Source organism: Chromohalobacter moromii, from assembly GCF_023091865.1.
GTDB classification, from domain to species: Bacteria; Pseudomonadota; Gammaproteobacteria; order Pseudomonadales; family Halomonadaceae; genus Chromohalobacter; species Chromohalobacter moromii.
Genome location: NZ_JAHXDI010000004.1, coordinates 456,696 through 513,014, shown reverse-complemented (window position 1 = coordinate 513,014; position 56,319 = coordinate 456,696). Strand labels below are relative to the sequence as shown.

General features: G+C 59.9%; 58 protein-coding genes, 1 tRNA gene and 1 riboswitch (1 of these 60 cut by a window edge). Of the genes, 32 read left to right on the top strand and 27 right to left on the bottom strand.

What is annotated here, in order from left to right; all coding sequences use genetic code 11:
• Positions 1-38: 38 nt before the first annotated feature.
• Positions 39-1,004, top strand: a complete 966-nt coding sequence (locus KZO83_RS15390; protein WP_247621387.1) for a DNA-binding protein — start codon at positions 39-41, stop codon at positions 1,002-1,004.
• Positions 1,005-1,107: 103 nt separating this feature from the next.
• Here KZO83_RS15390 and nfuA read toward each other — a convergent pair whose 3' ends face one another.
• Positions 1,108-1,698 carry a Fe-S biogenesis protein NfuA gene (gene nfuA / locus KZO83_RS15385; RefSeq protein WP_178998680.1) on the bottom strand — a complete coding sequence of 197 codons (591 nt, stop codon included), beginning with the start codon at positions 1,696-1,698 and terminating at the stop codon, positions 1,108-1,110.
• A gap of 215 nt (positions 1,699-1,913) precedes the next feature.
• Here nfuA and metH point away from each other — a divergent pair, with 215 nt between their 5' ends.
• The 3 genes from metH (at position 1,914) to KZO83_RS15370 (ending at position 7,926) form a co-directional block, all read left to right on the top strand.
• The gene (metH, locus tag KZO83_RS15380; RefSeq protein ID WP_247621386.1) at positions 1,914-5,651 is read left to right on the top strand and encodes a methionine synthase; all 3,738 of its coding nucleotides are present in this window, start codon (positions 1,914-1,916) and stop codon (positions 5,649-5,651) included.
• A 132-nt stretch (positions 5,652-5,783) separates the two neighbouring features.
• Positions 5,784-7,436, top strand: a complete 1,653-nt coding sequence (locus tag KZO83_RS15375; RefSeq protein WP_178998682.1) for a nitrite/sulfite reductase — start codon at positions 5,784-5,786, stop codon at positions 7,434-7,436.
• Positions 7,429-7,926 (top strand): DUF934 domain-containing protein, encoded by a 498-nt coding sequence (locus KZO83_RS15370; RefSeq protein ID WP_247621385.1) that lies wholly within the window; start codon positions 7,429-7,431, stop codon positions 7,924-7,926. The genes KZO83_RS15375 and KZO83_RS15370 overlap by 8 nt, the downstream gene beginning before the upstream one ends.
• An 83-nt stretch (positions 7,927-8,009) precedes the next feature.
• Here KZO83_RS15370 and smrA read toward each other — a convergent pair whose 3' ends face one another.
• The gene (smrA, locus tag KZO83_RS15365) at positions 8,010-8,603 is read right to left on the bottom strand and encodes a DNA endonuclease SmrA (RefSeq protein ID WP_247621384.1); all 594 of its coding nucleotides are present in this window, start codon (positions 8,601-8,603) and stop codon (positions 8,010-8,012) included.
• Positions 8,604-8,760: 157 nt separating this feature from the next.
• On the opposite strand from smrA, the gene KZO83_RS15360 reads away from it, so the two are divergent.
• Positions 8,761-9,180 carry a gamma-glutamylcyclotransferase family protein gene (locus KZO83_RS15360; RefSeq protein ID WP_247621383.1) on the top strand — a complete coding sequence of 140 codons (420 nt, stop codon included), beginning with the start codon at positions 8,761-8,763 and terminating at the stop codon, positions 9,178-9,180.
• 59 nt (positions 9,181-9,239) lie between these two features.
• Here the strand turns inward: KZO83_RS15360 and KZO83_RS15355 are convergent, their stop codons facing one another.
• The gene (locus KZO83_RS15355; RefSeq protein WP_247621382.1) at positions 9,240-10,460 is read right to left on the bottom strand and encodes a YihY family inner membrane protein; all 1,221 of its coding nucleotides are present in this window, start codon (positions 10,458-10,460) and stop codon (positions 9,240-9,242) included.
• Positions 10,461-10,523: 63 nt separating this feature from the next.
• On the opposite strand from KZO83_RS15355, the gene arsC reads away from it, so the two are divergent.
• The 5 genes from arsC to pdxH all read left to right on the top strand — a co-directional run bounded on the left by arsC (position 10,524) and on the right by pdxH (position 14,058).
• A complete protein-coding gene (gene arsC, locus KZO83_RS15350) occupies positions 10,524-10,871 on the top strand; it encodes an arsenate reductase (glutaredoxin) (RefSeq protein WP_075369266.1) in 348 nt (115 codons plus the stop codon).
• A gap of 27 nt (positions 10,872-10,898) precedes the next feature.
• Positions 10,899-11,528: an NAD(P)H:quinone oxidoreductase gene (wrbA, locus tag KZO83_RS15345; protein ID WP_247621381.1), complete on the top strand. Its 630-nt coding sequence runs from the start codon at positions 10,899-10,901 to the stop codon at positions 11,526-11,528.
• The gene (locus KZO83_RS15340; RefSeq protein ID WP_247621380.1) at positions 11,525-11,920 is read left to right on the top strand and encodes a DUF2069 domain-containing protein; all 396 of its coding nucleotides are present in this window, start codon (positions 11,525-11,527) and stop codon (positions 11,918-11,920) included. Before wrbA ends, KZO83_RS15340 begins: the two co-directional genes overlap by 4 nt.
• A 3-nt stretch (positions 11,921-11,923) precedes the next feature.
• Positions 11,924-13,192 carry a hypothetical protein gene (locus KZO83_RS15335; protein ID WP_247621379.1) on the top strand — a complete coding sequence of 423 codons (1,269 nt, stop codon included), beginning with the start codon at positions 11,924-11,926 and terminating at the stop codon, positions 13,190-13,192.
• A 218-nt stretch (positions 13,193-13,410) separates the two neighbouring features.
• A complete protein-coding gene (gene pdxH, locus KZO83_RS15330; RefSeq protein WP_075369263.1) occupies positions 13,411-14,058 on the top strand; it encodes a pyridoxamine 5'-phosphate oxidase in 648 nt (215 codons plus the stop codon).
• A gap of 117 nt (positions 14,059-14,175) precedes the next feature.
• Here pdxH and KZO83_RS15325 read toward each other — a convergent pair whose 3' ends face one another.
• From KZO83_RS15325 to KZO83_RS15310, 4 genes are all read right to left on the bottom strand, one after another.
• A complete protein-coding gene (locus KZO83_RS15325) occupies positions 14,176-15,060 on the bottom strand; it encodes a glycine betaine ABC transporter substrate-binding protein (RefSeq protein WP_075369262.1) in 885 nt (294 codons plus the stop codon).
• Positions 15,061-15,165: 105 nt separating this feature from the next.
• Positions 15,166-16,011 (bottom strand): ABC transporter permease, encoded by an 846-nt coding sequence (locus tag KZO83_RS15320; RefSeq protein ID WP_075369261.1) that lies wholly within the window; start codon positions 16,009-16,011, stop codon positions 15,166-15,168.
• Positions 16,011-17,219, bottom strand: a complete 1,209-nt coding sequence (locus KZO83_RS15315; protein ID WP_178998689.1) for a quaternary amine ABC transporter ATP-binding protein — start codon at positions 17,217-17,219, stop codon at positions 16,011-16,013. The genes KZO83_RS15320 and KZO83_RS15315 overlap by 1 nt, the downstream gene beginning before the upstream one ends.
• 351 nt (positions 17,220-17,570) lie before the next feature.
• The gene (locus KZO83_RS15310; RefSeq protein WP_247621378.1) at positions 17,571-20,318 is read right to left on the bottom strand and encodes a bifunctional acetate--CoA ligase family protein/GNAT family N-acetyltransferase; all 2,748 of its coding nucleotides are present in this window, start codon (positions 20,316-20,318) and stop codon (positions 17,571-17,573) included.
• 208 nt (positions 20,319-20,526) lie between these two features.
• Between KZO83_RS15310 and KZO83_RS15305 the strand changes: the two genes are divergently transcribed.
• On the top strand, positions 20,527-21,465 hold the full coding sequence (locus KZO83_RS15305; protein WP_247621377.1) for a histone deacetylase family protein: 939 nt from the start codon (positions 20,527-20,529) through the stop codon (positions 21,463-21,465).
• 84 nt (positions 21,466-21,549) lie between these two features.
• Positions 21,550-22,182 carry a helix-turn-helix domain-containing protein gene (locus KZO83_RS15300; protein WP_178998692.1) on the top strand — a complete coding sequence of 211 codons (633 nt, stop codon included), beginning with the start codon at positions 21,550-21,552 and terminating at the stop codon, positions 22,180-22,182.
• Between the two features lie 70 nt (positions 22,183-22,252).
• Here the strand turns inward: KZO83_RS15300 and KZO83_RS15295 are convergent, their stop codons facing one another.
• The 3 genes from KZO83_RS15295 to KZO83_RS15285 all read right to left on the bottom strand — a co-directional run bounded on the left by KZO83_RS15295 (position 22,253) and on the right by KZO83_RS15285 (position 25,692).
• Positions 22,253-23,701 (bottom strand): APC family permease, encoded by a 1,449-nt coding sequence (locus KZO83_RS15295; RefSeq protein ID WP_247621376.1) that lies wholly within the window; start codon positions 23,699-23,701, stop codon positions 22,253-22,255.
• A 183-nt stretch (positions 23,702-23,884) separates the two neighbouring features.
• Positions 23,885-24,808, bottom strand: coding sequence for a helix-turn-helix transcriptional regulator (locus KZO83_RS15290; protein WP_247621375.1), 924 nt, complete (start codon positions 24,806-24,808; stop codon positions 23,885-23,887).
• Positions 24,805-25,692, bottom strand: coding sequence for a formate dehydrogenase accessory sulfurtransferase FdhD (locus KZO83_RS15285; RefSeq protein WP_247621374.1), 888 nt, complete (start codon positions 25,690-25,692; stop codon positions 24,805-24,807). The genes KZO83_RS15290 and KZO83_RS15285 overlap by 4 nt, the downstream gene beginning before the upstream one ends.
• 159 nt (positions 25,693-25,851) lie before the next feature.
• Between KZO83_RS15285 and KZO83_RS15280 the strand changes: the two genes are divergently transcribed.
• From KZO83_RS15280 to KZO83_RS15230, 11 genes are all read left to right on the top strand, one after another.
• Positions 25,852-26,277: a DUF3305 domain-containing protein gene (locus KZO83_RS15280; protein WP_247621373.1), complete on the top strand. Its 426-nt coding sequence runs from the start codon at positions 25,852-25,854 to the stop codon at positions 26,275-26,277.
• A gap of 4 nt (positions 26,278-26,281) precedes the next feature.
• Positions 26,282-26,899 (top strand): DUF3306 domain-containing protein, encoded by a 618-nt coding sequence (locus tag KZO83_RS15275; RefSeq protein WP_178998697.1) that lies wholly within the window; start codon positions 26,282-26,284, stop codon positions 26,897-26,899.
• Positions 26,900-27,094: 195 nt separating this feature from the next.
• Entirely contained in the window at positions 27,095-28,753 is a 1,659-nt protein-coding gene (locus tag KZO83_RS15270; RefSeq protein WP_247621372.1) for a 4Fe-4S binding protein, read from the top strand.
• Positions 28,754-28,755: 2 nt separating this feature from the next.
• On the top strand, positions 28,756-29,445 hold the full coding sequence (locus KZO83_RS15265) for a TorD/DmsD family molecular chaperone (RefSeq protein ID WP_247621371.1): 690 nt from the start codon (positions 28,756-28,758) through the stop codon (positions 29,443-29,445).
• Between the two features lie 63 nt (positions 29,446-29,508).
• Positions 29,509-29,730, top strand: a complete 222-nt coding sequence (locus KZO83_RS15260) for a twin-arginine translocation pathway signal (RefSeq protein WP_247621370.1) — start codon at positions 29,509-29,511, stop codon at positions 29,728-29,730.
• A gap of 33 nt (positions 29,731-29,763) precedes the next feature.
• Positions 29,764-32,625: a formate dehydrogenase subunit alpha gene (locus KZO83_RS15255; RefSeq protein ID WP_247621369.1), complete on the top strand. Its 2,862-nt coding sequence runs from the start codon at positions 29,764-29,766 to the stop codon at positions 32,623-32,625.
• 58 nt (positions 32,626-32,683) lie between these two features.
• Positions 32,684-33,334 (top strand): formate dehydrogenase FDH3 subunit beta, encoded by a 651-nt coding sequence (fdh3B, locus tag KZO83_RS15250; RefSeq protein ID WP_075369252.1) that lies wholly within the window; start codon positions 32,684-32,686, stop codon positions 33,332-33,334.
• Positions 33,335-33,345: 11 nt separating this feature from the next.
• Positions 33,346-34,389 (top strand): formate dehydrogenase subunit gamma, encoded by a 1,044-nt coding sequence (locus KZO83_RS15245; protein ID WP_178998702.1) that lies wholly within the window; start codon positions 33,346-33,348, stop codon positions 34,387-34,389.
• Positions 34,390-34,510: 121 nt separating this feature from the next.
• Positions 34,511-34,831: a DUF1244 domain-containing protein gene (locus KZO83_RS15240; protein ID WP_247621368.1), complete on the top strand. Its 321-nt coding sequence runs from the start codon at positions 34,511-34,513 to the stop codon at positions 34,829-34,831.
• Complete coding sequence (gene moaB / locus KZO83_RS15235) at positions 34,828-35,352, top strand: molybdenum cofactor biosynthesis protein B (RefSeq protein WP_247621367.1); 525 nt, start codon at positions 34,828-34,830, stop codon at positions 35,350-35,352. The genes KZO83_RS15240 and moaB overlap by 4 nt, the downstream gene beginning before the upstream one ends.
• Positions 35,345-36,535: a molybdopterin molybdotransferase MoeA gene (locus tag KZO83_RS15230; RefSeq protein ID WP_247621366.1), complete on the top strand. Its 1,191-nt coding sequence runs from the start codon at positions 35,345-35,347 to the stop codon at positions 36,533-36,535. Before moaB ends, KZO83_RS15230 begins: the two co-directional genes overlap by 8 nt.
• A gap of 18 nt (positions 36,536-36,553) precedes the next feature.
• On the opposite strand, the gene KZO83_RS15225 is transcribed toward KZO83_RS15230, so the two are convergent.
• From KZO83_RS15225 to KZO83_RS15200, 6 genes are all read right to left on the bottom strand, one after another.
• A complete protein-coding gene (locus tag KZO83_RS15225) occupies positions 36,554-37,108 on the bottom strand; it encodes an acyl carrier protein phosphodiesterase (protein ID WP_247621365.1) in 555 nt (184 codons plus the stop codon).
• 44 nt (positions 37,109-37,152) lie between these two features.
• The gene (locus KZO83_RS15220; protein WP_247621364.1) at positions 37,153-37,506 is read right to left on the bottom strand and encodes a TusE/DsrC/DsvC family sulfur relay protein; all 354 of its coding nucleotides are present in this window, start codon (positions 37,504-37,506) and stop codon (positions 37,153-37,155) included.
• Positions 37,506-37,796: a sulfurtransferase complex subunit TusB gene (tusB, locus tag KZO83_RS15215; protein ID WP_178998708.1), complete on the bottom strand. Its 291-nt coding sequence runs from the start codon at positions 37,794-37,796 to the stop codon at positions 37,506-37,508. Before tusB ends, KZO83_RS15220 begins: the two co-directional genes overlap by 1 nt.
• A 59-nt stretch (positions 37,797-37,855) precedes the next feature.
• Positions 37,856-38,236 (bottom strand): sulfurtransferase complex subunit TusC, encoded by a 381-nt coding sequence (gene tusC, locus KZO83_RS15210; protein WP_178998709.1) that lies wholly within the window; start codon positions 38,234-38,236, stop codon positions 37,856-37,858.
• 36 nt (positions 38,237-38,272) lie between these two features.
• Positions 38,273-38,665: a sulfurtransferase complex subunit TusD gene (gene tusD, locus KZO83_RS15205; protein WP_178998710.1), complete on the bottom strand. Its 393-nt coding sequence runs from the start codon at positions 38,663-38,665 to the stop codon at positions 38,273-38,275.
• Positions 38,666-39,394: 729 nt separating this feature from the next.
• Positions 39,395-40,066, bottom strand: coding sequence for a Bax inhibitor-1/YccA family protein (locus KZO83_RS15200; RefSeq protein WP_178998712.1), 672 nt, complete (start codon positions 40,064-40,066; stop codon positions 39,395-39,397).
• A gap of 170 nt (positions 40,067-40,236) precedes the next feature.
• Here KZO83_RS15200 and KZO83_RS15195 point away from each other — a divergent pair.
• Positions 40,237-40,326: transfer RNA gene (locus KZO83_RS15195), tRNA-Ser, on the top strand.
• 101 nt (positions 40,327-40,427) lie between these two features.
• On the opposite strand, the gene KZO83_RS15190 is transcribed toward KZO83_RS15195, so the two are convergent.
• The 4 genes from KZO83_RS15190 to KZO83_RS15175 all read right to left on the bottom strand — a co-directional run bounded on the left by KZO83_RS15190 (position 40,428) and on the right by KZO83_RS15175 (position 44,090).
• Entirely contained in the window at positions 40,428-41,093 is a 666-nt protein-coding gene (locus KZO83_RS15190; protein ID WP_247621363.1) for a metallophosphoesterase, read from the bottom strand.
• A gap of 44 nt (positions 41,094-41,137) precedes the next feature.
• Positions 41,138-41,389 (bottom strand): hypothetical protein, encoded by a 252-nt coding sequence (locus KZO83_RS15185; RefSeq protein ID WP_178998781.1) that lies wholly within the window; start codon positions 41,387-41,389, stop codon positions 41,138-41,140.
• An 82-nt stretch (positions 41,390-41,471) separates the two neighbouring features.
• On the bottom strand, positions 41,472-43,181 hold the full coding sequence (locus KZO83_RS15180; protein WP_178998782.1) for a potassium/proton antiporter: 1,710 nt from the start codon (positions 43,179-43,181) through the stop codon (positions 41,472-41,474).
• 66 nt (positions 43,182-43,247) lie between these two features.
• The gene (locus tag KZO83_RS15175; protein WP_247621362.1) at positions 43,248-44,090 is read right to left on the bottom strand and encodes a hypothetical protein; all 843 of its coding nucleotides are present in this window, start codon (positions 44,088-44,090) and stop codon (positions 43,248-43,250) included.
• A gap of 84 nt (positions 44,091-44,174) precedes the next feature.
• Positions 44,175-44,280, top strand: a riboswitch (TPP riboswitch).
• A gap of 33 nt (positions 44,281-44,313) precedes the next feature.
• On the opposite strand from KZO83_RS15175, the gene KZO83_RS15170 reads away from it, so the two are divergent.
• The 3 genes from KZO83_RS15170 (at position 44,314) to KZO83_RS15160 (ending at position 46,950) form a co-directional block, all read left to right on the top strand.
• Positions 44,314-45,078 carry an ABC transporter ATP-binding protein gene (locus KZO83_RS15170; RefSeq protein ID WP_247621361.1) on the top strand — a complete coding sequence of 255 codons (765 nt, stop codon included), beginning with the start codon at positions 44,314-44,316 and terminating at the stop codon, positions 45,076-45,078.
• On the top strand, positions 45,075-45,842 hold the full coding sequence (locus KZO83_RS15165; protein ID WP_247621360.1) for an ABC transporter permease: 768 nt from the start codon (positions 45,075-45,077) through the stop codon (positions 45,840-45,842). Before KZO83_RS15170 ends, KZO83_RS15165 begins: the two co-directional genes overlap by 4 nt.
• Positions 45,843-45,963: 121 nt before the next feature.
• Positions 45,964-46,950, top strand: coding sequence for an ABC transporter substrate-binding protein (locus tag KZO83_RS15160; protein ID WP_247621359.1), 987 nt, complete (start codon positions 45,964-45,966; stop codon positions 46,948-46,950).
• 64 nt (positions 46,951-47,014) lie between these two features.
• Here KZO83_RS15160 and KZO83_RS15155 read toward each other — a convergent pair whose 3' ends face one another.
• Together KZO83_RS15155 and KZO83_RS15150 are read right to left on the bottom strand one after the other, a co-directional pair.
• Positions 47,015-47,782 (bottom strand): alpha/beta fold hydrolase, encoded by a 768-nt coding sequence (locus tag KZO83_RS15155; protein ID WP_247621358.1) that lies wholly within the window; start codon positions 47,780-47,782, stop codon positions 47,015-47,017.
• A 51-nt stretch (positions 47,783-47,833) separates the two neighbouring features.
• Positions 47,834-48,508: a 7-cyano-7-deazaguanine/7-aminomethyl-7-deazaguanine transporter gene (locus KZO83_RS15150; RefSeq protein WP_247621357.1), complete on the bottom strand. Its 675-nt coding sequence runs from the start codon at positions 48,506-48,508 to the stop codon at positions 47,834-47,836.
• Positions 48,509-49,002: 494 nt separating this feature from the next.
• Between KZO83_RS15150 and KZO83_RS15145 the strand changes: the two genes are divergently transcribed.
• Complete coding sequence (locus KZO83_RS15145; RefSeq protein WP_040241256.1) at positions 49,003-49,326, top strand: ArsR/SmtB family transcription factor; 324 nt, start codon at positions 49,003-49,005, stop codon at positions 49,324-49,326.
• Between the two features lie 17 nt (positions 49,327-49,343).
• Here KZO83_RS15145 and sohB read toward each other — a convergent pair whose 3' ends face one another.
• The gene (gene sohB / locus KZO83_RS15140) at positions 49,344-50,393 is read right to left on the bottom strand and encodes a protease SohB (RefSeq protein ID WP_247621356.1); all 1,050 of its coding nucleotides are present in this window, start codon (positions 50,391-50,393) and stop codon (positions 49,344-49,346) included.
• A 100-nt stretch (positions 50,394-50,493) separates the two neighbouring features.
• Between sohB and KZO83_RS15135 the strand changes: the two genes are divergently transcribed.
• Positions 50,494-50,811 (top strand): SCP2 sterol-binding domain-containing protein, encoded by a 318-nt coding sequence (locus KZO83_RS15135; protein ID WP_178998787.1) that lies wholly within the window; start codon positions 50,494-50,496, stop codon positions 50,809-50,811.
• A 27-nt stretch (positions 50,812-50,838) separates the two neighbouring features.
• Here KZO83_RS15135 and nudC read toward each other — a convergent pair whose 3' ends face one another.
• From nudC to KZO83_RS15115, 4 genes are read right to left on the bottom strand one after another with little or no spacing between them, the layout of a single operon-like run.
• Positions 50,839-51,633: an NAD(+) diphosphatase gene (nudC, locus tag KZO83_RS15130; protein WP_247621355.1), complete on the bottom strand. Its 795-nt coding sequence runs from the start codon at positions 51,631-51,633 to the stop codon at positions 50,839-50,841.
• Positions 51,630-52,391, bottom strand: a complete 762-nt coding sequence (gene dnaQ / locus KZO83_RS15125) for a DNA polymerase III subunit epsilon (RefSeq protein ID WP_247621354.1) — start codon at positions 52,389-52,391, stop codon at positions 51,630-51,632. Before dnaQ ends, nudC begins: the two co-directional genes overlap by 4 nt.
• A gap of 3 nt (positions 52,392-52,394) precedes the next feature.
• On the bottom strand, positions 52,395-52,862 hold the full coding sequence (rnhA, locus tag KZO83_RS15120; protein WP_075369338.1) for a ribonuclease HI: 468 nt from the start codon (positions 52,860-52,862) through the stop codon (positions 52,395-52,397).
• A 19-nt stretch (positions 52,863-52,881) separates the two neighbouring features.
• The gene (locus tag KZO83_RS15115; protein ID WP_247621353.1) at positions 52,882-53,685 is read right to left on the bottom strand and encodes a methyltransferase domain-containing protein; all 804 of its coding nucleotides are present in this window, start codon (positions 53,683-53,685) and stop codon (positions 52,882-52,884) included.
• A 105-nt stretch (positions 53,686-53,790) separates the two neighbouring features.
• Here KZO83_RS15115 and gloB point away from each other — a divergent pair, with 105 nt between their 5' ends.
• The 3 genes from gloB to KZO83_RS15100 all read left to right on the top strand — a co-directional run.
• Complete coding sequence (gene gloB / locus KZO83_RS15110) at positions 53,791-54,558, top strand: hydroxyacylglutathione hydrolase (RefSeq protein WP_178998790.1); 768 nt, start codon at positions 53,791-53,793, stop codon at positions 54,556-54,558.
• 47 nt (positions 54,559-54,605) lie between these two features.
• The gene (locus KZO83_RS15105; RefSeq protein WP_247621352.1) at positions 54,606-55,937 is read left to right on the top strand and encodes a LysM peptidoglycan-binding domain-containing protein; all 1,332 of its coding nucleotides are present in this window, start codon (positions 54,606-54,608) and stop codon (positions 55,935-55,937) included.
• Between the two features lie 105 nt (positions 55,938-56,042).
• Positions 56,043-56,319, top strand: partial view of an extracellular solute-binding protein gene (locus tag KZO83_RS15100; protein WP_247621351.1) — the 5' end (the start) only. It continues 1,559 nt past the right edge of the window; the window shows 277 of its 1,836 coding nt (coding positions 1-277); the start codon lies at positions 56,043-56,045; its stop codon lies beyond the right edge, outside the window.

Genomic DNA, 56,319 nt, shown 5'->3' with positions numbered 1-56,319 from the left:
CAAACGCCCTTTGTGGCGCCCGGTACAGAGGACTCGACATGGCCCGCAACGGCATTCAATACGAAGACGTACAGCACGCGATCGATACGCTGCTACGTCAAAACGACGCCCCCACCGTCCAGAAAATCCGCGATATCCTGGGCACGGGAAGCTTCACGACGATCAGCGATCATTTGCGAGAGTGGCGCTTAAGGCGGGAAAGGAACCAGGATGTCACGTCGAGCGAGACACCGCCGGAGTCGCTACAGACATGGATGACGGATCTCTGGGAAAAAGCCCAGGCACTGGCGACCGAATCCCTGACCCATTATCGCCAGGAGGCCGATCAGCGTGTCGAAGAGGCACAAGCAGAGGCCCAAGCCGCCGCGCGCAAGGCAGCGGACGCCGAGGAACGTCTAGCAGCGTTGAACACGCACTTCGAGCAGGCCCAGGCACGACTGGAAGAAAAGACAATGCAACTGGCTAACACGCAAAGCGAGTTGCAAGCGGCCCATCAGCAAGAAACGCAGCAAGCACGACGCGTGCAGCAACTCGACGAGGAATGCCAGAAACATCAGCGCCAACTAGAAACCGCTCGCAGCGAGAACCGGGAAGCCATGGCAGAACTCTCTCGTGAGCACCAGACGCAGCTGAAACAAGAGGAACAGCGCCACGAATCAGCGGAAGCACGTTTGATGGGGCTTCTCGATGACGCGCGCCAGGAGCGTCAGAACATCGAAAAACAAGCTCAAAAACGCACTGCGTCTCTGGAGCAGAAACTCGAGCGTGTGCAGACCGAGCTCGCCGAGCAGCGGCGCCAATACACGACGCTGGAAGAAAAGGCACGCAGCGAAACCTCGCAGCGGCAGTCGTTGGAAAGCAAATTACGGGAAAGCCAAGGGCAACTACAGCAAACGCAAAGCGACAACCGGCGCGCAGAACGCGAGCTCGAGCAACAGCACGCCGTCAATCGTGAGCTGCGCGAAAAGCTGGCACGGCTACCACTACCGCCCTTCGTCGTCTAATGAGCACTGGGGATACTCCCCTGGATGACAGGCCTCGAAATGACGAAAGCCCGCACATGGCGGGCCTTCGATGCTGATTGCAGACTGTCGCGTCTAGCGCCGATCAGCGATAATAGGCGTTGGTGTCGTCGGTATGGTCGGTAACGTCGCGGATACCGGCCAGTTCGGGCACGCGCTCTACCAGTGTCTTTTCGACCCCATCCTTGAGGGTGATATCGACCGCTGCACAACCTTGGCAACCACCGCCGAACTGCAGCACCGCAATATTTTCCTCGGTCAACTGCATCAGGCGAATCTCCCCCCCATGAGCAGCCAGGCCGGGATTGATTTCGCTGTAAAGCACGTAATTGACACGATCCTCGAGCGGACTGTCTGCGTTGACCTTCGGCATCTTGGCATTGGGCGCCTTGATGGTCAGTTGGCCACCCATGCGATCCGCGTTGAAGTCGACCACCGCCTCTTCGAGAAATGCGATGCTGTTTTTCTCGAGGTAGACCGTGATCTTGTCCAGATCTAGCCTTTCGTCGCTCGGCTCTTCCTCACCCGGCCGGCAATAAGCCAGGCAGGTTTCAGCGTATGGCGTCCCCGGTTGAGTGATGAAGATGCGTACCGCAATGCCTTCGACGTTCTGCTTGGCCAACAGCTCGGCAAGATACTCTTGAGCGTTGTCGGTGATTTGGATGGGCTGGCTCATAAAACGTTACTCTCTACCTGAGATGTTGCCTTCATGGTATGAAAAAGCGTCGCCCGACACAATCCCGAGTATTTTGCTGGGTCTTGGCGGCTGCCCACATTGCGGACCTTCTGGTACCATCCACGCCTCGTATATCGCCTGCGTGACATCAGCCTCGTGCCGGTCTCGCTGACGTTCACCCTATCGCTCGGATCCCGCTGGAGAAATACGCCGACATGCCTGCCGCCACTGCTTCGTCATTAACACTCGCCGCTTCGTTCTCGTCGCTTCACGAACAGCTGGCACGGCGCATCATGATCCTCGATGGTGGCATGGGCACCATGTTGCAGGGCTATGAGCTGGATGAAGACGATTTTCGGGGACAACGCTTCGCCGATTGGCCGAGCGATCTCAAAGGCAACAATGACTTGCTGGTGCTGACGTGTCCTGATGTGGTGCGTGACATCCACCGTGCCTATCTCGAAGCCGGCGCGGATATCGTCGAGACCAATACCTTCAACAGCACCCAGCTGTCGCAATCCGATTACGGCATGCAGTCACTGGTCCCCGAGCTCAATCGCGAAGCCGCACGCCTGGCCAAAGACGTCTGCGAGGCGGTGAGTTCGGAAACCGGCGTGCCCCGCTATGTGGCCGGTGTACTGGGGCCAACTTCGCGCACGGCGTCCCTCTCGCCGGATGTTAACGACCCCGCCAAGCGCAATGTCACTTTCGATCAGTTGTTCGACAACTACTACGAGGCGGCCGACGCCCTGATAGACGGCGGTGTCGATCTATTCATGATCGAGACCATATTCGACACGCTCAATGCCAAGGCAGCCATCTATGCGCTCGAGAGGCTGTTCGAGGCGCGTGGCGCGCGTTGGCCGGTGATGATCTCGGGCACCATTACCGACGCCTCCGGACGCACGCTGTCCGGACAGACCACCGAGGCGTTCTGGAACTCGATCCGTCACGCTCAGCCGCTTTCCGTCGGGCTCAACTGCGCCCTCGGCGCGGCGGAGTTGCGCCCTTATCTCGAAGAACTCTCCCACAAGGCCGATACCTTCGTCTCAGCGCATCCCAACGCGGGGCTACCCAACGAATTCGGCGAATACGACCAGACCGCCGAGGAAATGGCGTCGATCGTGCGCGAATTCGCTGAGAGCGGCATGGTCAACATCATCGGTGGCTGTTGCGGTACCGCGCCGGAGCACATTGCCGCCATTCGCGATGCCGTTGCCGAGCTGACGCCGCGCCAGGTCGTCGAGCGTCCCAAGGCGTGCCGGCTCTCGGGGCTGGAGCCCTTCAACATCGAAGCGGACTCCCTGTTCGTCAACGTCGGCGAGCGTACCAACGTGACCGGGTCGGCGCGCTTCAAGCGCCTGATCAAGGAAGAGGACTACACTACCGCTCTCGAAGTGGCGCTCGAGCAAGTCGAAAATGGCGCCCAGGTCATCGACATCAACATGGATGAAGGCATGCTCGAGTCTCAGGAGGCCATGGTGCGCTTCCTGAATCTGATCGCCTCGGAGCCGGATATCTCGCGCGTGCCGATCATGCTCGATTCCTCCAAGTGGGAGATCATCGAGGCAGGCCTCAAGTGCGTCCAGGGCAAGGCGGTGGTCAACTCAATCTCGCTCAAGGAAGGCGAAGATGCCTTTCGCCAACAGGCCACGGCGTGCCGCCGGTATGGCGCCGCCATCGTGGTCATGGCCTTCGATGAGGACGGCCAGGCGGACACCTTCCAGCGCAAAACGGAAATCTGCGAACGCGCCTATCGCCTGCTGGTCGACGATATCGGCTTCCCCGCCGAGGACATCATCTTCGACCCCAACATCTTCGCCATCGCCACAGGCATCGAAGAGCACAACAACTACGCCGTCGATTTCATCGAGGCGTCGAAGTGGATTCGCGAGCATTTGCCACATGCCATGCTCTCGGGCGGCGTGTCCAATGTGTCGTTCTCTTTCCGGGGGAACAATGCGGTACGCGAGGCGATCCACTCAGTCTTCCTCTATCACGCCATCAAGGCCGGACTGACCATGGGGATCGTCAACGCTGGCCAACTGGCGGTCTACGACGACCTGCCCGCCGAACTGCGCGACGCGGTCGAAGACGTGGTCCTCAACCGGCGCGACGACGGCACGGAACGCCTGCTCGATATCGCCGATAAATACAAGGGCGACGGCAGCGGTGGCGAGAAGAAGGAAGACCTGGAATGGCGTAGCTGGGAAGTCGAGAAGCGCATCGAGCATGCCTTGATCAAGGGCATTACCGCGTACATCGAAGACGACACCGAATTGGCGCGGCAGCGTGCCAAGCGCCCCATCGAGGTCATCGAAGGCCCCCTGATGGATGGCATGAACGTGGTCGGCGACCTGTTCGGCGATGGCAAGATGTTCCTACCCCAGGTGGTCAAGTCGGCGCGGGTCATGAAGCAAGCGGTCGCCTATCTCATCCCCTACATCGAAGCCGAGAAGAGCGAAGGCACCCAGGCCAAGGGCAAGATCGTCATGGCCACGGTCAAGGGCGACGTTCACGACATCGGCAAGAACATCGTCGGTGTGGTTTTGCAGTGTAACAACTACGAGGTGATCGACCTCGGCGTGATGGTCCCGGCGGAGAAGATCTTCGCCGCCGCGCGCGAGCACAATGCCGATATCATCGGCCTATCCGGGCTGATCACGCCGTCGCTGGACGAAATGGTCCATGTGGCCAAGGAAATGCAACGCCAGGACTTCACGATCCCGCTACTGATCGGCGGCGCAACGACCTCCAAGGCCCATACCTCGGTCAAGATCGCCCCGCAGTACGAACAGCCGGTCATCTACGTCAGCGATGCCTCGCGCGCCGTCGGCGTCGCCAGCCGCTTGCTCTCGCCGACCCTCAAGCCGAGTTACGTCGAAGAGATACGCGAGGAATACGACAAGGTCCGCGAGCGCAATGCCAAGCGTCGCCCCAAGGCCGCCGATCTCGCTTACAGCGAGGCGCGCGAGCGCCGCCCCGCTCTCGACTGGGCCGATTACACGCCGCCCGAGCCGACCTTCAGCGGGCTCAAGGTGTTCGACGATTACCCGCTGGAAGAGCTGGTCGAGCGCATCGACTGGACGCCCTTTTTCATGAGCTGGCAGCTATCTGGCAAGTATCCCAAGATTCTCGAGGATAAGGTGGTTGGCGAGGCGGCCCGCAGCCTGTTTGCCGATGCCCAGACGATGCTTCGCAAGCTGATCGATGAGCGTCATATAACGGCGCGGGGCGTGATCGGCATGTGGCCGGCTAACAGCGTCGACGACGATAGCCTCGAGGTTTACGCCAACGACTCGCGCACCGAGGTCGTCGAGCGCCTGCATCATATTCGCCAGCAGACCACCAAGAATCGCGATGGCGTCTGCCAAAGCCTCGCCGACTTCATCGCGCCACGCGATTTGGAAAACGGCGAGCCCAGCGGTAAGCAGGACTGGATCGGCGGTTTCGCGGTGACCACCGGGCACGGCGCGGATGAGCTGGCGAAGCAATACGAAGCGGCCGGTGACGATTATAACGCCATCATGGTCAAGGCCCTGGCCGATCGCCTCGCGGAAGCCTTCGCCGAACGCATGCACGAGCGTGTACGCAAGGAATTTTGGGGCTATGTGCCCAATGAAACCCTGGACAACGACGCGTTGATAGCCGAGAAATACCAGGGCATTCGTCCTGCCCCCGGCTACCCGGCCTGCCCGGACCATACCGAGAAGGCCACACTCTTCCGGCTGCTGGATGCCACGGCCAAGACCGGCATCGAGCTGACCGATAGTTACGCCATGTGGCCTTCGGCCGCGGTCTCCGGTTGGTACTTCTCGCATCCACGTTCGAAATACTTCTCTACCGGCAAGATCGGTCGCGACCAGGTCGAGTCGCTGGCGGTTCGCAAGCAAATGCCATTGAAGGAGCTCGAGCGCTGGTTGTCGCCGGTGCTGTCTTACGACCCCGAGTGAGCGATGCCACCGAACGGCCTTTTAATAACATAAATGCAATAAGCTATTATTATTTATTCTTTCAAAGAATATACAAGGCAGGGTAAGGTGCCCTGCTACGGCAATCCATGTGACTAGCAGGACACCGCCTGTATGTATCGGTACGACACGTACGACCAAACGCTCGTAGACGAGCGCGTCGCCCAGTTCCGCGACCAGATGCGCCGCTATCTCGAAGGCAAGATCAGCGACGAGGAATTTCTACCGCTGCGCGTGCAGAATGGCCTTTATGTCCAGCGCTATGCGCCGATGCTGCGTATTGCCATTCCATACGGCATGCTGGCCTCCTATCAGCTACGCAAGCTGGGCGAGATCGCCGCACGCTACGATCGCGGCTATGGCCATTTCACTACGCGCACCAACCTGCAGTTGAACTGGCCGAAACTCGAAGACGTACCGGACATTTTGGCCGACCTGGCTAGCGTGCAAATGCATGCCATCCAGACCAGCGGCAACGACATCCGCAATACCACCACCGATCAGTTCTCCGGCATCGCCGGCGACGAGGATGTAGACCCGCGCCCCTGGTGCGAGCTCATTCGTCAGTGGTCGACCTTCCATCCTGAGTTCGCCTACCTGCCGCGCAAGTTCAAGATCGCCGTGACCGGTGCCGAGGAAGACCGTGCGGCCATCCAGGTGCATGATGTGGGTCTACGCTTCTGGCGTAACGAGGACGGCGACGTGCGCGTCAAGGTACTCGCAGGCGGCGGTCTGGGGCGTACGCCGATGATCGGCGCCGTGATGTGTGAAGACCTGCCGTGGCAACATCTGCTGACGTATCTCGAAGCGATCCTGCGCGTTTACAACCAATACGGTCGCCGCGACAACAAGTTCAAGGCGCGTATCAAGATTCTGGTCAAGGCGCTGGGCATCGACGAGTTTCGGCGCCGTACCGAGGCGGAATGGGCCCACCTCAAGGATGGCCCTCAGACGCTGACCGACGAGGCGATCTCCGCCGTGGCCGACCACTTCGTCGAGCCGCCCCGTCGCGATGTCGCCGAGGAGGCCATCCAGGATTATGCTCGCCTGCGCGGAGAAAACCGTGCCTTTGCTCGCTTCGTGACCAACAACGTCACCGATCATAAGGTCCCCGGTTACAAGGCCGTGACGCTATCACTCAAGCGTCACGATCATTCGCCCGGCGACGTGACCTCCGAAGACATGGCCGCCGTTGCGGATCTGGCCGACGAATTCGGTTATGGCGAGCTGCGCGTCACGCACGAGCAAAATCTGGTGCTGACCGATGTGCCCGTGGATCGCATGGAAGAACTCTGGCAACGACTCGAGACGCTGGGTATGGCCAATCCCACCGTGGGTACCCTGGCCGATTTGATCTGCTGCCCAGGTGGTGATTACTGCTCGCTGGCCAATGCCAAGTCGATCCCGGTCGCTCAGGAAATCCAGCAGCGCTTCGAAGATCTGGACTTCCTCTATGATCTGGGGCCGCTGGAGCTCAACATCTCGGGTTGCATGAATGCCTGCGGTCACCACCACGTGGGTCATATCGGCATTCTCGGCGTCGACAAGAAAGGCGAAGAGTATTACCAGATTTCACTGGGCGGGAGTCAGGGCAACGAGTCGTCACTAGGCAAGATTCTGGGGCCGTCTTTCTACCGGGAAGACGTAACCAACGTGATCGACAAACTATTGAAAGTCTATGTCGGCGAACGTACGCCTGATGAGACCTTTCTCGACACCTATCGCCGCATCGGCCTGAAGCCCTTCAAGGAGCATGTCTATGCCTGATCAGTCACGCACCCTGATCGCCGAGCGCCGCGTCCAGAACGATGAATGGGTACTTTGCGAGGAAAGTGCATCACGCCCGGAGAACGGGCGGATCATCGTCCCGCTGGTGGAGTGGCAGGAAGCGTCCGGCGAAGATGTCGCGCCGTTGTTGGCCAGCGATACCGAGCTCACCCCCGAGCTCGCCGAGCAACTACTCGATGCACCGCTTATCGCCATCGACTTTCCCAAGTTCACCGATGGCCGTGGCTACAGCATCGCGCGTCAGCTTCGGGAGCGCCATGGGTACCGCGGCCAGATTCGCGCAGTCGGGGATGTCTTGATCGATCAGTTGTATTATATGTCGCGCTGCGGCTTCGATGCCTTCTTGCTACGCGAGGATCAAATCGTCGAAGATGCGCTAAACGCGCTGGACGCGTTCAGCCTTAGCTATCAGCCCGGCACCGACACGCCGGAACCCTTGTTCAGACGGCGGATGCGCGAAAGCGCCTGACGCTGACCAAGCACTGGCCGACGTGCGATTCACATGCGAACGACGTCGGCCTTCCCACCCGCTTTATTATCCAAGATAGGGAATTACCCCCGCCGTTTCTGCTGGCGTTCGCGATTTCTGGCGCGTGCACGCTCCGATTTCCGCAACATGGCATAGGTGGCACCCAAGCCACCGTGGCTTTTATGCGCCGAGACATAAGCTTGTACATCGTCGAACTGCGCCAACCATTTACCGACGTAGGAACGTACGATGTTCGCATGCCCTTCGGCTTCCTTGCTGCGACCATGAACGATCAATACACAGCGCAGATCATGCTCTCGCGCGTCTCGTATGAACCGGAACAATTCGCGGCGACACACCTCAAGCGGCCTCTTCTGAACGTGCAAATACGCCTCCGGGGCATAGCCGCCATGGCGCAAACGTTCGAGCACACCGATCTGAATGCCATCCCGGCGATACTCGATAGGGTCGGCCGGCCCTATCAGATCGACGAACTCATCGGATAAGAAATTGCTCTCCTTGTCGTCGGCCTCGGCCTGAGCACGGCGGGCCAGCTGAGCCTCAGAAGGGGCGGTGGGTGAATGCTCGACATCCGCCCTGTCGCGGCCTTTAGTCAAGGGCTGAACGTCTTCCCCTAGCGCCTGCCGAAATAGATCGTCCCGCATGTGCTGGCTCATTGGCTTGCTCTCCTATGGCCTACGATCTCGGGAAGTCTCGACGATTCCCAAGCTAACGAGATAATGCCACACTCCCCGCCCTTGGCGGCAAGTACAAACGTGGGTGTCCTACCTCGTGCGTCTGCTTCCACGCACTTCAAGAGCTGGGGAGATGCCAATGCGTTGGGTCTATAGAATCGGGCTTTTCGCCATGATCGCTTTTGCCCTCGGGGTCGGCTACTTTTGGTACACTTTTCAAAGCCCCTATGGCTATGAAGCGCCAGCGAATCCGCCCATCGTGGATCGGCGTCTCGAGCATCACAGAGTGTTCGTCTATGGCACCCTACGTTATGCCCCGATCCGCTGGTTGATCATGGGACGCGCCGGCACCGCAACACCCGCCACGCTCCGAGGCTATATCCGAGATGAGTTGGATATTTCACCGGCGCCTAACGAGCAGGTCGATGGATATACCCTGTCGGTCACAAGCGATGAGCTCAAACGTTTGGACCGATACGAACATTTAGGGGAGCGTTATCGGCGTGTAAACGTCAAACTCGATGACGGGCAAAGTGCTTGGGTCTATCAACGGTTATAAGTGTTTTGAATTTTGACTTGAAAGTAGATAACGGTATAAAACTCCGCCAGTGAAACAGCTCATACCCGAGGCGTGTGCAGTAGGCGTTCCATGGGCTGGGTCAATACCTGCTGGCGATGGTCTTCGGCTTCCTGGAGTGCAGCATGCACGAGCGTCATTTCACTCGTCGGTGCATTTTCGCCAAGTGGCACCGGCCAAGGCATGGCGCGCTGAAACTCCCAGAGCGTCAGCACGCCCAAGTCACGCCCCAGCATCCAGCGATCATTGTCGAGTTGAGCAGCAACCCCCAGCTTTTCCAGCGGCGCCATTACTTCCGTGTACCGCAGCCCCAGGCACATCGCCAATTCTCGATCGGCAAGCGATCGCCCATGCTGATGCGCTTCGTGCAATCGAGACACAACGCCCAAGGCTTGCCAGAACGGCGGCCAATAGCGCCATTCGACACGGCGTCGCTCACTCAGCCAGGCGGCCAGTTCAGCCCCGACCAACACAATCGCCCAGGACAGGAATACCCAAATCAAGAACAAGGGAACGGCAGCGAAAGTGCCGTAGATCACTTGGTAGGAAGGAAAATAGGTGACATACAGCGAAAACGCCCCTTTGGCTAGCTCCAGCGCCAATGCCGCCATCCCCGCCCCGGCCACGGCATGCCGAAACCTTACGCGACAATTGGGGACTGCCATGTAGATGAAGACAAAGGCCGTGAAACTCAGCGTCAGAGGCAACAGGCGCAGGAAGGTCACCGGCCCGCCCAGCACGTCAGCGGCGCCACGCACCAGCGTCAATGACGCCAGATAGGAAGACAGCAGAAATCCCGAACCGACCAACAGCGGGCCGAGCGTCAGCACCGCCCAATACAAAAGAAAACTGGACACTCCCCGCCGACTGCGCGACACATGCCAGATCGTGTTGAATGCCCTTTCGACGGTGATCATCATCATGACGGCCGTCACCAACAGGAAAATCAGACCAATCAATGTCAAGCTACGCGCTTGGCGAGAGAAGTCACGCAGGTGCTCGACCAACGACGATCCCGTAGCCGGCACGAACTGGCTGAAGATCAAGCCCTGCAGTTGTTCACTGATTCCCTGAAAGCTAGGGATAGCCGACAGCATCGCATAAACGACCGTCATGAAAGGAACCACGGCAAACAAGGTGGTATAGGTCAACGCCGAGGCAGTCTTGAGCCCATCGTGAGAATCGAAACGCTGTATCAGTTCACGCAGGCTACGCAGAATGAGAGCGGGCCAGCGGCGGTCAAGGAGTTGTGGGCGTCGCATGTGGCACTCTACAATGCTTGGCTAATTATTTGATTCGTCGCCCCCAGCTGCCGGAGTTAAGGCATGACGACTTTTACACTTTACCACAACCCACGCTGCTCCAAGTCACGAGAGGCCTTGACCCTGCTCGAGGATCGGCGTGTCGTTGTCAACGTGCATCGCTATCTCGATGATCCGCTCGACATCACGCAACTCCGTAGTCTCGCACAGCGGCTCGAAGACGGCGTGCCAGCCCTAGTTCGCACCAACGAAGCCCAATGGAAAGCCTTGGCGCTCCAGGATCCCAGCGACGAGGAACGCTTGCAGGCCATTGCCGACAATCCTCGGCTCATGCAGCGCCCGATACTCGACGATGGCACACGTGCCCGCATCGGTCGTCCTCCTGAAGCTCTTCTCGATTTGATCGAATGATCGATGTCCCACGACACGAGGCCTCCCATGACTCGCTCCGCTTCTGAAACACCCTATGTACTCGTACTGTTCTATTCACGGAACGGCGCCACGCGAGAGATGGCTGAGCAGCTCGCCGCCGGCGTGGAAAGTATCTCCGGCATCGCGGCACGGCTACGCACCGTTCCTCCCGTTTCCACGACATGCGAAGCGGTCGACCCGGAAATTCCTGCCGAAGGGGCCGTCTATGCGACCTTAGACGACCTCCGCCACTGCCATGGCCTGGCGTTGGGCAGCCCTACACGGTTTGGCAACATGGCGTCGCCTCTCAAATACTTCCTGGATACCACCAGCGAGCTTTGGATGAACGGCGTCCTCGCCGACAAGCCCGCCACCGCGTTCACCTCAACGGCCAGCCTGCACGGCGGGCAGGAAGCCACGCTGTTGACCATGATGATTCCCCTGCTGCATCACGGCATGGTCTACGCAGGCGTGCCCTATCGCGAAACGCGCCTGCTGACGACGCAATCCGGCGGCACACCCTATGGCACCAGCCATCTCGCCGGCGCGCAGGCAGATCGTCCTCTGGATGACGACGAAACAGCGCTGTCGCGTGCTCAGGGCGAGCGGCTAGGACGCCTCGCGCTGGCCATGCGTTCGCTGCATGAGGCGACATGATGCGTCAACAACTCGATCAACTGGCATCACGTCATGGGTTAGCGCATGTCACGACACAGGCACGTCGTGGCGTCTGGGGCGGCTTGGCGGCCCTGGCCATCTTGCAGCTCCTCGGTGGCTGGCAACTGCATGCCAGCGGTCAGATCGGCCTGATGCCGATCGCCGTCCGCCTCTTGCCATTGGTACTCTTCCTGCCCCCTATTATCACTAGACGCCCGCGTGGACACGTCATGCTCGCGTTCGTCAGCCTGCTTTATATCGTGCAGGGGCTGATGATCGCCCAGCTACCGGGCCGGTTGGCATGGGGAACGTTGGAAACACTTGCAGCTCTCATCTTGTTCGTTAGCGCCGCCGCGTATGCGCGCTGGCGCCGACAACAGCTGACAGGCTGAGGCATGTCGCTACGCCCGTCGAGCTGCCTCATTCTCGCGATGCTCGTCGTCAGTATCGCCTGCTCGTTGCTCCACCTGCCGTTATGGCCGGCTGCGATTCTGGGGTGGCTCGCGACGTTGCGCCTGAGCTTGCAACTGCCACGGGCCTCCCAGCGACAAGCCATGTGGCTGGGCCTCGCCGGGGTGATCATCTGGGGCGTCGCTCTATGGCGCGAGACGCCGGCCTCGCTGGCTGCCGGACTCAGCGTCAATCAACCCTTGCTGATGATGTTCGCCGGCGTCAGCTTTCTCTCCATGGCGCGCCCTCTCAAGGATGACGATACGCAGCACGAACGGCGCGGCAGCTTCTGGGGCACGTTGCTAGGCGTCCACCTCTTTGGGGCGGTCATCAATCTTTCCGTCCTGTTTCTGTTCGGGGACCGCATGCAGCGCCAAGGACGCTTGACGCGCCAACAGGCCATCGTCCTGGGACGCGCCTTCCCGGCGGCAGCAGCCTGGTCACCCTTCTTCGTCGCCATGGGGGTCGCCCTGACCTACGCGCCGGGCCTCGACTTCCTTGCGTTGCTGCCGTGGGGACTTCTCGCATCGTTGCTCCTGCTAACACTGGTGACAATCGATGCGCTGCGCCTGCCCGGTGAATTCATCGGTTACCCGCTCGGTAAAAGTAGTCTTGTGCTCCCCGGCGTACTGGCGCTGAGCGTCATCGTGGCGCACTTCATCTGGCCGAGTTTATCCATTCCCCTGATCATCAGCATCGTATCGCCACTGTTCGCAACGCTGCTGGTCCCCGCGCACGAGCGCCGTGGCCGATTGCATAAACAGCTCAACGATGGATTGCCACGCCTGGGCCCCCAATTCGCATTATTTCTCGCCGCCGGGCTCATCTCGAGCGGTCTCGCCGCTCTGCTGGCCAGCGCACCGGATCAACAGTTCCTTCCGCTTGACCATTTCGGGAGTTTCGCTGCCTGGATCACGCAAGGTATTCTCGTGGTATTGGCATTCGTGGGGATTCACCCGCTTGTAGGCATCGCTACGATCGCGCCGCTGGTGCAACCTCTAGGACCGGATCCGACCTTGCTGGGCATGCTATTTCTCATGAGTTGGGCGCTGGGGACCGGCTGTAGCCCCTTGTCGGGCAGCAACCTCGCGCTATGCGTTCGCTACGGCATCAAGTCCCGAGACATGATGCGCTGGAACCTGCCCTACGCGGTATTCGGCTGGCTGGCATGTGGCGCGGTATTTGCCTTGTATGCCTGGTGGCAGACACGCTGACCATCACCCTGCATAAAGATGCTATGAATGCTTTGCGCGCGCTCGCCATGGGTAAAGGCTCTGCCATCGACACGACGACTTTTATCTATCTCGACTGCCTGGGAGCGCTATCCTGATGGGTATGACCGCATTCGCCTGTATATGCCGGCAGCCACTGGGAATGACCGTCGAATGCCGCCACCCGATAAAGATGAATGCACACTTAGGAGAGGAAGACCATGAATTACGATATCGCTGACCTGCGACGCGATTACGCCGGCGAGACACTCTCCGACGCGCATACGCCGGCATCGCCCATCGACCTGTTTCAAGCTTGGTTTGCAGCCGCGCGGGAGCATGAACCTCAAGACCCCAATGCGATGACGCTGGCCACTGTGGATAGCCAGGGGCTCCCTCATGCTCGCGTAGTATTGCTCAAGCATTTCGACGAGCAAGGTTTCGTGTTCTTCACCAACTACCAAAGCCACAAAGGGAGTGAGCTGGCCAATGTCCCCCATGCCGCCCTGGTATTCTGGTGGCCCCTCCTCCACCGGCAAGTACGTATCGAAGGACGCGTAGAAAAAGCCGAGGCCAGCATTTCGGATGAGTACTTCGCCAGCCGCCCTCGAGACAGCCAGCTAGGCGCGTGGATTTCCCAGCAAAGCGTGGAAATCCCTGACCGCGAATGGCTGGAGGAACGCAAGCAACGTTTCGAACAGGTCTACTCCGACCAAAGCGTCGAGCGTCCCCCGCATTGGGGCGGATATCGTGTACGGCCGCATATTCTGGAGTTCTGGCAAGGCCAATCCAATCGTCTCCATGACCGTATTCGCTATCGCCATCACGAGCAGGATGCAGCTTGGAGCAAAACACGCTTGGCACCTTGATCCCATCGCTTGCCCCATTCAACGTATTGACCAACCACCATGCAAAACGCCCGATCCATGAAGGACCGGGCGTCTAGTTCAACGCTCTTCGACAAATGATGTCGAGCGTAGTGGCTATCAGCTATCGCCGTTGACCCACTCATCGACGACATCGGGATGCTCGTCGACCCACTTCTTGGCATTTTCGTATGGATCGGAATCTTCTTCCTGATTCATGAGCATCACTTCGCCCATCTGTTCCGGCGTCCACTCGAAGTTATCGAGAATCGCATAGGCTTCCGGCATATCGTCTTTCAGCCCTTGACGCACGACGGTATTGATGTGCTCTGCGCCACCGTAAACGTTCTTGGGATCGTCCAGATATTTGAGGTCCCAGCGTGCGAACATCCAATGCGGCGTCCAACCGGCGACCACGATATCTTCGTCGTTCTTGATGGCACTATCCAATGCAGCGGTCATGGTGGCGCCGCTACCTGATTGCAGGTTGATAGCATCCCCGAGATCGTACTCTTCGATGGCCTTCTCGGTCAGGTTCATGAGGCCAGCACCGGGATCGATCCCCACGATCTCGTCATTGACCACATCGGCCTTGTCATCAAGTTCATCGATAGACGAGATATCGGTATAAGAGGGAACGACAAGTCCCAACTTGGTACCTTCAAGGTTCGGGCCCAGGTTCTCGACCTTGTCGCCGACCTTGTTCAGGTACTGTTCATGCGTGGAAGGCAACCATGCCGCCACCATGCCATCAGCATCACCATACGCCACGGCTTGCCACATCGCAGCGGCAGACAGTGAGGACATCTTCACGTTGTAGCCTTGCTCTTCGAGCACCGCACGCACCACGTTGGTGGAGGCCACTTCGGAAGACCACTCGACATAGGCGAGCGTGATATCACCCTTGCTGTCCTGCGCTTGCGCGATGCCCGCATTGAGCCCTGCACCGGCGGCCATCATGATGGCGCCATAACGTACGGCTTTCGTCAATGGAGTGCGTGTCATCGTTTTTCCCCTTCTCTTATTGATGGGAGATCCTGCCGGAACGGCCAACGGCCGTTCCTTGTCGAGCACATGCTCGATACATGGCGTCTTGTGACGCCTTGCTTCTTAGCTAGCTTTCTTTTTCGGCTTGCGAAGCGCCTGCGTGATGCGATCCAGCAACATGGCAAGGATGACGACAGCGATACCCGCTTCGAAACCATCGCCAGGACGCAGACGCTGGATGGCGCGCCATACTTCGCTACCCAGGCCGTCGGCCCCGATCATCGCTGCGATCACGACCATCGACAGCGCTAGCATGATCGTCTGATTGATGCCCGCCATGATCGTCGGCAAGGACAGCGGAAACTGTATCTTGATCAACTTCTGAGTACGCGTGGCACCGAATGCATCCGCCGCCTCTATCAAATCGTTAGGTACCTGACGAATGCCCAACGTTGTAAAGCGTATCGCCGGGGGCATCGAAAAGATCACCGTAGCGAAAATAGCCGACACCGACCCAATACCGAAAAACGGAATGGCCGGAATCAGATAGACGAACGCCGGCATGGTCTGCATGAAGTCCAACACCGGCATGATGACACCATAGAAGCGATCCGAAATGGCCGCGAGCACCCCGAATGGCATGGCAATGACCACCGCAACCACAGTGGCGATCACCACCAGCGTCAAGGTTTCGATCATCGGGTTCCAAAGTTCGAGATTCCAGATCAAGGCCAGCCCCAGCACCGCACCGATCCCTAGGCGCAAGTTGGCAACCCGCCAGCAGATCAATGCGATGATCGCCATCAACGCCCACTCAGGCAACCACATCAACCCATCGTTAAGCGCTGATATACCCGTTTGGGTAACACTGGAAATGCCCCGTGTCACATTGGAATAGTGCGATGTCAGAAAATCGAGACCACCCTCGATGCCGTCGCCGAGGGGAATGCGTGGAATATCAATCGCCATCAGTGCTCTCCCGCTTCAGCCAGTTTTTCAAGTACCGCGCCCTTCACGACCACACCCAATAGGCGTTGATTATCGTCGACGATGGCAATCGGATAGCTTTTATCATTGAACATGGCAAAGAGGTTGTTCATCGGTTCATCCGGACCGGCCTTCGGGAAGTCGTTCTGGATCAACTCGTTGATCGTGTCCTTACCAGCCTTGGCAGCGGCATCTACGTCATCGACACTCACGATGCCCAGCAAGGTGCGATCCCGATCGATGACGTAGATGGAGTCGAGTCCATGCTCGCTCATCTTGCGCAATACGGTACGCGGGCCGTCGCTATCGCGCGCCGTAGCACGCACAGAACGCATGGCACTGTTGGCCGTGAAGATGCGCGACATATCCACGCCCTCGACGAAGCGCGCCACGTAATCGTCAGCGGGCCGCGTCAGGATATCCTCGGGCGTGCCCATCTGCACGACTTCACCATCCTTGAGCAGGATGATGCGGTCGCCGATGCTGATCGCCTCATCGAGGTCGTGGGTGATGAAGATAGTGGTCTTCTTCATACGATGCTGCAGCTCAATCAATTCTTGCTGCATATCTTTGCGGATCAGCGGATCGAGCGCCGAAAACGCCTCATCCATCAGCATCACGGTAGAGTCGTTAGCCAATGCGCGGGCAAGACCGACACGCTGCTGCATGCCCCCGGAGAGTTGACTTGGGTAAGCATCTTCCCAGCCGTCCAGGCCTACCTGCTTGAGGGAGTTGCGAGCGCTTTCCACACGAGATTTTTTCTCGACACCGCGCACCTCAAGGCCGTATTCAGCATTCTCCTGCACGGTTTTATGCGGAAAGAGGGCAAAATTCTGGAAAACCATCGAAAAGTGACGGCGCCGGCATTCCAGCAGCTCTTTCTCACTAAGCTTGGGAATGTTCTGACCATCGATCACGATATCGCCTTCGGTGGGCTCGATGAGGCGATTGAGACAGCGAATCAGCGTCGATTTCCCGGAACCTGACAGACCCATGATGACGAGAAGCTCGCCTTCACGTACATCGAAGTCGATATTGGAAAGACCCAGGGTCTGGCCGGTTTTCTCAAGAATCTCGGGACGCTTTTTCCCTTGGTTGCGCAGCTCGAGTGCTTTCTTAGGCTGGGAGCCAAACACCTTGCTCAGGCCGCGCACCTGAATCTTGATATTGGTTTCGTCTGTTTCAGTCATAGGCTTGCCTGCTTTGGTCAAGTCGTCGCCATGCCCTTGCGAAGCAAGGGCGCTCAGCAATGTCACGTTGTCACGTTGCGAGTATCTGGCGGGTCAGTCTCCTGGCTCTTATTATGGTCATGGAGATGATAAGAGATGATCATGAAGATAAAATTTCGTTATGTTTCGTATCGAATCATACCTACTTATTGATATTGCTTCAAATAAAAACAACTGATGATTGATCCATGGTTCAATAACCCGGCGCGCGCCGCCAGGCGCCTCGATCATACTCAATCACCGAACTCGGCAAGCGACGAAGCCGACCTTCCACGGCTTCACCGCGACATCGGGGGAATAGGCCAAGGCGCCTTAGTCCGTCGGACTCTCCAGCCGGTGGCGTTGCCAATCGTTGCTCGGCTCATTGAGCCGCAAGGAGGCCTCGACCACCTGCTCTTCCATGTTATAGCGGAAACTAAAGCCCAGGTGTTTCAGCAACGCGCGCATGGGCTGATTGTCGAGCATCACCGTGCCGACCATCTCGAGGATGCCAAGGCCCTTGCAGTAGCGGATCATCTTCCCCATGAGTAGGCTACCGAGGCCATGCCCGTGGAGATCATCGCGAATGATCACGGAAAATTCAGTGCGGATATTGTCCGGATCGTTCCATACACGCACGACACCGAGCATTTCCTTACTCCCATCGGGGCGCGCATGCTCGGCGATGAAGGCCATTTGGCGGTCGTAATTGATCTGCGACAGCACGGCCAGATCGCGCTGCGTCAGGTCCGCTTTGTGGTGGAAATAACGAAAGCGAATGCTTTCCTCGGAGAGCTGTTCGTGGAACAGCGTGATCAGCGGCGCGTCCTCTCCCCGGATCGGCCGCACTTCGACATCCATGCCATTGCCCAACGCCTGCCATTCACGCAGCTCCTCGGGATACGGCATGATCGCATGACGCGCGGGCTGCCCAAGGTCCATGGCAAAGTCTACCGCCACGACACCATCGCGGTTGAGCAATAGCGGATTGAGCTCCAATCCCTGGAGTTCGGGCAAATCCGAGGCCATTTGCGAGAGCTTGACCAGCAATTCGCAGAGGCGCTCGACGTCCTGTTCGGGGTCGGAGGCGTGCTCGCGGATCAGACGGTACGCATGCGTACGCGATACCAGCTCGTTGGCCAGCGTCATGTTCAGAGGCGGCAAGGCCACCTGTCGATCCGCCAGCACATTGATCTTGTAACCACCGATGCCGAAGACAATGACAGGCCCGAACACCGGGTCACGTGTGATTCCCGCGCAGAGTTGCATCGACGCCTTGCCACGCTGCATACGTTGCAGGCAATAGCTAAAAATCGAGCTTTCGGGAAATTTCTCGCGAACCTTATCACCTAGACGCCGCACGCCATCGGCCACCTGCTCCGGCGTCTCGAGATCTTGCAGCAAGCCCGCGGAGAGCTTATGCGGATGCTTACGGTAGCGAAATGGCACGCAATTATGCGCATGCACGATTTTCAGTGCCATGGGGCCATCGATGCCCCGCGCCGCTTGAAGCGCCTCTTCAGGGTCGAAGACATACTGGCTCGGCGCCGACGGTATGCCATAAGCGGCCAGGACCTCGGCCGTCTCCTGATGCGTCAGGCGATCACGCTCACGCTGCTTGGCCGAGGCAATCAAACGATGGCAGCGGGCGCGAATATCGGGTTGCGTCGTGAAGGGCAGGCTCGGCGGCGTTTCCTGTAGGAGCGTCTGCACACGCTGATAATCGACCATGTGCATGAAAGCCTTGACCGCTTTCTCTGGTGAAATATAGGTAGGAATTCCTGCCAAATTGCACTCATGGCGTGCCTTGAGCGCTTCCTCGAGCCCCATCCAACTGGTCAGCAGGTTGCGCTTGAAGCGTTTACGATTAGCGATCAGCGCCTCGGCCGTGATCTTGGAAGGCGCCAGGCGAGTCGGTGCGTGCACCACTAGTACCGCATCCACGTTGGCATCGGCCGCCACGATTTCCAGCGCATCGACGAACCGCTCGGGCGAGGCGTTACCGCCCAAATCGATCGGATTGCGTCCTGGCAAGCTGACATCGAACTCCCCTTGCACCAGCGCATCGCGAGTCACATCGGTCAGCTCCGCCAGCTTGCCGCCAGCGATCACCAGCTTGTCGATCGCCAAGAGCGCCGGTCCCAAACCATTCGCCACGATGGCCAAGCGATCACCGCGCAACGGTCGCATCCGCGTCAGCGTTTCCAGGGCATCGAACAACTCATCGGAATCATCCACGCGCACGACGCCTGCGCGTGCCAACGCTGCGTCGAACACTACGTCGCGATTATCGATCCCCGGCGTCTGCGGTTCATGCGTCAGTGTCGACTGCACCGAACGTCCGCTCTTTATTGCCAGCACCAGCCGGTGTCGTGAGGCATCGCGCAGTGCGGTCATGAAATGCTGCGCGTCGTGCACCCGCTCCAGATGTAGCAGCAAGGCGCGTGTCGGCGAGTACTGGTTGATGTAATCCATTAGATCGGACAGCATCACATCGACGCTATCGCCCAATGTCACCAGATGTGAAAAGCCGATGTCGCGCCCCGCGGCCCAGTCGATCATGGCATTGCCGAGCATTCCCGACTGCCCCAGGTAGGCGACGCGACCCGCCTTGATCGGCTGGCTGGCATACGTGGCATTGAGCTTGCTACCGGGCACCACGATCCCTAGGCATTCTGGCCCCAACACGCGGATCCCCGAGCGCAGCGCTGCCTTGAGCATACGCTCTCGCAGCGAGCCACCATCCTGCGTGCGATCGTCGAGGTAGGAGCCTCCCGAAAGTACCAAGGCCGCGCGCGCGCCCATCTTACCCAGTGCTTCGATGGTCGACGGCACGCCTTCTACCGGATTGCAGAGAATCGCCAGATCCGGCACGGCGGGCAAACTCGCGATACGCTTCACGCAGGTGACGCCATAGACCGTGTCATACCCCCGCGGGTTCACCGCCCACAGCGTGCCGGAAAAACCGGCTTCGAGCAGATTGCCAAGCACCATGCCGCCCATCGAGTGCGGCTTTTCCGAAGCGCCGATCACTGCCACGCTATGTGGTTCGAAGAAGTGACGCAGAAAACGCGTTCCCACAGCAATCTCTCCCGCTTGATCCGACCTTGCCGCTCACCATCGCGCGCGAACGGCCTAAACTCAGCGTAGGCCTCTCGTCACGGCCGCGGTGACATGTCATCGTTCGACCTATGGGCACTGTTTTTACATCCTATCAGGCCTTAAGGTCCCACGCGGACAGCATGCGCCCATCGTCTCAACCAATAGACGCCCTCTGGATGGAGTTCCCATGATCACTGCATATATCACCCACCCCGATTGCATGCAGCATTTCATGGGGCCGAATCATCCCGAGAGCCCCAAACGTCTTGAAGCCATACGCGCGCGCTTGGCCTTGAGTGGTGTATTGACGCATACCATGCAATCCGAAGCGCAGCCGGTAAAAGCGCAGACGCTCGCCCTTGCACATTGTCCACAGTATCTCAAGATGCTCGAGGCGCATGCCCCACAGGAAGGCTTGAGCGAACTCGACGGCGAGACCCACATGAACCCGGACACGCTAGCCGCCGCGCGCGTCGCCGCCGGCGCGGTCGTACGTGGCGTCGATCAGGTCTTTCGGCACCAGGCAGACAATGTCTTCTGTGCCGTGCGTCCCCCGGGCCATCACGCCGAACGCGGCTCAGCGATGGGCTTTTGCTTCTATAACAACGTCGCCATCGGGGTGGCCCACGCCCGCGAGCGCTATGGCGTCCAACGTATCGCCGTGCTGGACTTCGACGTCCACCAAGGCAACGGTACGGTCGATATCTTCAAGGACGACCCAGGCGTTCTGGTCTGCTCGAGCTTCCAGTCGCACTACTACCCTTGGCGCTATCAGGACGGCACCTGGGACAACATCGTCAACACGCCCTTGTCAGCAGGCGCCGATGGCAATGAGTTTCGCCGTCGCGTGGAAATGCAATGGCTTCCCGCCCTGCAAACCTTCAAGCCCCAATTGATCATGCTCTCGGCGGGGTTCGATGCTCACCGCGACGATCCCATGGCGGATCTTAATCTCGTCGAGTCCGATTATTTCTGGGTGACGCAACTCGCCCTGGATATCGCCCGTGTATACGCCGACGGGCGCTTAGTCTCGGTACTCGAAGGGGGCTATCATCTGGATGCCTTGGGTACCAGTGTCGAGGCACATCTCAAAGCACTGCTGGGCTTTCCTCTAGGCGACCCATAAGCGCGTCCAAACGACCCTGGCTCGCCCCGCGCCCATCGGGCTGTGGTATCCTAACGGAAACTTTATTTCCTATTGTGGAACCCCATGGCTACCCAAACCGATAGCGACGCCGCCCTGCGCATCGCCTCCGGACGCAAAGCGTTCGTCGAGCCGCTACGTCTGGGTGATCGCCTCAAGGAAATTCGCCTGTCCAACCACTGGACCTTGGAAGATGTCAGCCAACGTACCGGTTTGGCGCGTTCGACGCTTTCCAAGATCGAGAACGACCAGATCTCACCGACCTTCAGCGCCGTGCAGAAGCTCATCGGCGGCCTCGGAATCGATCTACCACAATTGCTGACGCCACCCAAACCGCAGTCACGCACACTCGGTCGCCGCGATCTAACGCGTGTCGGCGAAGGCCAACAGCATCCCACCCCCACCTACGAGCATGAGCTCCTCTCGTGGCAGCTGGCCCAAAAAAGGATGATCCCCTTCAAGACCATCGTCCGCGCTCGCAGCTTCGACGAATTCCAGGAGTGGGTCCGCCATGACGGCGAGGAATTCCTAATGGTCCTCGACGGCGATATCCTGCTGTATACCGAGTTCTACGAACCACTACACCTGACCCACGGCGACAGCATCTATTTCGACAGCGACATGGGGCACGCCTTAGTGTCCATCAGCGAGTCGGACGCCGTCGTACTCTCCGTATGCACGCGCGGCGAGAACGCGTGATACGCCATCAACGAAAGCGCCCGGCTCAAGGCCGGGCGCTTACTACTTCTTCACTCGGAGACTGACGCCTTCAGTCGATATCCTTGACGGCGCTATCGCCGGAAAGCTCGCGGGCCATCATGCGATCACTGTACGCCACGCCATAGCGCTTGCGCGCCCATAGGTACATCACCAGCCCGAGCAACATCCACGCCCCGAAGACCACCCATTCGATCGGCAACAATGCAGACGGACTGCCCGGCAGGTAAAGACTCACCATGCCCAGCGACAACGCCACCGCGACGATGCCGACCAACTTGCCATAGGGCACCTTGAAGGGACGCGGCATATCGGCGTTCTTGTAACGCATCACCACAAACGACAGCGCCACGAACAAATACGCGATGACGATACCCAGCCCGCCGGCGTCCACCAACCACACCAGCATCGGACGGCCGAAAAACGGTGCCAGGCAGGATACCGCGCCGATCATGATGACCGCGTTGCTGGGTGTCTTGTAGCGCGGGTGAAGCTTGCCCAAAAACGCTGGCAGCATGCCTGCATGCGCGAGGGCGTAAACGGCACGGGAGCCGCCGATGTAAAAAGCGTTCCAGCTCGTGATGATACCCGCGATCCCCGCCAGCACCATCAACTTGCCAGCCCAGGGCGCCGAGAAAACGGCCTGCATGGCATCCGGCACCGCCAGCGTGGAAGCGTCCAGTGCCTGCGGATTGAGCATCAGCGATGTGCCCAGGATGATCAACGCATACCAGAACACCGCCAGGATGACCGAGATCATCAGCACCTTACCGATATCGCGAAACGGCAGGTTGATTTCCTCCGCCGCCTGGGGAATCACGTCGAAGCCCACGAACATGAACGGCACCATGATCATGACCGTCATGATACCGCCCACAAGACCGTTTTCGACGTTGAACAGGGGCTCCATATGAGCCGCGTCTCCGGTAAACAACGCTCCGGTGATGAACATCACGCCCACCACCAGAATCAGAATCGTCACCAGTTTCTGCACCAGAGCCGCCGTGCGAATGCCGATGTAGTTGATCGCCATCATGATCAGCGAGCCGACGACACCGACGGCCACCCAGGTGGCCTTGACGTCCCAACCGGCGATCGTCCACAGATGGCCGACGGCATAGCCGGGGAACAAGTTCTCGAATACCGTGGGCAGGGCCACGGCCTCGAAGGACACCACGCTCATGTAACCCAGCACGATGGTCCAGGTACAGAGAAACGAGGCGAAATGCCCCAGGGCGTGATAACTATATACGTGCTCGCCACCGACCTGAGGCATGGCCGAGGCGAGCTCGGCATACGTCAATCCCACCAATACGATGGCGACCCCGCCAATGAGAAACGCCAGAATGGCGCCCATGCTCCCTGCCGACTGGATCCAGTTACCGGTCATGACGATCCAGCCCCACCCGACCATGGCGCCGAACGCCAATGCGAGCACATCCTTGCGCGCCAGCACCCGCGTCAGTTCACTGGCCCCATGGGAAGTCGTTGTTCGATTCATCGCGATACTCGTTTATGGAAAGCGGTGTTGTTGAGTGTACTTATCTTGCGTCCAGACAGCGGCATTCGTTTCATATAATGCACGCCCGCCAGGAAAGATAATGGACCAGGTGAATCGAGACAACCCGGGGCACGAGGCCATGTCCGCTTTTTCCACGCCATGGCGATAAGAACAATCAAGGCGCTAGGTATGCTGAACGTCGTCGCCCCGCCATAACAGCTTGCCGCATTCGTCGAGCGTGTAACCGCCCAATGATTGGGCCAGAGTCAAACCGGCGGCACTGTGTAGATAATCGAACATCTGCTGCAGCAGCGACCGGAAATACACGTTGCGCGGCGTCACCAGATCGAACGCCTCCTCGGTGATGGGAATGAAGCCTAAGCCGAATTCATTGGCCGCCGACAGCGTCCCCGGGCCGATATCGGCTTCGTGACGCGCGATGAGCGAGGCGATTTCACGCTCGCTATAGGCGACGACCTGAGTGTTGAGCTGCTCGAGTCGCAATTGATGCCCTGCCAACCATTCCTTGAGAAAACGCTGCGACCCGGCCCCTTCCTGGCGGATCGCCCAGCGCCGATTGCCGCCAAAGAGTCCGGAAGGGTCGTGCGGCTGGTGTCGGTCCTCCGCACGAATGATCAACCCCTGACTGCGGCGGAAAAGACGTACCAGCACCCAATGACGATAGCCGCTATGACTTCTCACCAGAGCGGGATGGCGCAACTCACTCTCCTCGGCGCGCCCCCAGTGAATGGCGCACACATCGGCGCGACCTTGCGAGAGCAGCGATAAACCCAGTTGCGTCCCGGTGACGCTATAACCATAGAAGGCATGCCCTTGTTGCTGCTGATTGAGTCGCATGATCAGCGCCGAGAGCAACGGGTCGTCACTGCCGGTCACCATCAACCGATCGGCCAGCACCCCATGGTGACAAGACTCCAGGATCCACTGCTCAACCAGGCGTCGGGGGAAGAGCCATTTGCCGGTCACCTTGGTAGAGGGAATGGCGCCATCGCTGGCCAGCTGGTAAATCTTCTTTTCGTTGAGATGCAACAGTTCAGCGACTTGATGCACGTTGAGAAATGGCGAGGTTGAAGATGTATCACTCATGAGGTGCCCTTGTGCCGAGACGCCGCTTTGTCTCCTGGGCGTAGCGCCGGCATGGCGTCCAACACCAGGCGTGCCTGTTCGTCGACGACCTGGAAATGACGTCCCTTGGCACGGGCCACCAGCAATACACCGAACCGCCGCGCCAACTCCACGCCTTTCTGCGTCATGCCAGAACGTGAGACCAGTACGCTGATTCCCATCTGCGCGACCTTGAGCACCATTTCAGACGTCAGCCGCCCTGTGGTGTAGAAGATGTCTGCCGTGGCCAGCTCGGCGTCTTCCGGCGCGCCTTCGCCCAGTGCCGCCAACCATTGGCGACCGGCCAGCGTATCCACCGCATTATGGCGCCCCACGTCTTCCACGAACCCCAGCACGCGATCCTGACGGCATAGCGCGCAGCCATGCACAGCCCCGGCATTGCGATAGGTTTCGTTGAACTGCCCCAGATTGTCGAGCATGCGATACAGCACCGCCTGGGATAACGGCTCGCAGGGTAAGGGGCGCAGATCGGTGGCATCGAGCAAACGCCCGAAGACCGTCCCCTGTCCGCAGCCAGTAGTCACGGTTCGCTGAGCCAGGCGCGCGTCGAGATCTTCCGGCATGGCACGCGTCACGACCGCGGCGGCTTCCACGTCCCAGTCGACCTGCAGTGCTTCGACATCCTCGACACGCATCAACAGTCCCTGATTGCGCAAGTAACCGAGCACTAGCGCTTCCGGCTCGGCGCCCAGCGTCATCAACGTGACGATCTCATGACGATTCAAGTACACCGTCAAGGCACGTTCGGCGGCGATCGCCTGCTGACGACGCTGGCCATACTCGTCGATCACCGCAATCTCGAGTGTCGTCGGCATTCGCGCCCGACTCAGCACTACATTGGACATGCTCACCTCCTTCTTGTAGCGACAGGATACCCAAAGCGCGATACGCATGACCAAGGGAAATATACGGCGATGACGCATTTTCCAGACTATCAGGCATGCGGCTTGCTATATGATTCAGACATAGCGTGCCATGTTTCATCTCACAGGGAGGCAACCATCATGGCGGCCGACGATAATCTGAGACACTTAAGCTTCGAGCTGGCGTTCCAACGCCAGGAGGTCAAGGGCTTCACGTCCCTGGCCTGGTACATCGCAGACATGGGGTGCCATGATCGCGGTCCTCATGTCCTGCCACTGACACTCTTTCTCACCGAGCGTACTGCCTACCGTTTCAACCTGAACTCTCACCACCCCCGTCTATTCGTGCGCTGCGAGTCGACCGATAACGGTCCTGTAGCGCGCGAGCTGACCGCGAGCCAAGAAGTCGCGGCCAACTGGATGGATGGTGACACCCAGGTACTCGACACTCCCATGCCCTTGGCCATACAGGCTTGGATCGAGGCCTACCTGGCGCGTCACGGCGAACGTGTCGAAGGTGGCCGCAAGAAGAAACGCGCAGGCGCCGGGCGCGCCAGTCAGGAGTGATGTCATGAGCTTCATGCAACGCTGGTCACAGCGCAAACGCGATCATGGCGACGCGTCGTCCGATAAAGCGAGCGCAGAAACACCGGCCACCCTAGCGGAACAAGCACACGCGCCTGCCCCGAGCGAAGAGCACGAAACGTCATCACGCGCCGCAGCGTTGATCCCCGGTTACGACCCGCAGCGCCCTCTCGATGAGCAACTACCCGAACCGGAACAACTCGGCGCCGGGGACGACTTCCGAGCCTTCATGCTGCCGGGGGTCGGTGAATTCCTCAAACGCCGCGCTCTGCGCCGCATGTTCAAGGTCGGCAACTACAACGTGCGCGACGGTCTCGACGATTACGACGAGGATTATTCGCAACTGATGCGCATGATGCCCGAGGTCAGTGCACGCATGCGCCAATGGCTGCACAAGGACCAAGAGACTGAATCCCCAGACGCGGAACAGCGTGACGACGCGGAGATGCTGCAATCCGATATCCCTACTGAAGAGAATAAGGACGACGCTTCTGAACCAGCGCAGGCCATCCGTCCAGAAGAGGTAGGCCTGTCAGAAGAAGTAGCACCACCAGAAGAAAAGCCACTAAATGACCCATCTGGGCGCTCGGGTGCGTCAAGTTGACCCACTGGGGAGCTCAATGCTGCACGAGTACTCCCGTATCTTGCCCGGCAAGCCCTTCGTTTGCGACGAGAACGGGTATCTAACCTGCAGTCATAACATTATATAAAGCTCGGCAAAGACCGAGACGCGATGCCACACGATTGGCACGACAAGATTCAAAGACCCGTGGCAAGACCGACAAGTTGATGAGGTGACATGCCCCAGTTCATCGATACGCGCGCGTTGAATGACGACGCACGTAATGTAGCCGCCCGTGAGGCTGCCCTGCAGCAGGTATCATGGCCGCAGAACCTCGCCCCGCCCACCGTGAGCTACGTTAGCCACGGCCATGTCGCCATCGTGGGGCCGGCGGACGCGATCCACCGGGCGGCCCGCCAGCTCGTGGACAGCGAGCTCGCCAGCGTGACATTGATCGCGACGCAGGATGACGTTGACGAGGCGTCCGATATCGCCAATGCGCACTATATCGCCTGCACCCACCCTCACCTGGAAGGTTACCTGGGCGCATTTCATCTGACCTCCCGTGACGGCGGTGAGTCTCTTTCCCAGGCCAGCCTCGGGCGCGATCACTTCGATGCCATTCTCGACCTCGGCACACCGCCACTGCTGCAGTACGAATTGCCGCCCCCAGGGTATCACCGCGTCACACACGCCACGCCCCTCGACCAAGCCATTCAGGATCTTCAAGCGTGCATCGGCGAGTTCGAAAAGCCGCGCTATTTTCAGATCGAAAGCGATTTGTGCGCCCATGCCGGGCGCGGCCAAAGCGGCTGCACCCGCTGCCTGGATATCTGCCCCGCTGACGCTATCTCGAGCGTCAAGCAAGAAATCGTCATCGACCCATTCCGTTGTCACGGCGCGGGTAGTTGCACCAGCGTCTGCCCCACCGGGGCCATTCGTTATGCATTGCCCACGCCTGAAAGCCTCGACGATTACATCGCGCGTCTTCTTGCTAGCTACCAAGCCGAAGGCGGCGATACGGCGGTGGTGCGCTTTGTCGATCAAGAAACCCAAGCCGGCGAAACCACCGAACCAGCGGGCCATGTGCTGGATGTTCCGCTGGAGGAACTCGGCGCGGCGGGGCTCGACCACTGGCTCGGCGCCATTGCGCGGGGCGCCGCCGAGGTGCGCATCGTCATGCATGATGCCCTGCCGCCTTCCTTGGCGCATTTGGTGCGCGATCAGCATGCACAGGCCATTACCATGCTCGAGTCGCTGGGCCACGACCCTCGGCGCCTGAGCCTGATCGATGCAGGCGATATCGCCATACGCGACGCACTGCCGATCTTGCTACCCCTCGGCGAACGGCTGGAGGCGAAACGCCCACACGCTAAGCGCGAGGCACTCAACGCCATTCTCGATTTCCTTGCCACGCACGGCACGCCCCGTGAGACGCGTGTCGCCATGCCGGCGGGTGCACCTTTCGGCACCCTCGACATCGATACCGACAACTGCACGCTGTGCATGGCTTGCGTGGCGGTCTGCCCCACCCAAGCACTCAGCAGCCCCGGTCAATCACCGGCTCTCAACTTTCAAGAAAGTGCCTGTGTGCAGTGCGGGCTTTGCGAAACCGCATGCCCCGAACAGGTCATAGCGCTGCACCCCGGTTTCATGGCCGCTCCAGAGACCCGCAACCACGTCGCGACGGTCAAGGAAGAGGCGCCATTCGAATGCATCAGCTGCGGCAAGGCCTTTGCCACCGCCAGCACCATCGCCTCGATCAAGCAGAAACTCGCCGATCACCCCTATTTCGCCGGCGACGCCATCAAGCGACTGGAAATGTGTGAAGACTGTCGCGTCAAGGATATCTGGCACGACATGGCGCGTGACCCCAACGCTCAGCTCAAGGTATGACCATGACGACATCCGAGCATACCGACACGCACTCAACCGATACGCCCGCGTCGCTTTCCGCGGCTCTTGAAGAGCGCAACGCCTTGCGCGCCGATGTTTATCTATTGCTGGCCCGCCTGGTGCGTGAGGCGCCCAATGCCGAGCTCCTCGACTTTCTCTCCGCGCTCGAACCCGACGATGAGAGCTCGGCACTCAAGCGGCACTGGGCCTCATTGTCGCTGGCGGCCCGGCACGCGCACCCGGGCACACTGCACGATGTGCATTTCGGCCTGCTGGTCGGGGTCATTCAGGGTCAGCTCGTGCCGTATGCCTCCTGGTACCTGACCGGATCGCTGATGGAGATGCCCCTGGTGGCCCTGCGCCATGATCTCAAGCACCTGGGCTTCGAACGCGCCGCACACGTCAAGGAGCCCGAGGATCATTTCTCTGCGATGTGCGAAGTCATGGCCATGCTCATCGAATCCCACGCCGAAGCACAGGCGGCCTTTTTCAAACGCCACCTGAACCCTTGGGCGCTACGTTTCATGCATGATCTGGCCCAGGTCGAAGACCCTTTCTATGCCAGCGTCGGCGCACTGGGCGAGGTCTTTCTATCGCGCGAAGATAACCAGTTGCAGAACGATCCCGACGCGCAAGTCGTCACATTTTCGCCAACCCCCACTAAGCTCAGTGAAGGGGACACCCACTCATGACCTGCACCCATGACGCTGCCTGACGGCGACATCAAGGTGCCCAGTGACCACAGGAGTCGCCCCATGAAAGAGTCGAACAATAAAACGTCGAACAATCCCGCCCGGCGCCGCTTCTTGCGCAACATCGGACTGGGCACGGTCGCTGCGGGTGCAGCCGTAGCCGTCGGCCATGTCACCTTGGCACAAGCACAGTCGGATGAAGAAAAAGACGCCACCGATGCCGGCGAAACGACGTATCGCGAAACCGATCACGTCAAGGCCTTCTACGCCACCTTGCGCGACTAAACGGTCGAGAGAACCGGAACTGAGGACATAACCATGCGATTGACTCGAAAATCCTCCCAACCCGCCGGCCAGGGTGGGCTGGGCATCAGCCGCCGGCAATTCCTGCAACGCAGTGGTGTGGCGACGGGAGGCCTCGCCGCTGCCGGTTTCATGGGCCATGGCATGATGCAGGCCGCCAACGCCAAGGAAAAAACGGCGTATTCCGATGCTCCTGTCGAAACCAAGCGCACCATCTGCTCTCACTGCTCGGTGGGGTGTGGCGTCTACGCCGAGGTGCAAGAAGGCGTCTGGACCAAGCAGGAGCCCGCGTTCGACCACCCGATCAACCGCGGCGCGCATTGCGCCAAAGGCGCGTCGCTACGTGAGCACGGCCATTCCACGCGGCGCCTGAAGTACCCGATGAAGCTGGTCGACGGCAAGTGGCAGCGCCTCGAATGGGATCAGGCCATCGAGGAGATCGGTGACAAGGTGCTGGAATTGAGCGAACAACACGGCCCCGACAGCATTTATTGGCTAGGGTCGGCCAAGTTCAATAACGAACAAGCCTACTTGATGCGTAAGCTGGCAGCCTTGTGGGGCACCAATAACACCGATCACCAGGCACGCATCTGCCACTCCACCACCGTCGCCGGTGTGGCCAATACCTGGGGTTACGGGGCGATGACCAACTCGCTCAACGACATGCACTTCAGCAAGTCGATTCTGTTCATCGGCTCCAACCCCAGCGAAGCGCACCCCGTCGCCATGCAGCACATTCTGCATGCCAAGGAACGTAGCCACGCACAAATCATCGTCGTCGACCCGCGATTCACACGGACCGCTGCCAAGGCCAACAAATACGTGCGCCTGCGGCCGGGATCCGACGTGGCCTATATCTGGGGGCTGCTCTGGCATATCTTCGAGAATGGCTGGGAAGACCAGCAGTTCATCGATCAGCGTGTGTTCGGCATGGAAGAAGTACGCCGCGAAGTCGCCGAGTTCCCGCCGGACGTGGTCGAGCGCATCACTGGCGTCGGCGAGGCCGACATGTACGATGTCGCCAAGCGCATCAGCGAGAACCGTCCTGGCTGCGTGGTGTGGTGCATGGGCGGTACCCAGCACACCACCGGCAATAACAACACCCGCGCGTACTGCATCCTCGAGCTGGCGCTGGGCAATATCGGCGTTTCCGGCGGTGGGGCCAATATCTTCCGTGGCCACGACAACGTGCAGGGCGCGACCGATCTAGGATTGATGTCGCATTCACTCCCTGGATATTACGGTCTCACCGAAGGCGCATGGAAGCACTGGGCCAAGATATGGAATGTCGATTACGAGTGGATCAAGGGCCGTTTCGACCAGACCGAATACAACGGTAGCCTGCCCATGAACTCCAATGGCATCACCGTCTCGCGGTGGATAGATGGGGTTCTGGAAAACGACGAGGATATCGCCCAGCGTACCAGCCTCAAGGCGATGTTCTACTGGGGGCATGCGGTGAACTCGCAGACCCGTGGTCCGGAAATGAAAAAGGCCATGAGTCAGCTCGAGTTGATGGTCGTGGTCGATCCCTACCCCACCGTCGCCGCCGTCATGCACGACCGCACGGATGGCGTGTACCTGCTACCCGCGGCCACGCAGTTCGAAACCACCGGTAGCGTGACTGCCACCAACCGCTCGCTGCAATGGCGCGACAAGGTCGTCGAACCGATGTTCGACTCCAAGCCCGATCATGAAATCATGTATCTCATGGCCAAAAAGCTGGGCTTCGGCGACGAGTTCACACGCAACTTCGCCATCGAAGACGGACGCCCGGTCATTGAAGATGTCCTACGCGAGATCAACGCCGGCATGTGGACCGTGGGCTATACCGGGCAAAGTCCCGAGCGCCTCAAAGAACACCAGAAGAATTGGCACACCTTCAACTTCGACACGTTGAAAGCGGAAGGCGGCCCCGCCGACGGTGATTTCTACGGCTTGCCCTGGCCCTGCTGGGGAACGCCCGAGTTCAATCACCCCGGCACGCCCCTGCTCTACGATATGAGCAAGTCCGTTAAAGAAGGTGGCCTGACGTTTCGGGCCCGCTTCGGCGTCGAACACGATGGCGAGGATCTACTCGCCGACGGCGTCGCAAGCGAGGGCTCCGAGCTCAACGACGGTTACCCCGAGTTCACCGCCGACATGCTCAAGGACTTGGGCTGGTGGGATGATCTCACCGCCGAAGAGAAAACCGCGGCGGAAGGCAAGAACTGGAAAACCGATCTTTCCGGCGGGATTCAGCGCGTGGCTATCGAGCATGGTTGCGCGCCCTTCGGCAACGCCAAGGCACGTTGCCGGGTCTGGACCTTCCCCGACGAGGTACCCAAGCATCGCGAACCGCTCTATACCAGCCGGCGCGACCTGGTGGAGGAATATCCGACCTGGGACGACGTGGCGTCATTTTATCGTCTGCCGACTCTCTATCGTTCGATTCAGGAGCAAGACTTCAGCAAAGATTTCCCGATCATCCTGACCTCGGGGCGCTTGGTCGAGTACGAGGGCGGCGGCGAGGAAACTCGTTCCATGTCATGGCTCGCCGAGCTTCAGCAGGAAATGTTCGTCGAGATCAATCCGGCGCAGGCCAACGACCTGGGCATCAAGAACGACGACATGGTCTGGGTCCACGGCCCCGAGGGCGGCAAGGTCAAAGTCAAGGCCATGGTGACGCCGCGCGTGGCGCGCGACGTGGCGTTCATGCCCTTCCATTTCGGCGGCATCTTCCAGGGCGAGAGCTTGGCGGACAAGTACCCCGAAGGGGCACGGCCCTATGTACTCGGCGAGGCCGCCAACACCGCGACCACTTACGGTTACGACATAGTGACGCAAATGCAGGAAACCAAGTGCACGCTATGCCGGATCGAGAAAGCCTCCGCCTGACCGACGATGCTTGAAACACCGATGAGGCCTCGCGCCTCATCGGCAAGAGGAGAACACCATGGCTCAAATGAAATTCCTGTGCGACGCCGAACGCTGCATCGAATGCAACGGCTGCGTCACGGCCTGCAAGAACGCCAACGAGACCGACTGGGGCATCCAGCGTCGTCGCGTGGTCACCCTGGACGATGGCAAGCCCTCCGAGGTCTCGATCTCGGTGGCCTGCATGCACTGCGACGACGCCCCGTGCATGGCGGTTTGCCCCACCGACTGTTTCTACAAGACCGATGACGGCATCGTCCTGCATGACAAGGACATCTGTATCGGCTGCGGTTACTGCCTATACGCCTGCCCCTTCGGCGCGCCACAGTTTCCCAAGGAAGAAGCTTTCGGCGAACGCGGCAAGATGGACAAGTGCACCTTCTGCGCCGGTGGTCCCGCCGAGACCAAGGAAGAAGAATACGAGAAATACGGCGCCAACCGCATCGCCGAAGGCAAGTTGCCCTTGTGCGCCGAGATGTGCTCCACCAAGGCGCTGTTGGCCGGGGACGCCCAGACCATTTCCGACATCTTCCGCCAGCGTGTGGTCTATCGCGGCCATGAAGACGGCGGTTGGTCGTCCGTCGAGAAGGCGCAAATGTCGGGCCCGGACGTCTCGGCCAATCTCGACGAGATGGCCTACGACGCCACCCGCGCCACACGTGAAGGGTGAGGAGAACGCTCATGCACACTCTCATGCAATGCCTGTGGCGGCTGCGTATGATCGGTGCGGTGCTATTGCTGGCGGTGTTGGCCGCCAGCTTGGCCCCACCTTCATCGGCGGCTGAGCCCGACGAGGAAATCGGTCAAGCGGTGGGCACGGTGGATGCCGATACCTGGCGACAGGTCAAGAGTGGCGAGGACTTCATCGATTCCCGCCATGACTCGACCTACAACCTGATCAACCCCAGCGGCGAGACCTGGCGCCAGATTCGTAACGAGTGGATTTCGCCCGCCGGCCTGATCGCCATCGGCGGCATGCTGGCGATCCTGGTGATCTTCTATCTTGTCGTCGGACGCAACGACCTCGATCACGAACGCACGGGTCGTAAGATCCTGCGCTGGACTGCTCTCGAGCGCTCGTTGCACTGGACCGTGGCCACGCTGTTCATCGCTCTCTCGCTGACCGGCCTGAACCTGCTGTACGGCAAGTTCGTGTTCCGTCACATCTTCGGCGATGCCTTCTGGGCCAACATGATCATGGGCTCCAAGCTGATCCACAACTACGCGGGCCCTGTCTTCGGCATCCTGCTCATCGTCATCCTCGCCAAATGGCTCAAGATGAATCTACCCAAGAAGCACGACTGGGAATGGTTCAAGCAAGGTGGCGGCATGGTGGGCGACAAGCATCCCGATGCCGGTTTCGCTAATGCCGGCGAGAAGGTCTGGTTCTGGCTGCTGGCCAGTGTCGGTCTGCTGGTCATCGTCAGTGGCTTCGTGCTCGACTTTCCAATCTTCGGCCAGACCCGAGACAACATGCAGTGGGCCAACATGTTCCACGGCGTGACGTCATTGATCTTGATGACCGTGGCGCTCGGGCATATTTATATCGGCACCTTGGGCACCGAGGGCGCGTTCGAAGGCATGGCGACCGGCTATGTCGACGAAACCTGGGCCAAACAGCACCACAACCTGTGGTACGAGGAGGTCAAGGACAGCGCCGGCCAACCCCAGCAAAGCGATCCGCCCGTCGGCGACGACACGGCGACGGCACACCGACCCAACTGAACGCCATAACGAGCGCTGAAACACCGCAAACGAAACGACACCGCCCCCGGGCGGTGTCGCTCTTTGTTATGATGCAGGCAGATGTCCTACCACCCCAAAGATCCCGCGAGGAGGCTTTCCCATGCAACACATCGACGCCGGCACGCGCACCGAACTCGAAGCGGCCGCCTTTCGTCAGTTGCTCGATCACCTCGATGCCAACAAGGACGTGCAGAACATTGATCTGATGATCCTGGCCGACTTCTGCCGCAACTGCCTCTCCAAATGGCTGGTGGCCGCTGCCAGCGAGCGCGGTATCGAGCTCGACTACGAAACGGCCCGCGAATACGTCTACGGCATGCCCTACAGCGAATGGAAAGAGCTCTATCAGGCCCCTGCCACGCCCGAACAACTCGAGGCGCTGGACGCTCGCCAACAGCGCAAGAAGGACACGCACGCATGAGCGATGCCGCTTTCGTTCCTCTCAAGGTCGCTGTGCTGACCGTCTCCGATACCCGCACAGAGGAAACCGACCGCTCGGGCAACGCGCTAGTGGAACGCCTGAAGCGCGATGGGCACGAACTCGCCGATAAACGCATCGTCGTCGATGACGTCTATCGTATCCGCGCGCTCGTCGCTCAGTGGATCGCCGACGAAGGCGTGCAGGTCATCCTCACCACCGGTGGCACGGGTTTCACCGGGCGTGACTCCACCCCCGAGGCGGTCGAAGTGCTGCTCGACAAACACATCGAAGGCTTCGGCGAGTTGTTTCGCCACTTGTCGTGGCAGGAAATCGGCAGCTCCACCGTGCAAAGTCGCTGCCTCGGCGGCCTGGCCAACGCTACCGTGGTGTTCTGCTTGCCTGGCTCCACCGGCGCCTGCCGCACCGCCTGGGACGGCATTCTTCACGAACAGCTCGATAGCCGCCATCAACCGTGCAACTTCGCCAACCTCGTGATCCCCGGGAGAGGTCAGCATGGCTGAGCTGCAAAGCGTCGAACGGGCGCTGGAAGCGCTGTTGAAGGGCGTGAAGGCGGGAGATGTAGAACGTATCGATTGCGAGGCAGCGGCTGGCCGCGTGCTGGCCGAATCGGTTACCGCGCGTCTCGACGTGCCGCCGGCCGACAACAGCGCCATGGATGGCTATGCCCTGCGCCATGCCGATGCCGGTCAGTGGTTACCCATCAGCCAGCGTATCGCGGCCGGCCACGCACCTGAGCCGCTCGCACCCGGCACCTGCGTACGCATCTTCACCGGCGGTGAAATACCGCCGGGCGCCGACACGGTAGTGATGCAAGAACGAGTGGACTCGCAAGATGCCCAGGCGCATATTCCCGGCGACATCACACGGGGCGATAACGTGCGTCGCCGTGGACGCGACGTGGAGGCCGGCACTCCGCTTCTGGAAGCAGGCACTCGGCTGGAGGCGGCCGCCCTGGGGCATCTGGCCGGTCAGGGCATCACGCAGGTCAGCGTTTATCGTCGCCCGCGCGTGGCGCTGCTCTCCACCGGCGACGAGATCGTTGACCCCAGCCAGCCACTCGCCGCGGGGCAGATCCATAACTCCAATCGGCCCATGCTCTCGCGCCTGCTCGAACGCTTCGGCGCCGAGCTTATCATGCGCGAACACGTCCCCGATGACTTCGCGACCACCCAGCGCCTCCTGCGCGAGGCCGCCGAGTGCGCCGATGTCATCGTGACCACGGGCGGCGTCAGCGTCGGCGAAGAAGACCACGTCAAGCACGCCCTGGAAACATTGGGTCAGCTAGATCTCTGGCAGTTGGCCATGCGCCCTGGCAAGCCACTGGCGCTGGGGCGCATAGGACAAGCACGACTGGTGGGCCTGCCTGGCAATCCTGTTTCATGCTTCGTCGGCGCCTGGGTGTATCTGCGCCCCCTCATGGGCGTCCTTCTAGGTTGCCCACGCATGGCCACGCTACCCCGCTTGTGGGCGCGTGCAGCGTTCACCACGCATACGCAAGCACGTCGTCACTACATGCGCGTAAGGATGGAGTTCACCGACGATGGCACCGTCGCCCACGCCTTCGCCGATCAGAACTCGGCCGTGCTGTCCTCCTGCCTCGAAGCAGATGCCCTGGCGATCGTCCCCGAACACACTACCCTCAACGAGGGCGAGCGTGTGGAATGCCTATGGCTAACGGACTAATACCACTGAAAACGAGGCCTAATCAGCGCTCAACGCTTTATTGAGCGCCGGCCAGAGGACATGGAAATCGTGCTCTAGTGTGGGGTAGTCGGTGCGCAACCAGGGAACCAATTCGGCCAGGCGATTGGGGCCACTCAAACGACGCCCGAGCCCCGCGATCGCCTGGCAGGTAAAGTCGAAATCGGCGTAACGACTCAACCAGTCGTCTTCGATCAAGGCGGGAATCATGGGTGCCAAGCGGTTAGGGGCTCGCCCCTGGGCTTGAAGCACCCGGTAACAACGCGCCACCAAGGCGACATCGGCATGATCGCGCGCCACGAAATGATCCCACACCAGATCCAGCGCAATCCCCACTACACGCCGCTGGGGGCGCGGTGCGCGCTCACGGACGCCTCGGATCACGGCATGGTCATCGACCCAGGCATCCACGCGACGATGATGGCGAATACCGCGCGCGATCTCTGCCGCCCAATCGCCATCGGGATCGCCCTTGACGCCATCGGCGATCAAGTTACCGTACAGAAAAGCGTCGTTGCCACCACGTGCCAGCCAGGCATGTGCAAGAAAATTCATCGAAGGCCTAGACAGTTCGTAAAGACAGCTTTTAAAGCCAGTCTTTAAAGACAGTTGGTTGGTTTGGGCAATCCCGCCAGGCGCGCCCCCACCTTTGCGGGGCTGTCGGGAAACAATCGCATCAAATGCAGGGAGCGCCCTTTATCGGGTCCCAGCGTCTGGCTGACGGCCTTGACCAGGGGACGCATCGCCGGCGCGCTTTCGTAACGCGCATAGAAGGCTCGCAGTACCTCGATGGCCTCCCAGTGTTCGGACGTCAGTTCCCTACCTTCCTCGGCAGCTAGCGCCTCGGCTACGGCCGGTGTCCAGGCCGTCAAGTCGACTACGAACCCTTCGGGGTCGAGCCCGATGTCGCGGCCTTCCACGATGATATAGCGTGTTGCTTGCGTGGTCGCCATCAGAACCAGCTCACCGTGCGTTGCGCTTCCTCGGTCAGCGCCACGAAACCGTCCATGTCCACGATCGTCACGCTGGCATCGCACCGCCCTGCCAGACCGCGCGATTCCAGATCCTCGCGCAGGGCGAACAAGCGCCCTTCGAGTCCGGGAAAATGTTGTACCTGTGCACTCATCGCGCCAAACACGCCATCTTCTATCAGCATCAACCCATCTTCCTCCCCCATCGCGCGCAATACGTCCTGATGAACGGAGCTCGAACTCGGGGCACGATTGAGCAAGTGCAACAACATTCGCAGGTGTCTCCTAATAGCGCCGCCCAGCTAAGGTTAAACACGAGCACGGGCAGCGTTCAGAAATTGAAGATTTGACGGTGGCCAGCAAGCACCGTCGACAGTTCCGGCGTCGACACTTCAATCACCGGCAAGAGCAGATCGTCGGAGGTTAATCCGCGCGCTTCGAGCGAGTCGGCATCGATATACAAGCGCTCGATATCGTACATCTCCAGCATCTCGAAGGTGCTTTGGGACCCCTTCTGCCCCAATGGACCTGGGCCTTGTTCCCGAAGCAATGCCCAGACGCCATCTCCCATCAGCAACAACGAGACGGACTGACCGAAGGCCGCGCCCACCAATGCTAGATCGAGAGCCTCGCGTAGCCATAAGCCGCCGTGCGGCGCATGACGTAACATCACCAGAAGATCGCCGTGCGGCACCTCGCTTATCTCGGACATGACAGCTCCTCATGGCATGAATGCGCGACGCCAAATTCAGGGCGCAAAGGTAATCAGCCGCTCGTGCGTCTGGCCGATGTCGAGCAACTGCCCCAGCCCCGTCAACTCGAAGGGAGGCTCGAGACTCGCCCCGCTCTTGCCATGACGCTCGGCCTCACGGGCGTCCAGCAAGCCACGGCGCAGTGCCGCCGCCACACAGACCTGCAAGGCGGTTCCATGCGTACGCTGCAAGTCGCACCAGGCATCGACGAGGTGCGGTTCATCTTGCGGCGGCGCCGCGAAGTGTGAAGCGTTGTAAACCCCATCGTGGTAGAAGAACACCGTATCGACACGATGCCCTCGTGAGATGGCGGCATGCGCGAAACGCAAGGCGGAATGCGCTGCCTGATGGCTATACGGGCCTCCTAGCACGAGTAGGGCGTAACGCATCGAAGAATCTCCCGTCACTGACGCGGTGAATGACGCTATTGTCCTCGACGTAGCGAGGTCAGGCAAATCATGGATGTGCACCGCTCCCATGACATCAAAGGATCATTGACGCCAACCACGTTAGCGGGTATATTTTTAACAAGCTAACATATAGTGTGTCTTTAGCTAGCGATACGATCTGTTGATATCCCCAACCTTGGCCGCCTTTCTAGGCGGCCTTTTTTATGCGACCCGCAACAGAAGCAACTCATATGAGCGCCGTCACGGTTTGTACGAATCCTCTTTTGCCGTTACGAAATCCGGCTAAATTGAAAGTGTCTGTGTCGTAATGTACCGGCACACCTGCTGATTCGTGGAGGTTACGATCATGACCGTTGCCCTGCTTGTCCCGACCAAACGCCCGCCAGCGACGATAAAGCCGGCAGACACGGCTGTTCCGACCACGTTGTCGGTCACTCATAGCGATAAAGCAACTCTTATGGGGACGAGACCCAAATGCGAGATAGGCCGTCTGGCGCTCCTTCGTCATGATCTCCACCTTCGTCATGACATATATGATACCGAGGATATCGCCAATGCCCGCCGCCGCGCGATTTTCTATACTCGCTGGCACGGACTTTCCGCCCCCCTACTGCAACTCTGGCGAGGATAAACGCTCCTCACGCAAAAGGCCCGCACCTAAGAGATGCGGGCCTTCGACAGAAAGGCGCAACAGCGCCACTTGCTGCATCAGTCGTTGGACATGAAGCCCAGCAGAGACAAAAGGCTAACGAACAGGTTGTAGATCGACACGAACAGGGTGATGGTCGCCAAGATGTAGTTGGTTTCCCCTGCGCGATGGATGATCTCGCTGGTCTGATACAAAATCGCAGCCGACGAGAACAGCACGAAACCTGCGGAGACAGCCAGCGCCAAGGCGGTGATATTGAAGATCATCGCCGCGACCATCGCTAGCACCAGCACGATCGCCCCGGCGATCATGAAGTTACCCAGGAAGCTGAAATCCTTGCGAGTAATCAAGGCCACGGCCGACAGCCCGATGAACGTCGCGCCCGTCATCCCCAGCGCAGTCATCACCAGTTGCGCCCCATTGGGCAATGACAGGTAGAGGCTCAACATCGGCCCCAGCGTGAACCCCATGAAGCCTGTGAAGGCAAAGATCGACAAGATGCCCGCCGCCGAATTCGCGGTCTTGTGGACCAGGAACATCAAGCCGTAGGCGCCAATCATGAAGATGAAAATATTCATCTGCCCGATGCCCATGGCCATCGCGGTTCCCGCCGTCACGGCGGAGAACAACAGCGTCATGGCCAAGAGCATATAGGTGTTACGCAACACCTTGTTAGTACTGATTTCCGATCGCGTCTGCTGACCAGCAATCTGAGAAGTACGGTGTGCCATGGGATTTCTCTCCTCGGTGGCGCTGAAAACATAAGGTAAGACCTAGGATGCCCCGCTTGAGTTCCCACTGCAAGATGGATATTCAACGCCCCAGCGTTGTTTTAACTCATTGAAAGCACAAAAAGTCTTGACGACTCGATGAATGCTGGTAGTATACACCGCCGTAAGCCGGAGGGATGGCAGAGCGGTTGAATGCACCGGTCTTGAAAACCGGCGAAGGTTTGCGCCTTCCCAGGGTTCGAATCCCTGTCCCTCCGCCACTACATCAAAGCGCCCTGAAATTTCAGTAACTTACTGGTCTCGGGGCGTTTTCGTTTGGGATGTTACATCCCACTGTCGTTACGTTGCACTGTTACATTAGCTACGATCCGACACCACTCATCAGCGTGCGCGCTTCAATGAGCGTTAGCCTTCCCGTCGTGAAGGCGCCGGTGTCGATGTAGTGGACGTTCCCCAGCCACAAGGGGCGTTCCACAATGGTGTGCCCTACCACCACGGCATCGATGCCGCTGACCGAGGTCTCGTCGCCACGCCGGATGCGCGTTCTTCCCCAAAGCTGGTCCTGCGAAGGCGTTACGATGTCCCGCCAGTCCGCCGGCGGTTCGGCGTGGACGATTCCGAGACGCTTGCCGGCGACGGCTATTTCGCGCGCATAGGGCATATGTGGCAAAGCCTGCTGAAGCATCGTCTGCGCCTCGGCCAAGCCCGCTTCAAGGGCCCAGGTGCCGCCGTTGATCATCCACGCATCGCGGGCTTTTAGACTGCCTCTTTCCTCGCCCAACAACGCGTCATACGCCAGCATTTCATGATTGCCACGCACGGCGTAAAACCAAGACTCGAGGGCGAGAGACAAGCACTGGAGGCTATCGGCGCCACGATCGATAAGATCCCCAACACTGAACAGTCTATCTCGTTGTCGATCGAAACCGACTGCATTCAATCTGTCATGCAGCAAGCCCCATTGACCGTGTATATCACCGACGATGAAATCGCGGCCGCGCTCATTGGGACCGTGCCGTTGAATCACACCACTTGCTCCTTTCCCGCTACTGAAAGCATCGCACGAGCCCATTAAAGATCACGAAAGGCCTGCTTTTCAGAACGCCGAGCGAAGTCACGCGATTCCCCGCCTTCCAGTTCCAGCGCCCTCGCCAGCATCTCATCGACACTGGCACGTGGATGCGCCCCGGCCATCTCGACGCTCTCGAAGTCACTCGCCTTGCATTCCGGACACCTTGCTTCCAGCGGCCGCCGGGTTGCCTTGATGAATAGCTCAACCTGACAAGCGCGACAACGATAGAGGCGCCGATGGGGCATGGACATGACAAACTCCGCAGGGTAAAAACAATCTACTCAGAGTAGAACAAGATAACGCGCTGTGCGCTATTGTATTCAAGTACCTGGCTCAGTGATAAAGCCTCAGCCCCACCCGAGTCACCCGGTTACCTTCCACCGCATTGACGACCCAGTGAAAGCCATGCCAATCGACATCGTCCCCTACCACGGGATGACCGCCGACACGCAGCGATACGAATTCGCCCAGGGTCATGTTCTGCTCACCGGCGCTCAAGGTCAGCCCATAGGCATCCGCCACGTCGCTCATGACGGCTTCTCCATCCAGCGTGAAGGTGCCGAAGAAGGCACGCTCACGCTTGAGCGTGGCGTCTCCGTTGAACAAGCGATTGAGCGCCGGTAGATCCTCGCTGCGCCCGATGACGCAAATGACATCGCCAAGTTTGAGCCGCGTACTGCCTTTGGCATGCAGCATGGTGTGCTTGCGAAACAGGCCGGAAATCAAGGCGCCCGACGGGAAGCGCAGCAAGCGAATGGGCACGTCCTCGAGCGCTTCGTTCTCGACCTTGTAGACGAACATTTCATAATCGTTTTCCGGCAGCACCCCTAGCGGACCGCGGCGATTGGGCGTTGTGCCGGCCGGCACTTCGACGCGCATCCAACGCGCCACCCGTGCCAGGGAGGCGCCCTGCATCAACAACGACATCAGCACCACGAAGAAGGCGACGTTGAAATACAGCGTCGCATTCTCGACCCCGGCGATCACCGGGAAAATGGCCAGCACGATGGGCACCGCCCCACGCAAGCCGACCCAGGAAATGAAGCCGAGCTCCCGCCAGCGGAAATTGAAGAACGGCTTGAGCGAGACCAATACGGCCAACGGACGCGCCACGAAAATCAGACCCAGCGCCAAGACAGCACCCGGTATGGCGTAATCGATCATTTCGCTGGGCGTCACCAACAAACCCAGCACTAGGAAAAGTCCGATCTGACTCAGCCACGCCAAGCCATCGTGGACCGGCAGAATATGCGTGAGATGCCGTCCGGGCTGATTACCGATCATCAAGCCCGCCAGATAAATCGCCAGGAAACCGCTACCGCCCGCCGCGCTGGTCAAGCCGAAGATGAAAAAGCCCGACGCCAGCGCCAGTAGCGAATAAAGCCCTGATGCCAGATCGAGCCAACGCAGCAGCTTGGCAGCTAGCCAGCCGCCCCCCACCCCGAACAACAAGCCCAACCCGAACTGTGAGGCGAACGTCATCAGCGTGTGCCCGACACCACTCGCACCGTTTACCAGCACTTCGGCCAGAGTGATCGTCAAGAAGATCGCCATCGGATCGTTGGTGCCCGACTCGATCTCGAGCGTTGCCCCCACCCGCTCGTTGAGGGTCACACCCTGGCCGCTGAGCATCGAAAAGACCGCGGCAGCATCCGTGGAACCAACAATTGCCCCCACCAGAAGACCTTCCACTAAGGAAAGGTTGAATATCCAAGTCGCCAACAGACCCACGAGCCCACTGGTCACGAAGACCCCGAATGTCGCTAGGCACAGCGCCGGCTTGAGACCCACGCGAAACGTCTTGAGGCGCGTACGCAAGCCGCCATCGAGGAGGATCATCGCCAGCGCCAGGTGCCCAATCAAATAAGCCAGCGAATAGTCGTCGAACTCGATGCCCAGCACGCCTTCCTCGCCAGCCATCATGCCCAACCCCAGGAACAGCACCAACAGCGGCACACCGATGCGCGACGAGACGCGGCTCGCGACGATACTGAGCGCAATTAGAAATCCCGAAAACAAAAAAAGGCTGTTGATGGTATCCACGACTAACGACTATCTCCCTAAATTCAAGGGCCTAGTATGCCATGTCCCGACACGCCATGCTGTTATCTACATCAACCAGGCAGGATGCGATTCCAAGATATGCCAGTCGATATCGCCCTGTAATCGCATGGCCCAGATAAGAGCGCGCATACCCTGACGATATTCGCCAAGCGCAACATTCGGTGACTGTCGCCGGTAGGCGGTGACAAAAGCATCTCGCTCGGCGCCTTCCGTCATGAGCAGTTCAGCCACGCATAGATCGAACTCGAGCGGCGCCCATACCAGTGCTTCCCAGTCACTCCATAGCCAGCCGGTGGCACCGCTCAGGAACTGATCGGCACGCAAATCGGGCAGGCACCACACCGCGCGCGAGGGGACAGGAAAATCGGGAAGTGCCCCCCAATCGGAGCAACGTGGGTGGTGTCTCAAAAAATCGCGCGCCCGTCGCGGCCACTGCGATAGCGTCCAAACTGTTTCCAGAGGGTGCCCCCAGCCCGACACCGTTTCGCGATGCAGATGCCCCAACTGACTTCCCAAAAGTTCAGCAAATACCTCTCCCATCCGGGCCGGCGCCCCATCGCTCCACGGCAGGCTCCAGAGCGGCGTCTGATGCAGCGCGCCCAAATACGTCAAAGGTAATGGTGGAAGTGGCAAATGTGTCGGTAAGGCACCGGCCAAGCGTGTCAGCGCCTCGGGACAGCGCCAACGGTCGAAGCCGAAGAGCCGATCCATCCCCTGCCAGAATGGGTCCTGGGCCGAGTGCGTTCGTGCCAGCTTGAGCAACCGCGGTGCCTCATCACGCGTTCGCCACAACCAATTGGCACTGTCATCCCAAGCCAGGGGCAATGGGGCCAGCGCATGACCGGTGAAGACCTCGACGCGATGCGTCAATGCGGGATCGGGATACATGCACACTCCTGCCAGCCCAAGCGATAGCGAGACGGCGACTCTGGCATGTCTGGGCAGTCGCCGCCGTATCAGGATACAATAACCATCTCTGGATAGGGGTGCCCATCAACGCAATGGGCTGAGAGCGCCACGCGCAACCCTGGAACCTGATCCGGTTAGCACCGGCGGAGGAAATACCAGAGCGTGCCGTCGGCACGTCCTTCGCCCCATTCATGGAGCCTTGATGACGTCCCTCGGTTTTTCCCTGTCCCAGGCACGACTCGCTTTTTCAGGGCAATGGCTATTCGATGGTCTTTCGGCCACCTTCGCTCCCGGTAGCTGGACGGGGCTTCTCGGCCGCAGCGGCAGCGGCAAAAGCTCTTTGCTGCGCATGATCGCCGACCTTCCCATTCCCGATACCCATGCCCTCACTCTAACTACCGACGATCAGCGTCCGTTGGCCGGCCGGTTAGCGTGGATGGCCCAGCAAGATCAACTACTTCCCTGGCGCAAGGTCATCGACAACGTCTTACTCGGCCCTGCGCTGCGTGGACATCCCTCGGCAGCACAACGTCAGCACGCGATGACCCTGCTCGACGACGTTGGCCTAAGGGACAAGGCCGAGCAATGGCCCAAGACGCTATCCGGCGGGCAACGCCAGCGAGTCGCGCTGGCACGCACACTCTTCGAGGACGCGCCGGTGGTCTTGATGGACGAGCCCTTTTCCGCCGTCGACGCCATCACGCGCCTGGAATTGCATGAACTCGCCGCACGCCTGCTGGCTGGGCGCACGGTGCTCCTGGTGACGCACGACCCGCTCGAAGCCCTGCGACTGAGCGATCGCATCCTTATACTCGGCGGTCAACCGGCATTGTTAAGCGACTTCGAGGTTCCGCACGGACAACGCCCCCGCGCCCTCGACGCACCCGATGTACAGCGCATGCAATCGCAACTGGTGGCGCGCCTTCACTCTGCCCCTCATGCCAACATCGAGGGGAGCACCCCATGAGCGTACTCAAGCGTCTCTGGCCCGCCCTGGTGGGTATTTTCTCCATCCTCGGGCTTTGGCAGGTACTGGTCGTCGTCACGGGTGTACCCGGCTATGTTCTGCCCTCGCCGCTGTCCGTCCTACATGCGTTCGCGTCGCACCAGCAACTGTTGTGGCATCATGCCGGTATCACGGTGATCGAGATCGTCGCGGGACTGCTCATCGGATGCATCAGCGGGCTAGGCACCGCACTGGCCCTAGCGCGCTTTCATGGCCTGCGGCGCACTCTGCTGCCGATACTGCTGATCAGCCAAGCCGTGCCCTTGTTCGCGCTCGCGCCTATTCTCATGCTATGGCTGGGCTATGGGATGACCGCGAAAATCGTCATGGCCACATTGATCATTTATTTCCCGGTCGCCTCGACATGCTATGACGGCCTGCGTCAGACGCCACAAGGATGGCTGGATCTAGCCCAGACACTGGGGGCCGACCGTCGACGCCGGCTATTACGCATCCAACTGCCCGCCGCCTTACCGGCGCTGGCATCGGGCATGCGCATGGCCGCCAGCGCCGCCCCCATCGGTGCGGTGATCGGCGAATGGGTTGGCTCCAGCCAGGGCCTGGGGTATTTGATGCTCAATGCTAACGCGCGTATGCAGGTCGACCTGATGTTTGCCGCCCTGCTGATTCTCGTCACCTTCGGGGTCGCACTCTACTTCACTACCGACGCCGTCATGCGACGCCTCATGCCATGGCACGAAGACCGCACCGGCGCTACTAGCTGACAACCGTCCGGGGCAGCGTCCGCCATCGCGTGGCAACGCCCCATACGCCGCCTTTCACGGCGATAACGATAATGCCCGCCACGCTTCAATGGGCGGGAGATGATCCGCAGGAGAACATCACATGCTACGTTTGACTCGACGCCTCATGGGAGCTTGCCTTGCGTTGGTACTGATCGCTTCCGGCCCGGCATGGGCCGCAGATGACGACGATACCACTGAGACGACATCCCTGAAGGTCATGCTCGATTGGTACACCAACCCGTCGCACGCTCCACTGGTCATCGCCCAACAACGCGGCTTCTTCGAGCAACACGGGCTCGACGTGGAACTGATTTCGCCCGCCGATCCCAGCGTCCCTCCCAAGCTGGTCGCCGCTGGCAAGATCGACATGGCCATCAGCTATCAACCCCAGTTACACCTGCAAGTCGACCAAGGCTTGCCGTTGGTGCGTGTGGGCACTCTGATCGCAACGCCGCTCAACATCACGCTGGTACGCGCCGACAGCGATATCGAGAGCATGCAAGACCTGGCCGGCAAAAGCATCGGCTATTCGGTGGGCGGCGTCGAGGAAGTACTGCTCAATACCATGCTCGAGCACAATGGCGTGGCGCCGGATGACGTCGAGATGGTCAACGTCAATTTCGCGCTGACACCGGCACTGATCGGCGAGAAGGTCGATGCCGTCACCGGTGCATTTCGCAACTTCGAACTGGCACAGATGGCGCAGGAAGGGGTCAAGGGCCGCGCCTTCTATATCGAGGAAGAAGGCGTGCCCACCTACGATGAACTGATCTTCATCGCCAATCGCGATACCCTGGATGCGCATCGTGAGGCCTATACCCGCTTCATGGCCGCCATCGAAGAAGCCACGGCATGGATCATCAACCACCCCGACGAAGGCTGGAAAGCCTTCAAGGCCTCCGATCCGGCACTGGACACCCCCGTCAACAAGAAAGCCTGGTACAACACCATTCCACGCTTCGCTTTGCGGCCCGCAGCGCTTGATGGGCGCCGCTACGAGGCCTTCGAGTCGTTTCTGCTCGAGCGTGGTCAGATCAAGGCCAAGAGCCCGCTGTCACGTCTCGCCGTCGATCTAAGCCAGCCTTGACCCCGAGCCGCGCCGGCCATGCGAGAAGGCTTCTCTCGCTTTCTTGCATGGCCGGCGCGGCATCTCATGCCGTTAAAAAGCGTGCCAAGGCTTCCTGAAACGCCTCCGGCTGCTCGGCATGCAACCAATGCCCAGCATCGGAAATGGTCTCGATACGCGCCTCGGGCAACACCGACTCGACCGCCGGCAACACATCATCGCCAACGTAGTCGGAACGCCCGCCACGCAACACGAGCGTCGGCCCCATGTAGGCGCCGCTCCCGTCCGGCACCGCGACGATATGGGCGTAATCGTCTTCAATCTCGTCGAGTCCCACGCGCCATATCAGCGTGGCATTCTCACCACGAATCAGATTGGTCGCCAGGAACTGCCGTATCGCCGGCGTCTCGACGAATCCAGACATGATCCGGTCGGCTTCCTTGCGGTCCGCAGGCGGTTGCCGCTCGACCGCACGCATGGCCTTGAAGATCGCTTCGTGCCCGTGCTCATAAGCAATCGGCGCGATGTCGGCGACGATCAAGCGCGCGACACGCTCAGGCGCTTGACGCGCCAAGGTGATGGCGACCTTGCCCCCCATCGAGTGACCTAGCAAATCACAACTTTCGACCGCCAGGCGATCCAGCAAAGCATCGACGTCCGCTGCCTGGGCTGCATAGTCCATGCCTGTCTGGTGAGGAGACTTTCCGTGGTTGCGCAGATCGACGGCGATCACGCGGCGGCTTTCCTGCCAGCGCTTGATATGCGAGCGCCAGTTGTCGGCACTTCCGAACAAGCCGTGCAACACCACCAGCGGGCGCCCGGCGCCGCCGGTATCGACATGATGTAATTCCACAATTTGCCTCGTCAGCCATTCAAGTCATGCCGGCATAATACCAGAGGCGTTTCAGGCATTGCGCTCCGACATTCGCTCGGAAGCATCGGCGACATGCGCCAGGCGGCGCGTCAACGCCCCCAGCAGTACACCATACAACGGCAGGAAAAAAGCCAGGCTAACGCTCAGCTTAATGGCATAATCTACCCAGGCGATTTCGACCCAGTGGGCGCTCATGAACGCATTGGGCCCATTCCAGAAAGCGATGGCAAAGAACGCGAAGGTATCGGCCAGGTTACCCAATAGCGTCGAAAACGCCGGCGCCACCCACCAAGCACGCAGCCGCCGCATCCGATCGAAGACGTGAATGTCCAGCAACTGTCCGAGTACATAGGCCATGAAACTCGCCAGCGCGATACGCCCCACGAACAGGTTCCAATCACCCAGCGCCGAGGCTCCCTGAAAGGCGCCATCCTGAAACAGCACCGACACCACATAGGAAATCAGCAAGGCAGGTAGCATGACGCGCGCGATGGTCTTACGCGCCCGGCGTTTTCCAAACAGTCGCACGGTCAGGTCGGTGGCGAGGAAGATGAATGGAAAACTGAAGGCTCCCCAAGTAGTGTGTACGCCGAACATTGAAAACGGCAACTGTACTAGGTAATTGCTGGCCGCGATGACAAGGATGTGGAAGCTTACGAGCCACCCCATCAAGCGGCGCGCTTGGCGAGAATCGAGCACAAACATGTAGCACCTTTTTAGTTGCCGAAAAAGGCCGAGGGGTAAGGGAACCCTCAAGGCGGGACGGCGTGAAAGACGCCGAGCGAAAGCGGCGGGATTGTAAAGGATTTCACCGATGCCGACCAGCAAGACGTTTCGCTTGCTCTCCCCCTGGGGTAACGCGTCCATCGTCGATCACCGCAGACGAAAAGGAACTATCGTCGTTACTTCAGTGCCTTACGAGACAGTAATCGCCATCGCAATGCCCCGTCCCACGGCCTGCCGATAACACCGCGCTCTAACCGATGAAATATCGTTGAAGACTACCTTGGACAGGGCTGGCGAAGTTATTGATGATTCACTAAATCAAAAATGAGTAACAGGGAATGACTGCTTGTCCAATAGGTGAAGGACGCACCGGACATAGACGGTCATTCGACACGCGAGCATCCCTTTGCCGCGGGGCGCCTATCCCTCGCCCTTCGGCAATCAATCGCCAATCCCAACGTAGGAGAGACAATATGCGCCCGCTCCAGCCTGCCTCCGCCCTGATCGACGCCGGTTACGGTGCCATCGACAAAGGCACGACGCTACTCAAGGCCATGGCCAACGAAAACCGCCTGCGCATCCTGTGCCTGCTCGACAACGCCGAGCTTTCGGTCACCGAGCTGAATCGCAAGCTCAACCTCAGCCAGTCGGCGCTGTCGCAGCACCTGGCCATCCTCCGCCGTGAGAACCTGGTGGTCACACGACGTGCCTCACAGACCATCTACTATTCACTGGCGGGCGATGAGGCCCGCACCGTGATCGACTCGCTGGTCGCGCTGTACGGCAAATCCCGCTAATCGGCCCTGGCAGCGGCTCAGCGCCGCTGCCAGCCGCTCGCTTCCAAGCGCTCCATGACGCGATCTCCCAGACGCTCGATCCCCATCGAGGCCCCCACGCCGACACGCTGCAACAGCGAATGGTGCGGTTCCAGTTTCACATGTAGAACCCGAGCCTCTTTCATGCGCGCCGCAAGATAACCGTCGCTGGTGGCGATCTCATCGATCAAGCCATCCTCGAGGGCCTGACGGCCATACCAGATTTCGCCAGTCGCCACCTTGTCGACGTCCAGCGCCGGACGCCGCTCGCCAACGTAGCGCTTGAAGAGATCGTGCGTTTCCTGCAAATCGTCGAGGAACTTGGCGCGCCCTTCGTCGGTATTTTCCCCAAGCACAGTCAAGGTCCGCTTGTAACGCCCCGCCGTGAGCAGCTCGACATCGATATCGTGTTTCTTGAGCAGGCGATGCACATTGGGCACCTGCGCGACTACCCCGATCGATCCAATGACAGCGAACGGCGCCGCAATCAAACGATGCGCGCAGCACGCCATCATGTACCCACCACTGGCGGCGACTTTATCGACACATACGGTCAGATGCGCGCCGGCATCGCGCAGCCGGTCGAGTTGCGCAGCGGCAAGCCCATAGGCATGCACCAGACCACCCCCTGAGCTGAGACGCACGACCACTTCATCCTCGGCCTGCAGTTCACCCAACAACAACGAGACCTGTTCCGCCAGCTGCGGAGTGCGCGATGCCTTGAGATCGCCATCGAAATCGAGCACCCACACGCGCGACGACACTTCGCCAGATGCGTCATCCTTTCCCTTGCGGCGTGCCTTTTCCTGCTTGCGTAACGTCTTTTGTGCGTGCCGCCGCCGTGCAGGCGACATCCCAGCCAGGCGCAACGACTCACGACGTCGCCGTTGGCGATCGTTCAATGTCACCACGCGCAGACGGTTATCATCGCCTTGTCCACTGGCCCGCTGCTTGAGGGATACAGCCAGCACGATCAGTACGCCCAAGGCGATTACCAGTGTCGCCAACTTGGCGGCGAACAAGGCGTATTCCGCTATCCATTCAATCACGTCGCTACCTCATCCGTGGCTGACAATCAATGCAGCTCTTGTATGAAACATTTGTTTGAAATAGGCTGGAACATCCACCAATACCATAGAGTGACCGATCATGGCCGACGCCAGCACCGTCATCGAAAAACTTCAGTCGCGCTTCGATCCTGCCGCCGCCCGGGGCATGAATGATATCTTCCAGTTCCACATCAGCGATGCCGATGACTATTACCTGCATGTTCAGGACGGCACCTTGGACGTTCAGCAAGGCGAACACGACGACCCTTCCGTCAGCCTGACCACCGACACCGAGACTCTGAAAGGCGTGATGAGCGGTGAAATCAATGGCATGCAAGCCTTCATGAGCGGCAAGCTCAAGGCCGCCGGCAATGTCATGCTGGCCAGCAAGCTCACCAGCCTGTTCCCCAGCGGCTGACCCGCTCTTTTATTTCGTTGTGACACCTCAGCGCATCGCCACCGCGCTGAGGTGCGTCTCGATCAACTGACGCGAAATCGAATGGCTAGGGGGCAGCTCCGGCAAATGGCGCGGCGTGAACCAAGCGGCATCGGCTATCTCTACGCCATCAATGCGGATGCGCCGACTGGCCGCCTCGGCGAAGAATCCGAGCATCAGTGAATGCGGAAACGGCCATGATTGGCTGCGAAAGAAACTGACCCGCCCCGTCTCGACGCCAACTTCCTCGTGGACTTCACGCCGCACCGCGCTCTCGGCGGTTTCTCCCGGTTCGATGAATCCCGCCAAGGTGGAATAACGCCGTGCCGGAAAACGCGCGTTGCGCGCCAGCAATAGATCTCGCCCATGGGTCACCAGCGTGATGATGCACGGCGAGATGCGCGGATAGCTGCGATGACCGCACGCCTTGCACTGCATGGCAAACTCATGCGGTAGACGCTGCATCGGCGTCCCGCAGCGCCCACAAAAACGATGATCGCGTGCCCAAGCGGAGACTTGCAGCGCCGTGGCCAGCAGATCGCCCTCTGCGGCGGGCAAGCGCGCCAGCCAATCACGCGCCGGCGGCCAGCTTTTCTCACCGCTCTCGTGCGCCATCGCGACTGGCAAGCCCTGCCACATCCCTAGCGGCATGGCGTGCTCCGGCCAAGCGCCGGGCGACTGTAGAATGCCCCCCTCTTCACCTGGGGCAATACCCGATTCGCCGAAACGAAGCCAATACCCCCAGCGCGGCGTGTCTGCGCCGGGCAACTCTCTCACGAATGCCGGTGTCGAAGTGATCGTCATGACGACCCCTGCGACGCCTTGTCCAACGCGTCCCAATGACACTCGCCCGCCGCCTGGCGAATACGATCGAGCTTGGCTCGATGCGCATTCAATTCCGTATCGCTGGGCCGCGTCACCGCCAGAGTCACGCCTTCCCGCGCCACGCGGCGAATACCGCTGACACTATTCGCTCCTTCCGTATCACCGCCAGCGCCCCCTTCGACGCCGGCTAACGACAGCGCCGTCTGCCCCCCGGTCATCGCTAGATAGACATCGGACAAGATTTCCGCATCGAGCAAGGCGCCGTGGAGCACTCGGCGGCCGTTATCGATGGCGTAACGCTTGCACAACGCGTCCAGGCTATTGCGCTGTCCTGGATGCATCTTACGCGCCATGGCCAGCGTATCGAGCACGCCGCAGTACTCCGCGACCGGCCCCAGCCGCGGCCCACCGCGCTTGTTCTGCAACAGACCGAATTCATGATCGATAAAGCCGACGTCGAACGCCGCGTTATGAATCACCAACTCGCCGCCGCGAATGTACTCCCAGAAGGCATCGGCAACATCTGCGAACACGGGTTCGTCGGCAACGCGTTCATTGGTGATACCGTGTATTTCCACGGCCTCGGGATCGATATCGCGCTCGGGGTTGATGTATTGGTGAAAGTTATTGCCGGTCAACCGGCGGTTGACCACCTCCACCGCACCAATCTCAATCAGGCGGTGCCCATCCTTGGGATCGATGCCGGTCGTTTCGGTGTCCAGTACGATCTGACGCATTGCTTACTTTTCTCCTGCCATGGCCCGCCGCTGAGTCGCCTGGACGTCGTCGGTGGCGGCGTTGGCGAGCGTATCGGCCAGTTCGTTACCTTCGTGGCCACTGTGTCCTTTTACCCAATGCCATTCGATGCGATGGCGCTGGACTTCCTCAAGTAGTTCACGCCACAGTTCGGCGTTTTTTACCGGCTTCTTGGCAGCGGTCTTCCAGCCACGTTTGATCCAGCCATGGACCCACTGGGTAATGCCCTTTCGCAGATATTCGGAGTCGGTCCATAGCGCCACTTCGCAGGGACGCGTCAATATCCGCAGCGCCCGAATCGCGGCCGTCAGCTCCATGCGATTGTTGGTGGTCTCGGCCTCGCCGCCATTAAGTGTCTTCTCATGCTGGCCGTAACGCAGCACCGCACCCCAACCGCCGGGGCCGGGATTACCGCGACAGGCGCCGTCGGTATAAATGGTCACGTGAGGCATATCGCCCACGGTGGGAGTATCAGTCAACCTCGGCCATCCTATCGTCGTGGGCGTGCGTGGCGCGGCCCGAGCGCCCGCCATGATCGCGATGAAGCGCGGCGGGGCCGAGCCAGTTGCCCGCCATTGAATCTCGGCGCAGCAAGGTGCGCACCGGCTGTACAGGGATCTGCTTACGCCGGGCGACGATCAAATAACATCCCCCGAAGGGGAGGTTATAGCGTCGTCCCAAGGTTTCGAGTCCCAAGTTATGAATATGCCCGCCAGGCAGGCGAAAGCCGCAGTAGTCTACGCGGTCGATCTCGAAATCGACAAATGCCAGCCATTCCCGTAACCGGCCACTGCGCCGCCAACGCCCCTTGCAGGGCCAGCGACGCCGACTGGCAGGGGACAAGTGTCCCAGAGCATCGGCGCCGAAGGGATTCCACCCCATCATGACCAGCAATCCATCATCGCGCGTGACCCGTGCCGCTTCACGCACCAGATGATGCGCGTTGGGCATTACCTCCAACAGATGATGCACCAACACAAGATCGAGGCTTTCATCGGGAAGCGGCAAGGCGCTGGGATCGCATACCAGGGAGGCATCATCCTGAGCCAAGGCGCGCGTCGGCGACCAACTCATCGCATGGCGAATGGGGCACATATCGGTCAGCCGCGACGCCATACCGAGTTGCAGGCTGTGAGATCCGAAGCGCGACTCGCAAAGCGGCCCCAAGCACGCACGCTGCGCCTGCCATAACGCAACGCCATCCTCGGAGCCCCAGAAGCGGCGCCCCTCGCGGACGGCCTGCGCCAGCGTCATCGTCATATGTGAATTTGACACGACGGCCCATTCCCCCCAAGGTTGTCGCATTTTACGCTGCCGTCCGCCATCGTGCATGGCATGACGACAGGCGTGTTTCCGACGTTTGCCGAGGTCTAGCGTATTATGTTGACCGTGATTCCAATTCCCGCGTTCCAGGACAACTATATCTGGCTGCTCCGCCAGGATGCCAGCGATAAGGTGGCGATCGTCGATCCCGGCGACGCGCAACCCGTCATCGAATACTTGGAACGCGAAAACTTGAACTTGGTGGCAATTTTGGTCACCCACCATCATCACGATCACACGGGCGGTATCGAAACGCTGGTCAAACGCTACGGACCGCGCGTGATCGGCCCCGACAACTCGGCCATCCCCTCCGTTGATGAAGTCGTGGGCGATGACGACGAATGCCGCGTGCAGGGCCGGCGCTTCGAAGTCTTCGCGGTCCCCGGCCACACGCTCGATCATATCGCCTTCTACGCTCCCGGAACGCCGGGGCTGCTGTTTTGCGGCGACGTGATGTTCTCGGCCGGTTGCGGACGCTTGTTCGAAGGCTCGCCCGCGCAAATGCAGCGCTCACTCGAACGCCTCGCGGCATTGCCCGACGACACCATGGTGTTCGCGGGTCACGAATATACACTGGCCAACCTACGCTTCTCTCAGGCGGCCGAGCCCGACAACCCAACGCGGGACGCCTACCTCGAAGAATGCGAAAAAGCACGCCGGCTGGAGCGACCCACGCTGCCTACTAACATCGGCTCCGAGCGCCAGATCAATCCTTTCTTGCGCATCGACCAACCCGGCCTGCTCAGCGCAGTGGCCGAACAGGGTAATGCCGACGACGCCAGTAGCGCCTTCGCCACACTGCGCGAATGGAAAGACCGTTTCTAGCAATACCATGCCCAACTGACGTCATGCCCTCGAGAGGCTCGCTTCCCATGCACGTTCGATCGATCCGCCGCCAAGCGCTGAGCTTGGCGGGAGGTCTTTTTCTGATCCCTTTGTCGCTGCCCGCGCTAGCGACCACCGGCTCACCGACCGGCGACGACACGGTTGCATCAGCGCACCACGGGACCTTCTGGCAAGCGCTGGAGCTTCAAAGCGCCGCGCAAGCCGATGCCTGGACACGCCTTAAAAGCGGTTTCGGATTGCCCCACGACATCGAGAATCCGCGCGTCAAAGAGTGGCTCGACTACTTTTCCGCGCATCCCGAATATGTCTCGGCCATGGCCCAAAATGCGCGTCCTTGGCTGCGCTGGGTCACCCGTCAGCTCGAAGCACGCGACATGCCCACCGAACTGGCATTGCTGCCGTTCATCGAAAGCGCTTACGACCCCACTGCCGCCCATCCCGGCGGCGCTTCAGGACTATGGCAGTTCATGCCGGGCACTGGCGAGGCCATGGGCCTGACCGATACATGGTGGTATGACGGCCGTCGCGATGTCGTCGCCTCGACAGCCGCCGCTCTCGACTATCTGCAGACACTCGCCGACCAATGGTATGAGGGTAATCTCGAACTCGCCTTGGCGGCTTACAATGCTGGCGCGGGCACGGTCAATCGGGCGCGTGAGAGGGCCGCCGCCCAAGGCAAACCCATCGATTACTGGCACCTCTCGCTGCCCAATCAAACCATGGACTATGTGCCCAAGCTGCTGGCATTGGCCGCCGTGGTGTCCGACCCGCAGCGCTACGCGGTCACCCTGCCCGACATTCCCGATCGCCCCGCCATTACCCAGGTCAAAACCAAGGGCCAACTCGCACTGACCGATGCCGCGCAGCTCGCCGGCGTTAGCGAAGCGCGACTGCGCAAACTCAATCCAGCCTTTCGACGCGAGGCGACACGCCCCAGTCAAAACGCCAAGCTGGTGATTCCCGCCGATAGCCGCAAACGCTTTCTCGCCAAGCTCGACACGCTGCCTGCCGAGAAACGTCAGACCAAGGCGCATTACGTGGTCAAACGTGGCGACACCCTCTCAGGCATCGCCGCTCGTCATGACATTCCGCTCAGCGTGCTACGCCAACAGAACGCGCTCAGCGGCGATACGTTGCGCATAGGCCAGTCGCTGGTGGTCCCATCAACTGGCCATTCCCCCAGCCTGGCCAGTCACGGCACCACGCGCGAAGTCAAGGTCAAGCCGGGTGACAGCCTGTCGCGTATCGCAGCGCGCCATGACGTCAGCGTCGGCGATCTGGCACGCTGGAACCAGCTCGATAAAAGCGATTATCTGCAACCTGGGCAACGCCTGACCTTGCGCCAGGCTTCTCGCTGACCGCATTGAGCGATACCTCTACTCAGCGCGGCATCACTGGGGTAGGCTAGCGAGCGGGCCGGTGCTTCACCGGCCCTTGCGCATCTTGCTTCAAGGAATCGGTTGATGCCCTCGTTCGTTCTCACCTTGCTGTTGGGGTTCTGCCTATGGGCGATCAGCCTTGCAGCGCTGGCCGTGCCGACCGCCGACGTTCCAACCGTCGCGGGAATTTCGCTCTACGATGCCCCCTCGCTGCCCGATGACTTCTCGCACCTGCCCTATACCAATCCAGATGCGCCCAAGGGTGGCGAAATGCGGCGTGCCGCACAGGGTAGCTTCGATTCGACCAACCCTTTCATCATCCAAGGCAACCCAGCCGACGGCCTGAATCACGTCTACGACA

Coding starts and splice junctions, on each gene's coding strand:
- KZO83_RS15315 (WP_178998689.1), bottom strand. CDS start 17,219: ATGACTGAAACAGACGAAACCAATATCAAGATTCAGGTGCGCGGCCTG.
- smrA (WP_247621384.1), bottom strand. CDS start 8,603: ATGAGCCAGCACATGCGGGACGATCTATTTCGGCAGGCGCTAGGGGAA.
- KZO83_RS15320 (WP_075369261.1), bottom strand. CDS start 16,011: ATGGCGATTGATATTCCACGCATTCCCCTCGGCGACGGCATCGAGGGT.
- nfuA (WP_178998680.1), bottom strand. CDS start 1,698: ATGAGCCAGCCCATCCAAATCACCGACAACGCTCAAGAGTATCTTGCC.
- KZO83_RS15175 (WP_247621362.1), bottom strand. CDS start 44,090: ATGTATCCCGATCCCGCATTGACGCATCGCGTCGAGGTCTTCACCGGT.
- KZO83_RS15335 (WP_247621379.1), top strand. CDS start 11,924: ATGTCGCTACGCCCGTCGAGCTGCCTCATTCTCGCGATGCTCGTCGTC.
- KZO83_RS15375 (WP_178998682.1), top strand. CDS start 5,784: ATGTATCGGTACGACACGTACGACCAAACGCTCGTAGACGAGCGCGTC.
- rnhA (WP_075369338.1), bottom strand. CDS start 52,862: ATGCCTCACGTGACCATTTATACCGACGGCGCCTGTCGCGGTAATCCC.
- tusB (WP_178998708.1), bottom strand. CDS start 37,796: ATGTTGTTGCACTTGCTCAATCGTGCCCCGAGTTCGAGCTCCGTTCAT.
- KZO83_RS15225 (WP_247621365.1), bottom strand. CDS start 37,108: ATGAATTTTCTTGCACATGCCTGGCTGGCACGTGGTGGCAACGACGCT.
- KZO83_RS15145 (WP_040241256.1), top strand. CDS start 49,003: ATGCGCCCGCTCCAGCCTGCCTCCGCCCTGATCGACGCCGGTTACGGT.
- wrbA (WP_247621381.1), top strand. CDS start 10,899: ATGACTCGCTCCGCTTCTGAAACACCCTATGTACTCGTACTGTTCTAT.
- KZO83_RS15340 (WP_247621380.1), top strand. CDS start 11,525: ATGATGCGTCAACAACTCGATCAACTGGCATCACGTCATGGGTTAGCG.
- KZO83_RS15280 (WP_247621373.1), top strand. CDS start 25,852: ATGGCGGCCGACGATAATCTGAGACACTTAAGCTTCGAGCTGGCGTTC.
- tusD (WP_178998710.1), bottom strand. CDS start 38,665: ATGCGTTACGCCCTACTCGTGCTAGGAGGCCCGTATAGCCATCAGGCA.
- KZO83_RS15305 (WP_247621377.1), top strand. CDS start 20,527: ATGATCACTGCATATATCACCCACCCCGATTGCATGCAGCATTTCATG.
- KZO83_RS15220 (WP_247621364.1), bottom strand. CDS start 37,506: ATGGCGACCACGCAAGCAACACGCTATATCATCGTGGAAGGCCGCGAC.
- KZO83_RS15290 (WP_247621375.1), bottom strand. CDS start 24,808: ATGAGTGATACATCTTCAACCTCGCCATTTCTCAACGTGCATCAAGTC.
- KZO83_RS15260 (WP_247621370.1), top strand. CDS start 29,509: ATGAAAGAGTCGAACAATAAAACGTCGAACAATCCCGCCCGGCGCCGC.
- gloB (WP_178998790.1), top strand. CDS start 53,791: ATGTTGACCGTGATTCCAATTCCCGCGTTCCAGGACAACTATATCTGG.
- KZO83_RS15295 (WP_247621376.1), bottom strand. CDS start 23,701: ATGAATCGAACAACGACTTCCCATGGGGCCAGTGAACTGACGCGGGTG.
- KZO83_RS15165 (WP_247621360.1), top strand. CDS start 45,075: ATGAGCGTACTCAAGCGTCTCTGGCCCGCCCTGGTGGGTATTTTCTCC.
- KZO83_RS15275 (WP_178998697.1), top strand. CDS start 26,282: ATGAGCTTCATGCAACGCTGGTCACAGCGCAAACGCGATCATGGCGAC.
- KZO83_RS15270 (WP_247621372.1), top strand. CDS start 27,095: ATGCCCCAGTTCATCGATACGCGCGCGTTGAATGACGACGCACGTAAT.
- metH (WP_247621386.1), top strand. CDS start 1,914: ATGCCTGCCGCCACTGCTTCGTCATTAACACTCGCCGCTTCGTTCTCG.
- dnaQ (WP_247621354.1), bottom strand. CDS start 52,391: ATGCGTCAGATCGTACTGGACACCGAAACGACCGGCATCGATCCCAAG.
- KZO83_RS15200 (WP_178998712.1), bottom strand. CDS start 40,066: ATGGCACACCGTACTTCTCAGATTGCTGGTCAGCAGACGCGATCGGAA.
- KZO83_RS15265 (WP_247621371.1), top strand. CDS start 28,756: ATGACGACATCCGAGCATACCGACACGCACTCAACCGATACGCCCGCG.
- KZO83_RS15370 (WP_247621385.1), top strand. CDS start 7,429: ATGCCTGATCAGTCACGCACCCTGATCGCCGAGCGCCGCGTCCAGAAC.
- arsC (WP_075369266.1), top strand. CDS start 10,524: ATGACGACTTTTACACTTTACCACAACCCACGCTGCTCCAAGTCACGA.
- KZO83_RS15325 (WP_075369262.1), bottom strand. CDS start 15,060: ATGACACGCACTCCATTGACGAAAGCCGTACGTTATGGCGCCATCATG.
- KZO83_RS15285 (WP_247621374.1), bottom strand. CDS start 25,692: ATGTCCAATGTAGTGCTGAGTCGGGCGCGAATGCCGACGACACTCGAG.
- KZO83_RS15240 (WP_247621368.1), top strand. CDS start 34,511: ATGCAACACATCGACGCCGGCACGCGCACCGAACTCGAAGCGGCCGCC.
- KZO83_RS15390 (WP_247621387.1), top strand. CDS start 39: ATGGCCCGCAACGGCATTCAATACGAAGACGTACAGCACGCGATCGAT.
- pdxH (WP_075369263.1), top strand. CDS start 13,411: ATGAATTACGATATCGCTGACCTGCGACGCGATTACGCCGGCGAGACA.
- KZO83_RS15160 (WP_247621359.1), top strand. CDS start 45,964: ATGCTACGTTTGACTCGACGCCTCATGGGAGCTTGCCTTGCGTTGGTA.
- KZO83_RS15105 (WP_247621352.1), top strand. CDS start 54,606: ATGCACGTTCGATCGATCCGCCGCCAAGCGCTGAGCTTGGCGGGAGGT.
- KZO83_RS15255 (WP_247621369.1), top strand. CDS start 29,764: ATGCGATTGACTCGAAAATCCTCCCAACCCGCCGGCCAGGGTGGGCTG.
- KZO83_RS15185 (WP_178998781.1), bottom strand. CDS start 41,389: ATGTCCATGCCCCATCGGCGCCTCTATCGTTGTCGCGCTTGTCAGGTT.
- KZO83_RS15355 (WP_247621382.1), bottom strand. CDS start 10,460: ATGCGACGCCCACAACTCCTTGACCGCCGCTGGCCCGCTCTCATTCTG.
- KZO83_RS15150 (WP_247621357.1), bottom strand. CDS start 48,508: ATGTTTGTGCTCGATTCTCGCCAAGCGCGCCGCTTGATGGGGTGGCTC.
- tusC (WP_178998709.1), bottom strand. CDS start 38,236: ATGTCCGAGATAAGCGAGGTGCCGCACGGCGATCTTCTGGTGATGTTA.
- nudC (WP_247621355.1), bottom strand. CDS start 51,633: ATGACGATCACTTCGACACCGGCATTCGTGAGAGAGTTGCCCGGCGCA.
- moaB (WP_247621367.1), top strand. CDS start 34,828: ATGAGCGATGCCGCTTTCGTTCCTCTCAAGGTCGCTGTGCTGACCGTC.
- KZO83_RS15360 (WP_247621383.1), top strand. CDS start 8,761: ATGCGTTGGGTCTATAGAATCGGGCTTTTCGCCATGATCGCTTTTGCC.
- KZO83_RS15300 (WP_178998692.1), top strand. CDS start 21,550: ATGGCTACCCAAACCGATAGCGACGCCGCCCTGCGCATCGCCTCCGGA.
- KZO83_RS15230 (WP_247621366.1), top strand. CDS start 35,345: ATGGCTGAGCTGCAAAGCGTCGAACGGGCGCTGGAAGCGCTGTTGAAG.
- KZO83_RS15170 (WP_247621361.1), top strand. CDS start 44,314: ATGACGTCCCTCGGTTTTTCCCTGTCCCAGGCACGACTCGCTTTTTCA.
- KZO83_RS15135 (WP_178998787.1), top strand. CDS start 50,494: ATGGCCGACGCCAGCACCGTCATCGAAAAACTTCAGTCGCGCTTCGAT.
- KZO83_RS15245 (WP_178998702.1), top strand. CDS start 33,346: ATGCACACTCTCATGCAATGCCTGTGGCGGCTGCGTATGATCGGTGCG.
- fdh3B (WP_075369252.1), top strand. CDS start 32,684: ATGGCTCAAATGAAATTCCTGTGCGACGCCGAACGCTGCATCGAATGC.